61 protein-coding genes are annotated in these 55,894 nt (G+C 41.6%); 37 read left to right on the top strand and 24 right to left on the bottom strand.

The annotated features are described in order from the left end of the window. Positions 1 to 517: uracil-DNA glycosylase (ung, locus tag BKK52_RS02605; protein ID WP_077477794.1), on the bottom strand; the 517-nt coding region annotated here is incomplete at its 3' end. Between the two features lie 262 nt (positions 518 to 779). On the opposite strand from ung, the gene grcA reads away from it, so the two are divergent. After that, positions 780 to 1,163, top strand: coding sequence for an autonomous glycyl radical cofactor GrcA (gene grcA / locus BKK52_RS02600; RefSeq protein WP_018357171.1), 384 nt, complete (start codon positions 780 to 782; stop codon positions 1,161 to 1,163). A 47-nt stretch (positions 1,164 to 1,210) separates the two neighbouring features. Here grcA and BKK52_RS02595 read toward each other — a convergent pair whose 3' ends face one another. Then, positions 1,211 to 1,552: a helix-turn-helix domain-containing protein gene (locus tag BKK52_RS02595; RefSeq protein WP_077477792.1), complete on the bottom strand. Its 342-nt coding sequence runs from the start codon at positions 1,550 to 1,552 to the stop codon at positions 1,211 to 1,213. A gap of 131 nt (positions 1,553 to 1,683) precedes the next feature. On the opposite strand from BKK52_RS02595, the gene BKK52_RS02590 reads away from it, so the two are divergent. The 7 genes from BKK52_RS02590 to era all read left to right on the top strand — a co-directional run bounded on the left by BKK52_RS02590 (position 1,684) and on the right by era (position 7,383). Beyond that, the gene (locus BKK52_RS02590; RefSeq protein ID WP_077477790.1) at positions 1,684 to 2,175 is read left to right on the top strand and encodes a DUF805 domain-containing protein; all 492 of its coding nucleotides are present in this window, start codon (positions 1,684 to 1,686) and stop codon (positions 2,173 to 2,175) included. Positions 2,176 to 2,179: 4 nt separating this feature from the next. Then, complete coding sequence (locus tag BKK52_RS02585; RefSeq protein WP_077477788.1) at positions 2,180 to 2,413, top strand: hypothetical protein; 234 nt, start codon at positions 2,180 to 2,182, stop codon at positions 2,411 to 2,413. Beyond that, on the top strand, positions 2,413 to 2,700 hold the full coding sequence (locus BKK52_RS02580; protein ID WP_077477786.1) for a hypothetical protein: 288 nt from the start codon (positions 2,413 to 2,415) through the stop codon (positions 2,698 to 2,700). The genes BKK52_RS02585 and BKK52_RS02580 overlap by 1 nt, the downstream gene beginning before the upstream one ends. 238 nt (positions 2,701 to 2,938) lie before the next feature. Beyond that, a complete protein-coding gene (gene lepA / locus BKK52_RS02575; protein ID WP_077477784.1) occupies positions 2,939 to 4,735 on the top strand; it encodes a translation elongation factor 4 in 1,797 nt (598 codons plus the stop codon). Positions 4,736 to 4,743: 8 nt separating this feature from the next. Further along, positions 4,744 to 5,793, top strand: a complete 1,050-nt coding sequence (gene lepB / locus BKK52_RS02570) for a signal peptidase I (protein WP_077477782.1) — start codon at positions 4,744 to 4,746, stop codon at positions 5,791 to 5,793. A 1-nt stretch (position 5,794) separates the two neighbouring features. Continuing rightward, entirely contained in the window at positions 5,795 to 6,478 is a 684-nt protein-coding gene (gene rnc, locus BKK52_RS02565) for a ribonuclease III (RefSeq protein WP_077420423.1), read from the top strand. Continuing rightward, entirely contained in the window at positions 6,475 to 7,383 is a 909-nt protein-coding gene (era, locus tag BKK52_RS02560; protein WP_077420425.1) for a GTPase Era, read from the top strand. The genes rnc and era overlap by 4 nt, the downstream gene beginning before the upstream one ends. 27 nt (positions 7,384 to 7,410) lie before the next feature. Here era and folA read toward each other — a convergent pair whose 3' ends face one another. Next, positions 7,411 to 7,893: a type 3 dihydrofolate reductase gene (gene folA / locus BKK52_RS02555; protein ID WP_077477780.1), complete on the bottom strand. Its 483-nt coding sequence runs from the start codon at positions 7,891 to 7,893 to the stop codon at positions 7,411 to 7,413. A gap of 115 nt (positions 7,894 to 8,008) precedes the next feature. On the opposite strand from folA, the gene proB reads away from it, so the two are divergent. Beyond that, a complete protein-coding gene (gene proB, locus BKK52_RS02550) occupies positions 8,009 to 9,112 on the top strand; it encodes a glutamate 5-kinase (protein WP_077420429.1) in 1,104 nt (367 codons plus the stop codon). Between the two features lie 10 nt (positions 9,113 to 9,122). Beyond that, positions 9,123 to 9,488 carry a hypothetical protein gene (locus BKK52_RS02545; protein ID WP_131826451.1) on the top strand — a complete coding sequence of 122 codons (366 nt, stop codon included), beginning with the start codon at positions 9,123 to 9,125 and terminating at the stop codon, positions 9,486 to 9,488. A 240-nt stretch (positions 9,489 to 9,728) separates the two neighbouring features. Here the strand turns inward: BKK52_RS02545 and BKK52_RS02540 are convergent, their stop codons facing one another. The 5 genes from BKK52_RS02540 to BKK52_RS02520 form a co-directional block, all read right to left on the bottom strand. Then, positions 9,729 to 10,199: a redoxin domain-containing protein gene (locus tag BKK52_RS02540; RefSeq protein ID WP_077420433.1), complete on the bottom strand. Its 471-nt coding sequence runs from the start codon at positions 10,197 to 10,199 to the stop codon at positions 9,729 to 9,731. 39 nt (positions 10,200 to 10,238) lie between these two features. Beyond that, positions 10,239 to 10,880, bottom strand: coding sequence for a cytochrome c biogenesis protein CcdA (locus tag BKK52_RS02535; RefSeq protein WP_077473660.1), 642 nt, complete (start codon positions 10,878 to 10,880; stop codon positions 10,239 to 10,241). Positions 10,881 to 10,933: 53 nt separating this feature from the next. After that, positions 10,934 to 12,001, bottom strand: a complete 1,068-nt coding sequence (msrAB, locus tag BKK52_RS02530; protein WP_077473661.1) for a bifunctional peptide-methionine (S)-S-oxide reductase MsrA/peptide-methionine (R)-S-oxide reductase MsrB — start codon at positions 11,999 to 12,001, stop codon at positions 10,934 to 10,936. A 121-nt stretch (positions 12,002 to 12,122) separates the two neighbouring features. Further along, on the bottom strand, positions 12,123 to 12,713 hold the full coding sequence (locus tag BKK52_RS02525; protein ID WP_077420439.1) for a Crp/Fnr family transcriptional regulator: 591 nt from the start codon (positions 12,711 to 12,713) through the stop codon (positions 12,123 to 12,125). Between the two features lie 145 nt (positions 12,714 to 12,858). After that, a complete protein-coding gene (locus tag BKK52_RS02520; RefSeq protein ID WP_077420441.1) occupies positions 12,859 to 13,740 on the bottom strand; it encodes a pirin family protein in 882 nt (293 codons plus the stop codon). Positions 13,741 to 13,939: 199 nt separating this feature from the next. Here BKK52_RS02520 and BKK52_RS02515 point away from each other — a divergent pair, with 199 nt between their 5' ends. The 21 genes from BKK52_RS02515 to BKK52_RS02415 all read left to right on the top strand — a co-directional run bounded on the left by BKK52_RS02515 (position 13,940) and on the right by BKK52_RS02415 (position 35,118). Continuing rightward, entirely contained in the window at positions 13,940 to 14,548 is a 609-nt protein-coding gene (locus BKK52_RS02515; RefSeq protein WP_077420444.1) for a histidine phosphatase family protein, read from the top strand. Positions 14,549 to 14,627: 79 nt separating this feature from the next. Continuing rightward, positions 14,628 to 15,401, top strand: coding sequence for an amino acid ABC transporter substrate-binding protein (locus tag BKK52_RS02510; protein ID WP_077420446.1), 774 nt, complete (start codon positions 14,628 to 14,630; stop codon positions 15,399 to 15,401). After that, positions 15,385 to 16,101 carry an amino acid ABC transporter permease gene (locus tag BKK52_RS02505; protein ID WP_077477778.1) on the top strand — a complete coding sequence of 239 codons (717 nt, stop codon included), beginning with the start codon at positions 15,385 to 15,387 and terminating at the stop codon, positions 16,099 to 16,101. The genes BKK52_RS02510 and BKK52_RS02505 overlap by 17 nt, the downstream gene beginning before the upstream one ends. A gap of 8 nt (positions 16,102 to 16,109) precedes the next feature. Next, entirely contained in the window at positions 16,110 to 16,877 is a 768-nt protein-coding gene (locus BKK52_RS02500) for an amino acid ABC transporter ATP-binding protein (RefSeq protein WP_077420450.1), read from the top strand. Positions 16,878 to 16,956: 79 nt separating this feature from the next. Further along, the gene (nudC, locus tag BKK52_RS02495) at positions 16,957 to 17,754 is read left to right on the top strand and encodes an NAD(+) diphosphatase (RefSeq protein ID WP_077420452.1); all 798 of its coding nucleotides are present in this window, start codon (positions 16,957 to 16,959) and stop codon (positions 17,752 to 17,754) included. Next, the gene (gene hemE, locus BKK52_RS02490; RefSeq protein WP_077420454.1) at positions 17,755 to 18,819 is read left to right on the top strand and encodes a uroporphyrinogen decarboxylase; all 1,065 of its coding nucleotides are present in this window, start codon (positions 17,755 to 17,757) and stop codon (positions 18,817 to 18,819) included. Positions 18,820 to 18,840: 21 nt separating this feature from the next. Beyond that, positions 18,841 to 19,431 carry a YjaG family protein gene (locus BKK52_RS02485; RefSeq protein WP_077420537.1) on the top strand — a complete coding sequence of 197 codons (591 nt, stop codon included), beginning with the start codon at positions 18,841 to 18,843 and terminating at the stop codon, positions 19,429 to 19,431. 147 nt (positions 19,432 to 19,578) lie between these two features. Then, positions 19,579 to 19,851 carry an HU family DNA-binding protein gene (locus BKK52_RS02480; RefSeq protein ID WP_077420456.1) on the top strand — a complete coding sequence of 91 codons (273 nt, stop codon included), beginning with the start codon at positions 19,579 to 19,581 and terminating at the stop codon, positions 19,849 to 19,851. A 133-nt stretch (positions 19,852 to 19,984) separates the two neighbouring features. Further along, positions 19,985 to 20,752, top strand: coding sequence for a DeoR/GlpR family DNA-binding transcription regulator (locus BKK52_RS02475; RefSeq protein ID WP_077477776.1), 768 nt, complete (start codon positions 19,985 to 19,987; stop codon positions 20,750 to 20,752). A 55-nt stretch (positions 20,753 to 20,807) separates the two neighbouring features. Further along, complete coding sequence (gene glmS / locus BKK52_RS02470) at positions 20,808 to 22,640, top strand: glutamine--fructose-6-phosphate transaminase (isomerizing) (protein WP_077477774.1); 1,833 nt, start codon at positions 20,808 to 20,810, stop codon at positions 22,638 to 22,640. A gap of 178 nt (positions 22,641 to 22,818) precedes the next feature. Further along, positions 22,819 to 24,036 (top strand): MFS transporter, encoded by a 1,218-nt coding sequence (locus BKK52_RS02465; protein WP_077477772.1) that lies wholly within the window; start codon positions 22,819 to 22,821, stop codon positions 24,034 to 24,036. A gap of 637 nt (positions 24,037 to 24,673) precedes the next feature. Next, positions 24,674 to 24,949, top strand: coding sequence for a hypothetical protein (locus BKK52_RS02460; RefSeq protein WP_077420467.1), 276 nt, complete (start codon positions 24,674 to 24,676; stop codon positions 24,947 to 24,949). Beyond that, entirely contained in the window at positions 24,943 to 26,217 is a 1,275-nt protein-coding gene (locus tag BKK52_RS02455; protein ID WP_077420469.1) for a glycosyltransferase family protein, read from the top strand. The genes BKK52_RS02460 and BKK52_RS02455 overlap by 7 nt, the downstream gene beginning before the upstream one ends. 259 nt (positions 26,218 to 26,476) lie before the next feature. Beyond that, positions 26,477 to 28,000 (top strand): ammonia-forming nitrite reductase cytochrome c552 subunit, encoded by a 1,524-nt coding sequence (gene nrfA, locus BKK52_RS02450; RefSeq protein ID WP_179108194.1) that lies wholly within the window; start codon positions 26,477 to 26,479, stop codon positions 27,998 to 28,000. Between the two features lie 65 nt (positions 28,001 to 28,065). Beyond that, positions 28,066 to 28,704 (top strand): cytochrome c nitrite reductase pentaheme subunit, encoded by a 639-nt coding sequence (gene nrfB / locus BKK52_RS02445; RefSeq protein ID WP_077420473.1) that lies wholly within the window; start codon positions 28,066 to 28,068, stop codon positions 28,702 to 28,704. Then, entirely contained in the window at positions 28,701 to 29,378 is a 678-nt protein-coding gene (nrfC, locus tag BKK52_RS02440) for a cytochrome c nitrite reductase Fe-S protein (protein WP_077420475.1), read from the top strand. The genes nrfB and nrfC overlap by 4 nt, the downstream gene beginning before the upstream one ends. Beyond that, entirely contained in the window at positions 29,375 to 30,340 is a 966-nt protein-coding gene (nrfD, locus tag BKK52_RS02435) for a cytochrome c nitrite reductase subunit NrfD (protein WP_077420476.1), read from the top strand. The genes nrfC and nrfD overlap by 4 nt, the downstream gene beginning before the upstream one ends. Before the next feature lie 83 nt (positions 30,341 to 30,423). Further along, a complete protein-coding gene (nrfE, locus tag BKK52_RS02430) occupies positions 30,424 to 32,334 on the top strand; it encodes a heme lyase NrfEFG subunit NrfE (RefSeq protein WP_077473676.1) in 1,911 nt (636 codons plus the stop codon). After that, positions 32,331 to 32,861 carry a DsbE family thiol:disulfide interchange protein gene (locus tag BKK52_RS02425; RefSeq protein WP_077420477.1) on the top strand — a complete coding sequence of 177 codons (531 nt, stop codon included), beginning with the start codon at positions 32,331 to 32,333 and terminating at the stop codon, positions 32,859 to 32,861. Before nrfE ends, BKK52_RS02425 begins: the two co-directional genes overlap by 4 nt. Next, positions 32,858 to 33,913, top strand: coding sequence for a heme lyase NrfEFG subunit NrfF (gene nrfF, locus BKK52_RS02420; protein WP_077420479.1), 1,056 nt, complete (start codon positions 32,858 to 32,860; stop codon positions 33,911 to 33,913). Before BKK52_RS02425 ends, nrfF begins: the two co-directional genes overlap by 4 nt. Continuing rightward, complete coding sequence (locus BKK52_RS02415; protein ID WP_077420481.1) at positions 33,910 to 35,118, top strand: BaiN/RdsA family NAD(P)/FAD-dependent oxidoreductase; 1,209 nt, start codon at positions 33,910 to 33,912, stop codon at positions 35,116 to 35,118. The genes nrfF and BKK52_RS02415 overlap by 4 nt, the downstream gene beginning before the upstream one ends. A gap of 112 nt (positions 35,119 to 35,230) precedes the next feature. Here BKK52_RS02415 and BKK52_RS02410 read toward each other — a convergent pair whose 3' ends face one another. Continuing rightward, entirely contained in the window at positions 35,231 to 37,021 is a 1,791-nt protein-coding gene (locus BKK52_RS02410) for an ABC transporter ATP-binding protein/permease (protein WP_077420483.1), read from the bottom strand. A gap of 244 nt (positions 37,022 to 37,265) precedes the next feature. Here BKK52_RS02410 and BKK52_RS02405 point away from each other — a divergent pair, with 244 nt between their 5' ends. Continuing rightward, on the top strand, positions 37,266 to 38,921 hold the full coding sequence (locus BKK52_RS02405; RefSeq protein ID WP_077477796.1) for a putative transporter: 1,656 nt from the start codon (positions 37,266 to 37,268) through the stop codon (positions 38,919 to 38,921). An 87-nt stretch (positions 38,922 to 39,008) separates the two neighbouring features. Here BKK52_RS02405 and lipA read toward each other — a convergent pair whose 3' ends face one another. From lipA to rsfS, 9 genes are all read right to left on the bottom strand, one after another. Beyond that, positions 39,009 to 39,971, bottom strand: a complete 963-nt coding sequence (gene lipA, locus BKK52_RS02400; protein ID WP_077477770.1) for a lipoyl synthase — start codon at positions 39,969 to 39,971, stop codon at positions 39,009 to 39,011. A 52-nt stretch (positions 39,972 to 40,023) separates the two neighbouring features. Further along, positions 40,024 to 40,665 carry a lipoyl(octanoyl) transferase LipB gene (lipB, locus tag BKK52_RS02395; RefSeq protein WP_077415041.1) on the bottom strand — a complete coding sequence of 214 codons (642 nt, stop codon included), beginning with the start codon at positions 40,663 to 40,665 and terminating at the stop codon, positions 40,024 to 40,026. A gap of 1 nt (position 40,666) precedes the next feature. Continuing rightward, a complete protein-coding gene (ybeD, locus tag BKK52_RS02390; RefSeq protein WP_077415039.1) occupies positions 40,667 to 40,945 on the bottom strand; it encodes a DUF493 family protein YbeD in 279 nt (92 codons plus the stop codon). Between the two features lie 108 nt (positions 40,946 to 41,053). Further along, positions 41,054 to 42,241: a serine hydrolase gene (locus tag BKK52_RS02385; RefSeq protein WP_077415037.1), complete on the bottom strand. Its 1,188-nt coding sequence runs from the start codon at positions 42,239 to 42,241 to the stop codon at positions 41,054 to 41,056. Positions 42,242 to 42,261: 20 nt separating this feature from the next. Beyond that, complete coding sequence (locus tag BKK52_RS02380) at positions 42,262 to 43,125, bottom strand: septal ring lytic transglycosylase RlpA family protein (RefSeq protein WP_077477768.1); 864 nt, start codon at positions 43,123 to 43,125, stop codon at positions 42,262 to 42,264. A gap of 53 nt (positions 43,126 to 43,178) precedes the next feature. Continuing rightward, positions 43,179 to 44,294, bottom strand: coding sequence for a rod shape-determining protein RodA (gene rodA, locus BKK52_RS02375; RefSeq protein WP_077477766.1), 1,116 nt, complete (start codon positions 44,292 to 44,294; stop codon positions 43,179 to 43,181). Next, entirely contained in the window at positions 44,294 to 46,252 is a 1,959-nt protein-coding gene (mrdA, locus tag BKK52_RS02370; RefSeq protein ID WP_077477765.1) for a penicillin-binding protein 2, read from the bottom strand. Before mrdA ends, rodA begins: the two co-directional genes overlap by 1 nt. 17 nt (positions 46,253 to 46,269) lie before the next feature. Next, positions 46,270 to 46,737: a 23S rRNA (pseudouridine(1915)-N(3))-methyltransferase RlmH gene (rlmH, locus tag BKK52_RS02365; RefSeq protein WP_077477763.1), complete on the bottom strand. Its 468-nt coding sequence runs from the start codon at positions 46,735 to 46,737 to the stop codon at positions 46,270 to 46,272. Positions 46,738 to 46,790: 53 nt separating this feature from the next. Continuing rightward, positions 46,791 to 47,099 (bottom strand): ribosome silencing factor, encoded by a 309-nt coding sequence (gene rsfS, locus BKK52_RS02360; protein WP_077477761.1) that lies wholly within the window; start codon positions 47,097 to 47,099, stop codon positions 46,791 to 46,793. Between the two features lie 162 nt (positions 47,100 to 47,261). Here rsfS and nudB point away from each other — a divergent pair, with 162 nt between their 5' ends. From nudB to ruvB, 5 genes are all read left to right on the top strand, one after another. Further along, the gene (gene nudB, locus BKK52_RS02355; RefSeq protein WP_077415025.1) at positions 47,262 to 47,708 is read left to right on the top strand and encodes a dihydroneopterin triphosphate diphosphatase; all 447 of its coding nucleotides are present in this window, start codon (positions 47,262 to 47,264) and stop codon (positions 47,706 to 47,708) included. An 18-nt stretch (positions 47,709 to 47,726) separates the two neighbouring features. After that, positions 47,727 to 48,467 carry a YebC/PmpR family DNA-binding transcriptional regulator gene (locus tag BKK52_RS02350; protein ID WP_077415023.1) on the top strand — a complete coding sequence of 247 codons (741 nt, stop codon included), beginning with the start codon at positions 47,727 to 47,729 and terminating at the stop codon, positions 48,465 to 48,467. A 42-nt stretch (positions 48,468 to 48,509) separates the two neighbouring features. Next, positions 48,510 to 49,082 (top strand): crossover junction endodeoxyribonuclease RuvC, encoded by a 573-nt coding sequence (gene ruvC / locus BKK52_RS02345; protein WP_077415021.1) that lies wholly within the window; start codon positions 48,510 to 48,512, stop codon positions 49,080 to 49,082. Positions 49,083 to 49,144: 62 nt separating this feature from the next. Then, on the top strand, positions 49,145 to 49,759 hold the full coding sequence (gene ruvA, locus BKK52_RS02340) for a Holliday junction branch migration protein RuvA (protein WP_077420503.1): 615 nt from the start codon (positions 49,145 to 49,147) through the stop codon (positions 49,757 to 49,759). Positions 49,760 to 49,772: 13 nt separating this feature from the next. Then, positions 49,773 to 50,780: a Holliday junction branch migration DNA helicase RuvB gene (gene ruvB, locus BKK52_RS02335; protein ID WP_077415053.1), complete on the top strand. Its 1,008-nt coding sequence runs from the start codon at positions 49,773 to 49,775 to the stop codon at positions 50,778 to 50,780. A 63-nt stretch (positions 50,781 to 50,843) separates the two neighbouring features. Here ruvB and BKK52_RS02330 read toward each other — a convergent pair whose 3' ends face one another. The 6 genes from BKK52_RS02330 to gloA all read right to left on the bottom strand — a co-directional run bounded on the left by BKK52_RS02330 (position 50,844) and on the right by gloA (position 55,479). Beyond that, positions 50,844 to 51,152 carry a DUF5339 domain-containing protein gene (locus BKK52_RS02330; RefSeq protein ID WP_077420505.1) on the bottom strand — a complete coding sequence of 103 codons (309 nt, stop codon included), beginning with the start codon at positions 51,150 to 51,152 and terminating at the stop codon, positions 50,844 to 50,846. A 309-nt stretch (positions 51,153 to 51,461) separates the two neighbouring features. Further along, positions 51,462 to 52,223 carry a hypothetical protein gene (locus tag BKK52_RS02325; protein ID WP_077420507.1) on the bottom strand — a complete coding sequence of 254 codons (762 nt, stop codon included), beginning with the start codon at positions 52,221 to 52,223 and terminating at the stop codon, positions 51,462 to 51,464. 79 nt (positions 52,224 to 52,302) lie between these two features. After that, a complete protein-coding gene (gene priC / locus BKK52_RS02320) occupies positions 52,303 to 52,884 on the bottom strand; it encodes a primosomal replication protein PriC (protein WP_077420509.1) in 582 nt (193 codons plus the stop codon). Between the two features lie 32 nt (positions 52,885 to 52,916). Next, positions 52,917 to 54,269 (bottom strand): Na+/H+ antiporter family protein, encoded by a 1,353-nt coding sequence (locus BKK52_RS02315; protein WP_077420511.1) that lies wholly within the window; start codon positions 54,267 to 54,269, stop codon positions 52,917 to 52,919. 48 nt (positions 54,270 to 54,317) lie between these two features. Beyond that, entirely contained in the window at positions 54,318 to 54,998 is a 681-nt protein-coding gene (rnt, locus tag BKK52_RS02310; protein WP_077420513.1) for a ribonuclease T, read from the bottom strand. A gap of 73 nt (positions 54,999 to 55,071) precedes the next feature. After that, entirely contained in the window at positions 55,072 to 55,479 is a 408-nt protein-coding gene (gene gloA / locus BKK52_RS02305) for a lactoylglutathione lyase (protein WP_218668361.1), read from the bottom strand. Positions 55,480 to 55,894 lie beyond the last annotated feature (415 nt).

The raw sequence follows: 55,894 nt of genomic DNA, 5'->3' as shown, positions 1-55,894 counted from the left end.
CAATCATACTGCCTTTTTTCTGCGCATGACTTCCCCAAAGTAAAAAAACGAGATGTTCACGCTGCTCATTGAGTGCGGCGATAACCCTATCAGTAAAGGTTTCCCAACCTAAGTTGGTATGTGAGTGGGCAAGCCCCCGTTCCACGGTCAGCACCGTGTTAAGCAATAATACGCCTTGCTCCGCCCATTTCACTAAATAGCCATGATGTGGTATTTGAAAATCGGGAATATCTTGACTGAGTTCTTTATAGATATTCAACAAGGAAGGGGGAATGGCGACTTCGGGTTTGACGGAAAAGGCAAGACCGTGGGCTTGGTTTGGTCCGTGGTAAGGATCTTGCCCTAAAATGACCACTTTGACCTCTTCAAATGCCGTATATTTGAAAGCATTAAACACCTCGTTTTGCGGCGGATAAATGGTTTTTCCCGCTTGTCTTGCAAGGTGAACCTGTTTTAACGCATTCTGAAAATAGGGTTGTTCTTTTTCTTTGCCGATCACATCGGTCCAAGTTTGCATAATAAAATCCTAGTAAAATGAATGAACAATATTATAAACGAAATGGGATCATCTCGGTAGGTTAAGGTTAAATGTAAAAATAATATTAATAAAAACAAGATGGTTTAAGGTTTTATTCTAAATATATTGATTTATATCAAATTAATAAAAGTGTTTATAAAAAAATAACTTGTTCTTTATCAAAAGAATTTGAAGTCTTCAAAATTTTTGATAAAATTTGCACAGTTTTTGTGATTATACACATGCCAATTAGGAGGCTATTATGATTAAAGGTATTCAAATTACTCAAGCAGCGAATGACAATTTACTTAACTCATTCTGGTTATTAGACAGCGACACCAACGAAGCACGCTGCTTATGTGCAAAAGGTGGTTTCGAGGAAGATCAAGTGGTTGCGGTGAGCGAACTTGGTCAAATCGAATATCGTGAATTACCGGTAAATGTAGCGCCAACCGTAAAAGTGGAAGGCGGTCAGCACTTAAACGTGAACGTGTTACGTCGTGAAACTTTAGAAGATGCGGTAAACAACCCGGATAAATATCCACAATTAACTATCCGTGTTTCCGGTTATGCGGTGCGTTTTAACTCATTAACGCCGGAACAACAACGTGACGTGATTACCCGTACTTTCACTGAAAGCCTATAATTTCAAATTGAATAGGAGAAACCCCGATTTTATCGGGGTTTTGTTTTTTAGTTTGATGTTTTATTAAACTCTTTCACTAACTGAACCACAATACTTTTCTGAGATTGGCTTAGTTCTAGCCAAGTCCTATCTAATTCATCCTGATTCCATTCTTGTTTATCCATACAATCGGCAAAAAAATAGCTCATTGGGGTTTTTAAAAAAGTAGCAATTGCAACTAAATGTGTCAGATTAATTTTGTTTGTACCACGTTCATAGCGAGAGAGCTGAGGTTGAGAAATATCTACATATTCAGAAAGTTTTTCAGCTGTAAGACCAAGTTCCTTACGTTTTTTTTGGATGCGCCGACCAACTAATTGATCTATTTTGCTTGGAACAAATTTTGCCATATCTTTACATTATAAATATTCAATAACTGCATATTTATAGTGATTTTTATGCTTGTAAGAAGATTTATAAATGAATATAATCTTTTCAATAAATTCGTTTATGTTATATTTTGCTAAAGTAGAGGTTAAAAATGAGTAAATTGAAAAAAATTTGGAATTTTTTATTTGGGTTTAAAGGGCGTATTGGAAGATTGCACTTTGCAATTTTCTTGCCGTTTCTCTTAATTGTATCTATGGTGTGCTTTACTTTAATTCTTACTTGTTTAGACATTATTAGGGCTCCTCTTGTAGAAGTTATATACAAAATCATAGCAATTGGAATTATGCTAATTTTGTTTTTTTTCCAAATCATTTTCAAATATTCACATATTGCGAGACGTATACATGACTATGATAAATGTTTAGGAAATAGTGGGTTAGGTATAACAATCATTCTAATTGAAATTATTGCGATATTACTTTCCTTTGTTGGAATGGGTGAATACATAAGATTACTTGCAATCATCGGAATAATTTGTTTTATCGCACTTGCATTGATAAAAGGAACAAAAGGAGAAAATCAATTTGGATCAGAGCCGATTCCATTTTGGAAAAAACACAACATCACACAAAAACAGGAGTAACAATATGCGTAAGTTAGGGAAATTAATACTTGTAGTATTTTGGTTAGTAGCTTCTAGCGTAGCTCTAGCAGATTGGGAGTATGCTACTAATACTGGAGAGTCAGACACGGGAGATGTGTTCTATACTCGCTGTTATTATGAAACTTTAGGTGGTTTTAAAGTTTCTATTGTTGTAAAAGGGTTTTGTCCTATGTCTATTGAGGTTGATCCAGAAAGAAATAAGTGGAGAAGAAACTAATGACTAGATTTACATCATCTCACATAACAGAAACTAAAATTATCATTCGTCCAAATAAAGGCGTGGATATTGGAGCTTTTGTAAATAAGTTAGTTGAGAATGGCTATAAATACTTAGAAACTCAAAATGAAAAAGATCTATTTTTTTCAAGAGTTATTGAGTTAGCCGATCATTCTCAATATGAAATAGCAATAAAGCAAGAGTTAGAAGCGCTAGTTTCAGGTCAATTTACAGAACTAACGATTGAATATATTGATTTTGAAGGGAAAGCTATCAAACTTAGTTAAGTTTTGTTTGAAAAATATTTCACCAAAATAGCGATCTGATTTTTACATTTGCAATGTATGTTGAGCCAAATAATTAAAATTTGGCTCATTTCATTTTTATCCCCTAGATAGACCGCATTCATCAAGAAAAATCGCGAAAAATCCACCGCACTTTCCTTTCTTTCCTAGCGATTTTTATGCTTTTCGGGTAAAATCCGCCAGTTAAATTTAATGATTTTTTGAGAAAACCAACATTTTTATGAAGAATATTCGTAACTTTTCTATTATTGCCCATATCGACCATGGTAAATCCACTCTTTCCGACCGTTTAATTCAAACCTGTGGCGGGCTTTCCGATCGTGAAATGGAAGCACAAGTCTTGGATTCGATGGATCTTGAACGTGAGCGTGGCATTACGATTAAAGCGCAAAGCGTCACCTTAAATTACAAAGCCAAAGATGGCGAAACCTATCAATTAAACTTCATTGATACACCGGGACATGTGGATTTTTCCTATGAAGTATCACGTTCTTTGGCCGCCTGTGAAGGGGCATTATTAGTGGTGGATGCCGGTCAAGGGGTAGAAGCGCAAACCCTTGCCAACTGTTACACTGCCATTGAAATGGATCTCGAAGTGGTGCCGATTTTAAACAAAATCGACCTGCCGGCGGCAGATCCTGAACGTGTAGCGGAAGAAATTGAAGATATTGTAGGCATTGATGCCATGGAAGCGGTGCGTTGCTCGGCAAAAACCGGACAAGGCATTGAAGATGTATTAGAAGAAATTGTGGCGAAAATTCCTGCCCCTGAAGGCGATCCTGAGGCGCCATTACAAGCCTTAATCATTGATTCTTGGTTCGATAATTATTTGGGCGTGGTTTCTCTTGTGCGGATCAAAAACGGCACACTACGCAAAGGTGATAAAATTAAAGTGATGTCCACCGGGCAGGCCTATAACGTGGATCGTCTTGGTATTTTCACACCAAAACAAGTGGATACCACGGTATTGAACTGTGGCGAAGTAGGCTGGGTGGTTTGTGCTATTAAAGATATTTTAGGGGCGCCGGTGGGCGATACTTTAACCCATCAACATCATCCAGCAACGGAGGTTTTACCGGGCTTTAAGAAAGTCAAACCACAAGTTTATGCAGGGTTATTCCCTGTCAGCTCGGATGATTATGAAGCCTTTCGTGATGCGCTTGGTAAATTAAGCCTCAATGACGCTTCATTATTCTATGAGCCGGAAAATTCAACGGCATTGGGTTTTGGTTTCCGTTGTGGTTTCTTGGGGCTGCTTCATATGGAGATCATCCAAGAGCGTTTAGAGCGGGAATATGATTTAGATCTGATCACCACCGCACCGACGGTAATTTATGAAGTAGAGATGACAAATGGCGAGTTGGTTTATGTGGATAGCCCCTCTAAGTTGCCGCCACTGAATAATATTGCTGAAATTCGTGAACCCATTGCAGAATGTAATATGTTGGTGCCACAAGAATATTTAGGCAACGTAATTACGCTTTGTGTGGAAAAACGTGGGGTTCAGACCAATATGGTCTATCACGGCAATCAAATTGCACTGACCTACGAAATTCCAATGGGGGAAGTGGTGTTGGATTTCTTCGACCGCTTAAAATCGACCTCACGGGGTTATGCGTCCTTAGATTACGGCTTCAAACGTTTCCAAGCAGCGGATATGGTGCGTGTGGATATTATGATTAACGGTGAGCGTGTGGACGCTCTTGCGTTAATTGTGCATAAAGATAACGCTCAGTATCGTGGACGTGAATTAGTGGAAAAAATGCGTGAATTAATTCCTCGTCAGCAGTTTGATATTGCGATTCAAGCGGCAATTGGTAACCACATTATTGCCCGTTCAACGGTGAAACAATTGCGTAAAAACGTGTTGGCAAAATGTTACGGTGGTGATGTGAGCCGTAAGAAAAAACTTTTACAGAAACAAAAAGAAGGTAAGAAACGAATGAAATCTTTAGGGAATGTAGAAGTGCCGCAAGAAGCGTTTCTTGCTATTTTACATGTGGGTAAGGATAAATAAGGAACAATATGTCTAATTTATTTTTTGTGATTTTTTTAGCGGTAGGATTTGGCATTTGGAAAGCGTTGGATTATTTCCAATTGCCTAATACATTTAGCATTTTATTGCTGATTTTGACCGCACTTTCGGGCGTGTTATGGTGTTATCACCGTTTTGTTGTCGCCCCTAAGCGTCAGCGTCAAATCGCCCGAATGGAGCAACGTTCCGGTCAAACGCTCAGCGATGAAGAAAAAGCAAAAATCGAACCCATTTCGGAAGGTTCGGAATTTTTATCTTCTTTATTCCCAGTGTTAGCTGTGGTTTTCTTGGTGCGTTCTTTTTTGTTTGAACCTTTCCAAATTCCTTCCGGTTCAATGGAATCCACATTGCGTGTCGGGGATTTTCTCGTTGTCAATAAATATGCCTATGGGGTTAAAGATCCGATTTTCCAAAATACGATCATTGAAGGGGAAAAACCGCAACGTGGTGATGTCATCGTTTTTAAAGCACCGGAACAGGCCTTACTTCGTACAGGACTTGGTGCGACCCGAGCCGCTTATGCGGAAAATTTAGCCTTAAGCTCAAAAGAAAATATGTCCGCAGTGGATTACATTAAACGTATTGTTGGGCAAGGTGGCGATCGTGTGATTTTCGATATAGATCAAAAAACCTTGAAAATTGTATATGGTAAAGAAGGGAAAGTCTGCGAAGTAAACTGTGAAAGCAAAACCTTTGAATATCACCAAAATCCTACCAATCCGGCATTTCCAAATGAATTGGAATTGACCGAGCAAGGCGATGTGGTACATAACGTGTTAATCAGCCCTTATCGTCGTTATTCCGGTCCGGAATTTTTCCCACAAGAAGGCAACCCAACGGCGGAATGGGTTGTGCCGGAAGGGCAATATTTTGTTATGGGGGATAACCGTGATCACAGTGATGACAGCCGTTTTTGGGGATTTGTACCGGAAAAAAATATCGTGGGGAAAGCCACTTATATTTGGATGAGCTTAGAAAAAGAACCGAATGAATGGCCGACAGGCTTACGTTTCGAACGTTTTTTTACGGCAATTAAATAAGATGAATCATTTAGCGAGATTAGAGCAAAAAATCGGGTATCAATTTAAGGATATTTCGCTTTTAAAATTGGCGCTCACCCATCGTAGTGCCGCCACAAAACATAATGAACGCCTAGAGTTTCTCGGCGATGCTATCCTCAATTTCACTATTGCGGAGGCGTTGTATCATCAATTCCCTCATTGTAATGAGGGGGAACTAAGCCGTATGCGGGCAACCTTGGTAAGAGAAAAAACGCTCGCGATGTTAGCCCGTCAGTTTGAACTGGGCGAATATCTCTCTCTTGGTTCCGGTGAGTTAAAAAGCGGTGGTTTTCGCCGTGAATCGATTCTTGCAGACTGCGTGGAGGCGATTATTGGGGCGATGTCGTTGGATCAAGGCATTATTCTCACCACCCAAGTGGTTCGAACTTGGTATCAAAGGTTGTTAGCCGAAATCAAACCCGGTGATAATCAAAAAGATGCCAAAACCCGCCTGCAGGAGTATTTACAAAGTAAAGGGCTGGCATTACCAAGCTATGAGGTGATTAACATTCAAGGGGAACCTCATTGCCAGACTTTCACTGTGGAATGTAAAGTGAAAAATATCGATAAAATTGACCGCACTTTTGTAGCGAAAGGCTCAAGCCGCCGTAAAGCAGAACAGGCGGCAGCAGAACAAGTATTAAAAGAATTGGATATCAAATGACAGCACAATTTGACAAAACCTATTGCGGTTTTATTGCCATTGTAGGCCGCCCGAATGTTGGGAAATCCACGCTCTTGAATAAAATTTTAGGGCAAAAAATCTCAATTACATCACGCAAAGCGCAAACCACCCGCCACCGCATTGTGGGGATCAAAACCGAGGGGGCTTACCAAGAAATTTATGTGGATACCCCGGGCTTGCACATTGAAGAAAAACGTGCCATTAACCGTTTAATGAACCGAGCGGCAAGCAGTGCCATTGGCGATGTGGATCTCATCATTTTTGTGGTGGACGGAACCCATTGGAATGCCGATGATGAAATGGTGTTAAATAAACTTCGCAATGCGAAAGCCCCGGTGGTATTGGCAATTAACAAAGTGGACAACATCAAAAATAAAGATGATTTATTGCCTTTTATCACCGAATTAAGCGGAAAGTTTGATTTCGCCCATATTGTGCCAATTTCCGCCCAACGGGGAAATAATGTTCACCAATTGGAAAACATTGTACGCACAGCGTTACGCGAAGGTGTGCATCATTTCCCTGAAGACTATGTAACAGACCGTTCACAACGTTTTATGGCATCGGAGATTATCCGTGAGAAATTGATGCGTTTTACCGGTGAGGAACTGCCTTATTCGGTTACCGTTGAAATTGAACAATTTAAAGTCAATGAACGTGGCACTTATGAAATTAACGGATTGATTTTGGTGGAACGTGAAGGTCAAAAGAAAATGGTGATTGGCACGCAAGGGCAAAAAATCAAAAGAATTGGTATGGAAGCCCGTGCGGATATGGAACGCTTATTCGATAACAAAGTGCATCTGGAATTATGGGTGAAAGTGAAATCCGGCTGGGCGGATGATGAGCGTGCATTACGCAGTTTGGGCTATATGGATGAGTAAAAGTGCGGTCATTTTTGACCGCACTTTTTACTTTCTTACTAAAATCAAAAAACGGCAATCGTAAGGATTGTTTTCGTCTTTTTTTCGGTATTCCTCAAATTCAATATGCCATTCATCCCAATTTATGATCGGGAAAAAAGTATCTCCCTCAATTTCTGTTTGGATTTGGGTTAAATAAAGTTTATCCGCTTGGGGTAAATATTGCTTAAAGAGTTCACCGCCGCCAATCAGCATAATTTCTTCAGAATCTTTGACAAAATCAACCGCACTTTCAAGGCTGTTTTTCCAGATGATGCCGTCGTGTTCGTAAGGCTTGCGGGATAACACGATATTGACCCGTTTGGGCAAGGGACTCCCAATACTTTCAAAGGTTTTACGCCCCATAATAACCGGTTTCCCTGTGGTATTTTTTCTAAACCAAGCAAGATCAGCGGGAAGATGCCAAGGCATTTGGTTATCTTTGCCAATTACGCCGTTGAGGGTAGTGGCGACAATTAAACTGAATATCATAAAAACTCCTTGTTGAATTGCTGAGCAATATATCACAGAGCCCTATAAATTTAATGCTTTTTCATCAATTTAATGCTAACTTAACCGGCATTTTTTGAAACGAAAACGAGAAAAAATGAATAAGAAAACCATTGTTGTCAAATTTGGCACCAGTACCTTAACCCAAGGTTCGCTAAAATTAAATTCGCCGCATATGATGGAAATTGTCAGACAGATCGCACAACTTCATCATGAGGGCTTTCGTATAGTGATTGTCACTTCCGGTGCCATTGCCGCCGGCCGCCATTATTTAAATCATCCCGCACTTCCTTCTACTATTGCATCCAAACAATTATTGGCAGCTGTGGGGCAAAGCCAACTGATTCAGGCTTGGGAGAGGTTATTTGCGATTTATGATATTCATATCGGACAAATTTTATTGACTCGTGCGGATATTGAAGATCGCGAGCGTTTCCTGAATGCACGAGATACTTTACACGCTCTTTTGGATAATCAAATTATTCCGGTGGTTAATGAGAACGATGCCGTGGCGACGGCGGAAATTAAAGTGGGAGATAATGATAATTTATCAGCGTTGGTGGCAATTTTGGTACAAGCGGAGCAACTTTACCTTTTAACGGATCAGCAAGGATTATTTGATAGCGACCCACGTAAAAATCCGGAAGCAAAATTGATCCCGGTGGTGGATAAAATTACCGCTCATATTCGTTCCATTGCCGGTGGAAGCGGTACAACTCTTGGCACCGGCGGGATGAGTACGAAAATTATCGCTGCCGATGTGGCAACGCGTTCCGGTATTGAAACCATTATCGCACCGGGTAATCGTTCAAATGTGATTGTGGATTTAGCCCATGAACAGGATATTGGTACGAAATTTACCGCCCATCACTCAGATCGTTTAGAAAGCCGCAAACAATGGCTCTTTGCCGCCCCTTCAGCCGGGGCTATCACCATTGATGAAGGTGCGGAACAAGCAATGCTTGTGCAAAATAAATCTCTTTTATCGGCAGGTATTGTTGCCGTGGAAGGGCGTTTCTCCCGTGGTGAAGTGGTGAAAATTCGTAATCAGGCGGGCAAAAATATTGCCCTTGGCATGCCACGTTATAATAGTGATGCGCTATTGTTAATCAAAGGAAAAAAATCTCAAGAAATTGAAAAGATTTTGGGCTATGAATATGGTGCAGTTGCCCTTCACCGTGATGATATGGTTATTTTATAAGGATTTTATTTTGAAAAATTCCTTTATTTTCATTATGTTATGTGTTTTTATTGCGGGCAATACCGTTGCCGGGGGCAGTGAGATTCACTATTACGACAGCAACGGGCGCACACCTTTTAATGTGAACAGTTCGGCGAAACGTTTAAATACGGCGGATTGCCAAGATGTTGATGATTGGTATTTGGATGGCTTTCGGGTGGGGAAAACTTTCAGTGCCTATCAACAAAGTTTGTTACAGCAGCGTATCAATTATTGCCAACAGTACGGTGGCGTGTCAAACGGGTTGAAATTGGCATGGCTACAAGGTTACAAAAAAGGCGTGCCGGTTCAGAAAAAACAAAGCAAGAAAATGCGCAAAAAACAGGCTCGAACTTAGTTTGAATTGATAAAAGAGCGGTCAAAAATCTCGGTATTATGCAGTTGTTGCGCAAGTTTGTCTTTATTTATCCATAGGGTGTGCGGATTGGGCACAATCCACGCACATATCGGTTTTTTTGATATTATTCGTGCGTGAATTTAAAAATTTACACATTCTATGCTTACTTAAAATCAACGTTTTGTGTAATTGTTACATGATACCGAAAAATCTTACTGATTTTTAACCGCACTTTTTAGATTATTGTTCGGCAAATTGGCGAATTTTCTCCGGATTTAAATGGCCCGGTAGGGTTTTTTTCACATTCAGTTCAGGGTCTAAAAAAACATTAAAAGGATAACCCCGCACACGAACACGATCGATGATTTCCCCTTTTTCATCTAGTAATAGGGTGATGTTTTTGTAATCTAAACCTTTGTACCATTCAATGAAATCAGCCGTTGATTTTTCCCCTTTATGAGAAGGTGAAACGACGGTAATCACTTCAAAATTTTGATTTTTCTCGGCGCTGAGATCATCAATTTCTGCCAAACCGGCTAAACAGATAGGACACCATGAAGCCCACATTTTGACATACACCGGTTTACCTTTGTATTTCGCCAGACTAACGGGTTGGTGGTTTAAATCTTTGAGGGATATCTCTGCCAAATTGGTGGTGGCGAAAGCGTGAAAGCTGAACGTCATTAATAAGATTGAGAGTAATTTTTTCATTGGTTTTTCCTTTTTATTGGTGAAAGGGTATTGTGTACATTACATAAGATTATTGGTGATTAATAAAAGGCCCATCACAATAATCAATATTCCTCCGATAAGTTTGAACTTATCTAAGTGGCGATTGAGGCTTTTCGTTCGGTTAAGTAAACGCTCGGAAAATATTGAGAACAGCATAAAGGGGGTGGCTAAGCCAAAGACATAAACCAGCATCATTGCTGCCCCGTAAAGTGCCGAACCTTCCTCACCGGACAGGGCAAGAACGGAGGCAAGAATAGGCCCAATACAAGGTGTCCAACCAAGACTAAAGGTTAAGCCAAGCACGAACGCTTCAAGTGCGGTGGATTTTCCCGAGGTTTTGATTTCCACTAATTTGGTGCGTTCCAGCAGACCAATGTTGATGATACCCAGTTGATGAACACCGAGAATAATCACGAGGAGGCCGGCTATCACCCTTGTGGTATCACTGAATAAAATATTGCCTAAAAAGCCAAAACTAAAGCCAAGGCTCACAAAAGTGAGTGAAAGCCCCAAAATAAATAAAAAAGTATTCAGGACTTTTTTCCCGCCTTTGCTGAGAATACCAAAATAAATGGGAATAATCGGAAAAATACAGGGAGACAGAAAAGAGGCAATACCCGCTAAAAATACCGTTCCGATAAGCAATTGTTGATCTAACATTGTTTTATTTCCTTATATTTCCCCCCGTCTAAAATTAAGCGAGGGGAAAGGGGTTATTTTTTAACGGTTTTTACCAAATAGCCATATCCGGCTTTTTTCATTTCTGCTAATGGAATAAATTTGATAGCGGCGCTGTTGATACAATAACGCAAGCCGCCTTTGTCTTTCGGACCGTCATCAAATACATGCCCTAAATGGGCTTGACCGCTGCGACTAAGCACCTCCGTGCGTTGCATATTAAAACTGTTGTCTGTTTGGTAATGCACCACCTCTTTGGCAATTGGGTGGGTGAAACTTGGCCAGCCACAACCCGACTCAAATTTATCATTAGAGGAAAACAGCGGCTCACCGGTGGTGATATCCACATAAATGCCCGGTTGGAAGTTATCCCAATATTCATTACTGAAAGAACGTTCGGTGTTTTTTTTCTGCGTGACGGAATATTGCAATGGGGTGAGTGTAGCTTTGAGGGTTTCATCGCTCGGTTTTGGATAATCTTTCTCGTTAATCATCGGTTCGTCCGCCTGTGTAATGTCGATATGGCAATAGCCGTTCGGATTTTTTTTCAAATAATCTTGATGATATTCTTCCGCTTCCGTGTAGTTTTTAAGGGGCGCGACTTCAATTTGAATTTTATTTTTGTATTTCGTTTGAAGTGTGGCAATCGCTTGGTCGATGACAGGTTTATCTGCGCTATCAAGATAGTAAATCCCTGTGCGATATTGGCGGCCTGTGTCATTCCCTTGTTTGTTTACACTGGTCGGATCGATCACTTTAAAATAATATTGCAACAATTTATCCAGTGAAATTTGGTTTGCATCGTAAGTGACCTTTACCACTTCAGCATGATCTGTCACCCTTAAAAGGGGATAGCTGGTTTTATCCGTATTGCCATTGGCATAACCCGAAACGGCATCTTTCACGCCATAAATGCGTTCCATATAGGCTTCTACGCCCCAAAAGCACCCGCCGGCTAAATAAATTTCCCGTTGATTTTGTTGATGTTCTGTCATCGTTTTTTGCTCCATATTTTGTATTGGTATGGTTTTTTCTAATGCCAAAATAGATTGGCTTGTAGCACAAAGTGCGGTTAAAAATAGAAAAATTTTTGAAAATTGCATAATAGCGTCCTCCTTTAAATTCAAGTGATATTGTGTTAGACGAGGAAGTGGTTGGTTTCTTACAGATTTTTTAAATTAAGGAGGATTGGAGGGTAAAAGTGCGGTAAAAATAACGGACTTTTTATTCGCAAATTTTTAGATGACGTTGGGATTTATCTAAAATCCCCTGCTTTTTCAATTCTCGGCTAATACGAATAGCGGTTTCGGTTTCGCAGCCGCAAAACTCGGCGACTTCTCGGTAAGTCCAAGGATAATCGGGGTAGTTTTCCGTTAAATTTGTAATAGCCTCGATCACACGTTCATAACTTCGTTTGTAAGCTGTATTGGTCAAGCGATGTTCCGCATCATAGAGTTCATTGGCTAATTGTTTAATTAAATATTGTGAGAATTGGGGATTTTCTGCTAAAAAAACCGCTTTTGAAACTGGATGAATACGAACGATTTCGGCATCTTGCAATACGCGGGCGGTACAATGATAATCGGTGTCGCTAAATAGGGTGCGAAAACCGAAATACTGATTGGCGTGATACAAACGGATGAGCGTTTCTTTTCCATTTTCCAAGCTATGATAAAGTCCCACCAGCCCTCGCTGCAAAAAATAGAAAACTTGTGCGGTTTCACCTTGGGAATAAATCAAGCTGTTGCGTTCAAGACGTTTGGTTTCCGTTAGGCGGCATTGTGTTAATTTTTGAGGTAAAGAAAAGCTCGGCATCACACTTCCTCACAATTATGGCGTTCGTGTCACTATACAAATTCTTTGCCGGAAATGCCACAGACAACATTCAAAAATGTTAAGCGGATAACAAAATTTTGATTGGGAAACAAAAAACCACCCTTTCGGGTGGTTTTTAGGAGGATTAGTCTAAGCGACCGAATCTTCCGGCGTGTACATCATTGAAGGCTTCAATGATTTGCTCACGGGTGTTCATTACAAACGGCCCATAACCCACAATCGGCTCATTAATCGGTTCACCGGTTAAAATCAACAATTTTGCATCATTGTTCGCTTCAATCAGAACATCGCTACCGCCACGCTCGAAAGTGACTAATTCACCACGGCGGGCAATGGCATCACCGCCCACTTGAATCGTACCGTCTAATACCAAGATCACCACATTATGACTTTCCGGCACACTAAATGTGTGTGAAGTATTCGCATTCATTGTAGTGTCCCACATATTAATTGGGGTAAAGGTACTTGCCGAACCTTTGGTATCAAGCAATTCACCGGCAATTACCCGCACAGAGCCCGCGTTATTCGGGAGTGTCACCACTGGAATATCCGCTGATTTAATGGCTTGATATTTCGGTGTGGTCATTTTATCTTTTGCAGGTAAATTGACCCAAAGTTGCACCATTTCAAATAATCCGCCTTCTTTTGCAAACTTTTCTGAGTGCATTTCTTCGTGCATCACACCTGAACCTGCTGTCATCCATTGCACATCACCGGTACCGATAGTGCCACCGCCACCGTGAGAGTCACGGTGAGACACTTCGCCTTGATAAGCGATAGTCACGGTTTCAAAACCACGGTGCGGATGTTCTTCCACGCCGCGTAAGGCAAATTCGGAATTATCACGGCGACCACCTTGGAAAAATTTCGGTGCGTTGTAATCCATTAAAAGAAACGGATCAAGATTTTTATCTCTGTCGTTGTAACTAAACATAGAAGCCACATGGAAACCATTACCGACCCAGTGTTTTTCCGGTGCAGTGAAAACATTTGCAACTTTTTTCATATTCATCTCCTTAATTTATTGTTAGAACCTATCGTTCTGTTGATGGCGTGCATTATACACTTGTTAAAAAGTGAATAAATAGCGGTTTTGTTAAAAGATATTTTACTGTAATGAAATAATAAGCCAGGAGAATCAGGGATAAAACCTGACCTCAAATCTATTTTCTGCTAAAGTGCGGTTTATTTTTTTAAGGAGTTTTATGATGAAACAACTTTATCTTATTCGCCACGCAGAAAGTCTTGCCAATGCAGGGGGGGAAAGTCTGCCTGATCGCAATATTCCACTCAGTGAAAAAGGCAAACAGCAGGCACAAGCGTTAATTCATCGGTTACCGAAACCCCACCAAGTTTTCACTTCGGAATTTCTCCGCACGCAGCAAACGGCAGCTCCTTATTTGCAGTATCACGGCTTATCTGCCGAACCCTTGGCATGCTTGAATGAATTTTCCTATTTGCCTTTTGAGACTATTCAAAGTTTAAATGCCGAACAACGTCGCCCATTTTCTCAACAGTTTTGGCAACAAGCAGAACCGACATTGCAACTTAGCCCTCAGGTGGATAGTTTTGTGTTGTTTAACCGCCGTATTGATGCGTTCCTCGCTTTCGCCAAACAAGCGGAAAACCGGACAGTTTGCTTTACCCATGGCATTTGGTTGAGTTTATTAATTTGGCGATTATTAGGTTTTTCTTCGGATAGTTCACAAATGATGAAACAATTTTACTCCTGGCAGAAAACCTTACCTATGGAAAATACCGCTATTTGGGTTTTGAACGATGCTTGTTTTATAACGAAAAAATCTAACTCATAAATAAATCGTCTTGTTTTTTATTAAATGGGGCTTTTATAATCGAGGCATTGCAAACACATTGATTTAAGAGGAAACAATGATGAAAAAATCCTTATTTTTGACCGCACTTTTATCTGTTGGGATCGCTTTTTCAACCTTTGTTAATGCCGGGGAAATTGCCGATCGTGTAGAAAAAACAAAAACATTATTAGTGGGAACGGAAGGGACTTACGCGCCTTTCACCTTCCACGATAAAGACGGCAAACTCACCGGGTTTGATGTGGAAATTATTGAGAAAATTGCACAAAAATTAGGTTGGAAAATTGAGTTTAAAGAAACGGCATGGGATGGTATGTATGCCGGTTTAAATGCAAAACGCTTTGATGTGATTGCCAACCAAACCAATCCAAGCCCGGAACGTTTGAAAAAATATGACTATTCCGCCCCTTATAACTATTCTGCAGGCGTTATTGTGACCCGAGCCGATAATGACAGCATTAAAACCTTTGCCGATTTAAAAGGGAAAAAATCCGCACAATCTGCCACCAGCAACTGGAGTAAAGATGCCCGTGAGCAAGGGGCGATTATCGTTACCGTTGATAGCCTTGCACAAAATCTTGAAGCAGTAAAACAAGGGCGTGTTGATGCCACGGTAAACGATAAATTAGCGGTGTTGGATTATCTCAAAAAACAACCGAATTCCGGTTTAAAAATTGCCGTAGAAAGCGATAAAAAAATCCCAACAGGATTTGCTTTCTTAAAAGGGGAAGAAGAATTAATCGCTAAAGTGAATCAAGCGCTTGAAGAACTCCGTCAAGAGGGGACATTAAAACAACTTTCAATAAAATGGTTTGGTGATGACATTACTCAATAATTTATTGACAAGCCTTCCATTTATGAATGCAGAACGGGCTGATTATGCGATCAGCTCGTTTTGGCCTATGTTGGAAGCCGCTATTTTATACACGATTCCTCTGGCGGTGATCGCGTTTTCCTTTGGATTACTCATTGCCCTCGTTGTGGCGGTGATTTGCACTTTGCCCGGTCCCAATGTGCTCACAAAAATTTTGCAAAGCCTTTGTCGGGTGTATATTTCCATCATTCGTGGTACACCTATGTTGGTGCAAATTTTTATTATTTTTTATGGTTTGCCTGAGGTGGGCATTACGCTTGATCCTTTCCCAACCGCGATTATTGCGTTTTCTATCAATATCGGGGCTTATGCCGCTGAAACGGTGAGAGCGGCGATTTCAGCCATTCCCAAAGGGCAATGGGAGGCTTCCTATGCCATTGGAATGAATTATTCGCAGGCCTTTATTCGCACCATTATGCCACAAGCCTTACGCATTTCCGTTCCTTCTTTATCCAATACGTTTATCAGCACGGTAAAAGACACCTCCCTTGCCTCATTGGTTTGGATTGCCGAGTTATTTCGTATGGCACAAAATATTACGGCGGAAAACTATGAATTTATTCTCATTTATACTGAAGCCGCGTTGATCTATTGGATCTTCTGTTTTCTTCTTGCTATGGGGCAAATGCGTTTAGAAAAGCATCTGTCACGCCATTTATAGGGCTCATTATGTTAAAAGTCAGTAATATTCAGAAAAATTTTAATGGCAACCAAGTGTTAAAAGGCATTGATTTTGAAATCAATAAAGGGGAAGTGGTCGCCATTTTAGGGCCTTCCGGTTCGGGAAAAACCACGTTTTTACGTTGTTTAAATTTGTTAGAGCGACCGGAGCAAGGCAGTTTGACATTCACAGATGGCAGTTTAAACATTGATTTCAGCCGAAAAATCAGCAAATCTGATGAATTGAAATTACGTCGTCGTTCTTCTATGGTTTTCCAACAATATAACCTTTTCCCTCATCGCACTGCTCTTGAAAATGTGATGGAGGGAATGGTGGTGGTTCAAAAACAACCCAAAGATCAGGCACGAGAGAAAGCACTGGGTTTGTTAGAAAAAGTGGGGCTTAAAGACAAAGCAATGCTATTTCCTTCCCAACTTTCCGGCGGTCAGCAACAACGGGTGGGCATTGCTCGGGCCCTTGCGGTAGAACCTGAGCTTATTTTATTAGACGAGCCCACATCTGCGCTTGATCCAGAACTTGTCGGTGAAGTGCTACAAACCTTAAAATTATTGGCAAAAGAAGGCTGGACGATGATCATTGTCACCCACGAATTACATTTTGCCAAAGAGGTGGCAGATAGCGTGGTGTTGATGGCAGAGGGGCATATTGTGGAACAAAATAGTGCGACAGGCTTTTTTAGCAATCCGCAAAAAGAGCGAACCAAACAGTTTTTATTACAAGCGAAAATGAACATCGATTTAGATTATTATATTTAGAGAGAATAAAATTTTCATTTTCTCTATGATAAGATGAATAGCTAATACGCAAAGTGCGGTGAGTTTAGGAAAAGATTTTATGCATGCTATTTTGCCTGCCGATTTCGGTTATTGGCTCCTCACACAGGGGAGCCATTTGTATTTAATTCAGGGGAAGTTGCCTTATGGCAACGCATCGTCATTCGGTTTCGATCATCTGAAGGGAATGAGAATTGGCGAGTGGGATAACGAGCCTTTGTGGCTTCTTGAACAACATGATGAAACACGAGATTATGTGAATTTACGGTCGTTGCTTGCTTTGCCCGAAGAAAAATTTTATTTGTTAAGTCGTGGTGTAGAAATTAATCATTTTTTGAAAACCCATCAATTTTGTGGTCGGTGTGGTCATAGGAATATGCAAACGGAAGATGAACTGGCAATGCAGTGTGGTCATTGTGGTTATCGCACTTACCCGGTTATTCATCCCTCTATTATTGTTGCCGTACGCCGTGGCAGGCAGATCTTACTAGCCAATCACAAACGCCATTATCAACCGGAAGGGGGGATGTACACCACCCTTGCTGGTTTTGTGGAATCGGGGGAAACTTTTGAACAGGCGGTTATGCGTGAGGTGTGGGAAGAAACCGGCATTAAAGTCAAAAATATTCGCTATTTTGGTAGCCAGCCTTGGGCCTTTCCCAATTCGCAAATGGTGGGATTTTTAGCCGATTATGACAGTGGTGAGCTTGTTTTACAGGAAACAGAAATTCATGATGCACAATGGTTTTCTTATCATCAGCCCTTGCCAGAATTACCACCAACAGGTACTATCGCACGAAAATTAATTCATGCTACCCTTGAACTTTGTCAAGCAGCAGATCACAAAAAGGAAAGTTAAATGTCAGCGCTTAAAAATGATCGTTACTTAAAAGCCCTTCTACGTCAACCTGTGGATTGCACACCCGTATGGATGATGCGCCAAGCCGGGCGTTATTTGCCGGAATACAAAGCAACCCGTGCACAAGCAGGGGATTTTATGTCCCTTTGTCGCAATGCTGAGTTAGCTTGCGAAGTGACTTTACAACCCCTTCGCCGTTATGATTTAGATGCGGCTATTTTATTCTCTGATATTTTAACCATTCCCGATGCGATGGGCTTAGGGTTAAGCTTTGGTGCGGGCGAAGGGCCAAAATTTGCCAGACCGATTGAAAGTAAAAGTGCGGTGGAAAATCTTCCTATTCCTGATCCTGAACAAGAGTTGCAATATGTGATGAATGCAGTGCGTACTATTCGTCGTGAATTAAAAGGGGAAGTGCCCCTTATCGGTTTTTCAGGCAGCCCATGGACACTGGCGACTTATATGGTAGAAGGCGGCAGTAGCAAAACCTTCAGTAAAATTAAAAAAATGATGTATGCCGAACCGCAAACATTACATTTATTGCTCGAGAAATTAGCCAAAGCGGTTACCCTTTACCTGAATGCCCAAATCAAAGCGGGGGCACAATCGGTGATGGTGTTTGACACTTGGGGCGGTGTATTGGGGCATCGTGAATATTTGGATTTTTCACTGCAATATATGCACAAAATCGTCGAGGGATTAATTCGTGAAAATGAGGGGCGTATAGTGCCGGTCACTCTCTTTACCAAAGGGGGAGGATTATGGCTTGAAGCCATTGCTAACATCGGCTGTGATGCGATAGGTTTAGATTGGACAGTCAACCTTGCCGAAGCCAAAGCCCGTGTAGGACATCAAGTTGCATTGCAAGGCAATATGGATCCGAGTGTTCTTTATGCGCCGACAGCCCGTATCGAACAAGAAGTGCGGTCGATTTTAGCGGATTTTGGTGAGGGAAGCGGACATGTTTTTAATTTAGGACATGGTATTCACCAAGATGTACCGGAAAGTGCACCAAAGGTGTTTGTCGATGCGGTTCATCATTACTCCAAAGCCTACCATAAATAGGAAATCCCAATGCAAAGAGCGCTGAGAAATCCTATTCATAAACGTTTAGAAAACCTTGAAAGTTGGCAACATTTGACCTTTATGGCGGCATTGTGTGAGCGTATGGCGCCAAATTTCAAATTATTCTGCCAAATGAACCATCAAGAAAGAGAGGCTAAAATCTATCAAAATATCCTCAATCTTATTTGGGAATATTTAACGATAAAAGACGTCAAAATCAATTTTGAGAACCAGTTGGAAAAATTGGAAAATATCATTCCTGATGTGAATGATTATGACAATTTTGGCGTTGTAGCCGCATTGGATGCGGCGGAAGCGTTAGCCGAAATTTTACATGCAATTATGGCTGGAGAAACCCTAGAAAAAGCCATTGAAATCAGTCGAATTTCCTTGGGAACGATCACATCATTATTGGAAATGGAAAACAATCGTGATTTTTCCGAACAGGAATTGAAAGAAAATGAGGATATCCAAGGGGAATTGGATGTCCAATGGCAAATTTATCGCCTGTTAAAGGATTGCGAAAAACGTGATGTGGCATTGATTTTAGATCTAAAAAATGAAATCAGAACTGAATGTATATCCAACATTGGCATAGAATTTAATCAATAACGTGAGATTTATCACAATTTTTGAAAATCTTGCTTTTATTTCCTTAAAAGTTAGATTATGCTTTCGACCAGCTGTTGTTGCCTAGTCATAGAACTTGGTAGCGCGCTTTATTAAATAAACAAAGTAAATTAACAAAAGGTAAAAATTATGAACAAAACAGATTTAATTGATGCAATTGCAAGTGCAGCTGAGTTAAATAAAAAACAAGCAAAAGCTGCATTAGAAGCCACTTTAGATGCGATCACCGCAAGCCTTAAACAGGGTGAGCCGGTGCAATTAATCGGTTTCGGTACATTCAAAGTAAACGAGCGCGCTGCACGTACAGGTCGTAACCCACAAACCGGTGCAGAAATTCAAATCGCTGCCTCTAAAGTGCCGGCATTTGTTTCCGGTAAAGCATTAAAAGATGCCATCAAATAATTAAAGTCAGAATGATAATAAGCCCTGCTATTTAGCAGGGTTTTTTGTTGGCTAAAATTTACTTTACAAAGTGATATTGCTTCTATAAACTTCCGAACCGAAATTTATCCCTTATAATCATAAGATCAATAAAATGAAACGAAACAGCCAACCACGCAATACTCAACAACGCCGACACGCTATTATGCAACTTTTACAACAGCAAGGTGAAGTGAGCGTGGAAAATTTGGTTCAATTATTTGATACTTCAGAGGTCACGATTCGTAAGGATTTAACCGCATTGGAAAGTAGCGGTTTTTTATTGCGGAAATATGGCGGTGCAATTTTAATGCCAAAAGAAATGATTGACGAAAATGAAGAACTTTCGAAACGAAAGTTTGTCATAGCCAAGGCGGCAGCAGAGCGAATTCGTGATCATAATCGGATTATTGTTGATAGCGGTAGCACAACGGCAGCGTTGATTAAGCAGCTTAATCGAAAACAAGGGTTGATTGTGATGACCAATTCCCTTTCCGTAGCAACAGAACTTAGGGCATTGGAAAATGAACCAACATTGTTGATGACAGGGGGGACTTGGGATACCCGTTCAGAATCTTTCCAAGGCAAAGTGGCGGAGCAGGTGTTGCGTTCTTATGATTTCGATCAGCTTTTTATTGGTGCCGATGGCATTGATTTAGAACGGGGAACCACCACCTTTAATGAATTAGTGGGGTTAAGCCAAGTGATGGCCGAGGTGTCACGAGAAGTGATCGTGATGGTGGAATCTCAGAAAATTGGCAGAAAAATGCCCAATGTAGAATTAACCTGGCAGCAAATTAATGTATTGATTACGGATAGTGGGCTGTCAGAACAAGATAAACAGGCGATTTTGGCGCAGGGCGTAGAGGTCATCTGCGTATAAAGTGCGGTCAAAATTATCATTATTTTTTTAAAGTGTTAATCAATAAGGAAAACTTATGTGTGGTATTGTCGGTGCAGTTGCGCAACGTGATGTAGCAGAAATTTTAATCAATGGATTACATCGTTTAGAGTATCGAGGTTATGATTCAGCCGGTGTGGCAGTGGTCAACGAACAACATGAATTACAACGGGTGCGTTGTTTAGGCAAAGTGAAAGCTTTGGATGAAGCGGTTGCGGTGAAACCGTTAATTGGCGGAACCGGTATTGCACATACACGTTGGGCAACCCATGGTGAACCTTCAGAAGCCAATGCGCACCCACATGTTTCCGGGCATTTTGCGGTGGTGCATAACGGGATTATCGAAAATCACGAAGAATTGCGTGAATTATTAACATCTCGTGGTTATGTGTTTCTTTCACAAACAGATACCGAAGTGATAGCTCATCTTGTGGAATGGGAAATGCGTAGCACGGATTCCTTACTTGAAGCGGTCAAAAATGTGGTGAAACAGCTGACCGGTGCTTACGGTATGGTGGTTATGGATAGCCGTGAGCCGGCGCATTTAGTGGCCGCCCGTTCCGGAAGCCCTCTTGTTATTGGTTTAGGGATTGGTGAGAATTTCTTAGCATCAGACCAGTTAGCCTTATTGAGTGTCACCCGCCGTTTTATTTTCTTAGAAGAAGGGGATATTGCCGAAATCACTCGTCGTACCGTGGATATTTATGATGTTCAAGGCAATAAAGTCGCGCGTGAAATCCATGAGTCTAACCTTGAAAATGATGCGGCAGAGAAAGGCAAATTTCGCCACTTTATGCAAAAGGAAATTTTTGAACAACCGACAGCCTTGATTAATACGATGGAAGGGCGTATCAATCACAACAATGTGATTGTGGAAGCCATTGGCAATGGAGCAAAAGCCATTTTAGAGAACGTCCAACATGTCCAAATTGTGGCTTGTGGGACTTCTTACAATTCGGGTATGGCGGCACGTTATTGGTTTGAAGCCCTTGCCGGGGTCAGCTGTGATGTGGAAATCGCTTCTGAATTCCGTTATCGCAAGTTTGTTACCCGCCCAAATAGCTTATTGCTCACCCTTTCTCAATCCGGTGAAACGGCTGATACCCTTGCGGCCCTTCGTTTAGCGAAAGAAAAAGGCTATATGGCGGCTATGACCATTTGTAATGTTGCAGGCTCCTCTCTTGTGCGTGAATCGGATCTCGCCTTTATGACTCGTGCCGGGGTGGAAATTGGTGTGGCATCAACCAAAGCCTTCACCACCCAACTTGCTGCGATGCTAATGTTAGTCACAGCAATAGGTAAACTCAACGGTAATATTTCTGATGAAAAAGAAAGAGAGATTGTCAAAGCATTAAATTCGCTTCCTGCAGATATTGAAAAAGCCTTAGCCTTTGATAAAGAAATTGAACTGCTTGCAGAAGATTTTGCTGAAAAACATCACGCATTATTCTTAGGTCGTGGCGAATATTATCCGATTGCAATGGAAGCCTCGTTGAAGTTAAAAGAAATTTCCTATATCCACGCAGAAGCTTATGCGGCAGGGGAATTAAAACACGGCCCATTAGCACTGATTGATGCGGATATGCCGGTTATCGTCGTGGCGCCGACGAATGATTTATTAGAGAAAGTGAAATCAAATATTGAAGAAGTGCGTGCCCGTGGTGGTCAGCTCTATGTGTTTGCGGATAAAGAGGCAGGATTTAGTGAAACGGAAGGCATGAAAATTATCACCATGCCAAAAGTCAGTGAAATCATTGCACCGATTTTCTACACTGTGCCTATGCAATTACTTTCCTATCATGTGGCATTAATTAAAGGAACTGATGTGGATCAACCTCGCAACTTGGCAAAAGCGGTAACTGTTGAATAAGTGCGGTTAATTTTATCGATGTTTTTAAAAGCACGGAAAAGCAAATTCCGTGCTTTTTTATTGCCTAAAAGAAAAAGATTCTTTACACTACGCGCGATTTTTAACCTCGCAATTTGAGGTTTATCACTCAACGCTCTTCACTTTAAACACTACCTGTGAGTAGTAAAAGGACATCAATATGACTCATCACGTCAATCAATATGGCTGGAAAGCCCTTCTTGGCTCTGCCGTCGGCTACGCAATGGACGGTTTTGATTTACTCATTCTTGGTTTTATGCTCACTGCCATTTCCGCAGATCTTCATCTTACCCCGGCTCAGTCCGGCTCATTGGTCACTTGGACATTAGTCGGCGCGGTAGTCGGTGGCATTGTTTTCGGCGCATTAAGCGACAAGTATGGTCGTGTACGGGTGCTAACTTGGACTATCGTATTATTTGCGGTGTTTACCGGGTTATGTGCACTTGCCCAAGGTTATTGGGATTTATTAATTTATCGCACCATTGCCGGAATTGGTTTAGGCGGTGAATTTGGTATCGGTATGGCGTTGGCAATTGAGGCTTGGCCTGCCCGTCATCGTGCCAGAGCGGCCTCTTATGTAGCATTAGGTTGGCAAGTGGGCGTGTTAGGAGCGGCATTATTAACACCGCTGTTGCTGCCTCATATCGGTTGGCGTGGTATGTTTATTCTTGGGATCTTTCCGGCGTTTGTCGCTTGGTATTTACGTTCCCGCTTACATGAGCCTGAAATTTTTACCCAAAAACAGACCGCACTTTCCCGGCAAAAAACATCAAAATTGGAATCCTTCAAACTGTTGGTAAAAGATAAAGCCACCGCTAAAGTGAGCCTTGGTGTGGTGGTGCTCACCTCTGTGCAAAATTTTGGTTACTACGGCATTATGATTTGGATGCCCAATTTTCTTTCCAAACAACTGGGGTTTAGCTTAACGAAATCCGGTATTTGGACAGCGGTTACCGTATGTGGAATGATGTTAGGCATCTGGGTTTTTGGTCGCCTTGCCGATAAATTTGGACGCAAACCAAGTTTTTTATTATTCCAGTTTGGTGCCGTTGTGAGCATTGTGGCGTATTCGCAACTTTCCGATCCGACCGTGATGCTCATTGCCGGGGCTTTTTTAGGTATGTTTGTTAATGGAATGATGGGCGGCTATGGCGCATTAATGGCAGAAGCCTATCCGACACAAGCCCGAGCAACGGCACAAAATGTGCTGTTCAACATAGGGCGTGCAGTAGGCGGTTTTGGTCCTGTTGTGGTAGGGGCGATTGTTTCTGCCTATTCATTTAGCCTTGCCATTGCCTTTTTAGCCATTATTTATGTGATTGATATGCTCGCTACAATGTTTTTGATACCTGAATTAAAAGGTAAAGCATTACAATAAAGTGTGATTAATTTTTTAGTTCCCTTTTCATTAAGGGGGATTAATACGGGATTTCAGCTTTTCACAAATATCTGTCACAGAAAGGGTTAAACAGGAGCGTAACCGCTTCTTTTTGCTGTTGCTTCATAAGTTTTTCATAAATCAAATCTGATGACAAAAAAATCCTTTTATTTTTGACCGCACTTTTTAGGAAAAAAAACAGTATTACGCAATTGTGAACAAGCTTGTTTGGCTTAAAAAAGCATTTGACTTTGTGGGTGGGAGACAGTATCTACACTTACTTAAAATCGCTATTATGTAGCAGTTGCTATATTTTTTCCTTTTGTCCATTTGCTACATGATACTGCTTAAAATAAATATTTTTGCAACTGTTACATAATATCGGGAAAAAAGCGAACTTATTCGCTTTTTTATGATTTCATACCTATAATGTTTAGAAATTTGTTTTTAAATTGGGAAGTTTTCACCATCCATTCGTTAAATTCTCCAACATTTCATCATTCAATGTTTGCTCTAAAATCTTAGGGCCTCCTGCTTGAGTTTTTTTCATTTAAATTTAGAATACGCCCATTATTGAACAGGGTTTTCTTTCTTAATGTCTGTTCAAATTCTACCTAATCTAATCAGGAATAATAAAATGACCGAAGCCAATATTGCCCTTAAACTTTGTTCCGATTCTATGATGGTTCATTTCACCCGGGAGTTTCTTGCAGAGTTAAAAATCCATCCTTGGAGCCGTGAATTAGGCACAAAGGATAAACTTCAATATACGCAAGATCATACTTTTTCTGCCATTTTTGTGGATGCCGATCTGTCTTATTCCAAAGAAAACCTTTTATGTTGGCTGAGAACACTGAAAAATAATGGTTTTTTGTTAATGGAGTGTATTGATAAAAAAAACCTGAAATGTTGACCGCACTTTTCCCTGAACTTTTAACTTTCTGCGAAACACCAAATCAAAATGTTTGGGTATTTACTAAAAATGCTGTTGATGTTGGCGGAATGCACGCACAGATAATGCAAGCGATCAATGAAAAAGCACCGCTTGCCCGGCTTTTACCTTTATTGGATAAAATGGAATATCTCGCCCCTCAATCGACATTGTATAATTTTACTCGTAGCAAACTACTCCACGATATTCCCACGGTGGCACATGGCTATTGGCAGCGTTTTTTTGATAGAACGCTGACACCGGTTGCATATGTTTATACGGTTTTAGATATTTTAGAAAGCGGTGATTATCAAAACGGATTCCGGCAAAGGGAAATGCATCTAGGCAATGCACATCTTCGCCGAACCCCAACACCGCCGCAGGAAGTACTTTATGAGAAACGTTGGAAAGGGGAAAATTTATCGGGAAAAACTATCGTAGTTTGGACTGAGTTTGGTTTAGGCGATGAAATTATGTTTGCCCGGTTAGCCTATTATTTTAAACATCAAGGGGCAATGGTGAAATGGATCGTACAAAGCCCGATTGTTTCCCTTGTTTCCAGCCACCCCGATATTGATTGTGTGATAGATTCCGCCACATTGAAAGATCAATCAGTCGAGCAATCAAAGCTCATTGGCGAATTTGATTATTGGGTTTATCCGCATGAAATTTTAGCCTATCTCAGCACACCGTTTCCGCATTTACCTAAACGCTTGCCTTATCTTTTTGCCACTCCCGATATGCAGAAAAATACCGCACATTTATTTCCGGAAACGGGAAATTTAAAGGTCGGCATCGTTTGGCGCGGCGACCCTACTCACGAAAATGATGCCTACCGCTCTATTCATCATTTAAGCTATATTGAAACCCTATTTCAAATGGAAGGGATTGATTGGTATTGCGTTCAAAAAATCTGTAATGAACAGGAAATACAATTGCTGGAAAAATACAATATTCCCAATGTGGCGAAAAATGCAAAGGATTTTGCTGAAACGGCGGCAATGCTGCCGCACCTTGACTGCCTTGTTTCTGTTGATACTTCCGTAGTTCACGTTGCCGGTGCGATGGGGATCCCAAGTTTATTAATGTTGCCCTATATTGTAGATTGGCGTTGGGGCTCGGTTGAATCAAGCAATCTTTGGTATCCAACCGTTCAACTTTTCCGTTGTCCCTCACCGTTACCTGTTTGGGATGCGGTGATTGAAGAAATAAAGCGGGAATTAACCGAACGCAAAAATTGGAAACAATAAAAGAATTAACCGCACTTTTGATCATTCAAAGTGCGGTTAAATTTTTCCTACGTTATAGTCCTACCTCTTTAGGTGTATTTTGATTTTTTCCTTTGATCTAAAGCAAATTTTTCATAAATAGCTCTAGAAAATCACCGCACTTTTGCTATTGTTATTCTCGTAATGTAGTATCTTTTTTAAGTAATATCAATGATTTATCAATAATGGTTCGCATTTGAATTACTTTCTTTTTCCCTCACTTTTCTATGGAGTGTTTATCGTGAATACATTAAGAAAAAGTCTTATTTTGGCTGCCTCTTTCGCAGCCTTAGGCGCCTATAATTCGGCAATGGCTGAAATGGTTTATAAACCGGTTGAACAACCCGTTGAAGCCCCAAACCCGAATTTAAAGATTGAAGCAGTGAATGAAAAATTTGCTGAAAAATATCCAAAACAATTCCAGTCTTGGAAAGCAACGGAAAAAGGCGACAAATTAATTTATGCCGATGAAGAAGATCCGCGCTTAATCGTACTTTGGGGAGGCTATGCGTTCTCTAAAGAGTACAATGCACCACGTGGTCATGCTTATGCCATTAAAGATGTGCGTGATATTCTGCGTACCGGTGCCCCAAAAACCGCTAATGACGGCCCTCAGCCGATGGCGTGCTGGACTTGTAAAGGTCCTGATGTTCCCCGTTTAATCGCTGAATGGGGCGAAGAAGGTTACTTCAATGCCAAATGGGCAAAAGGCGGTGCTGAGGTGGTAAACTCTATTGGTTGTGCGGATTGTCACGATACCACTTCTAAAGACTTTGCAGAAGGCAAACCGGCATTGCGTATTGCCCGTCCGCACGTTTTACGTGCTTTAGATCACCTCAATAATGCTTTACAAGCTAAAGCAAAAGCTGCGGGAAAAGAACAACCAAATCTTAGTTTCAATACTGCGGCACGTACAGAACAACGTGCGGAAATTTGTGCGAACTGTCACGTTGAATACTATTTTGCCGGTGACATCAAACAAGTGACCTTCCCTTGGAATAATGGTCAAACCGTGGATGATATTGAAAAATACTACGATGATATTGGGTTTAGCGATTGGACACATTCCCTTTCCAAAGCACCAATGTTGAAAGCCCAGCACCCTGATTTTGAAATTTGGTCTTTAGGGATGCACGGTAAAAACGGTGTAACCTGTATAGACTGCCATATGCCGAAAGTACAGGATGCGGATGGTAAAGTTTATACGGATCACCAAATCCAGAATCCATTTGATGCCTTTGATTCAACCTGTGCGAACTGCCACGATCAAAGTAAAGAAAAATTAAAAGATATCGTGGCTTCACGTAAAAAAGACGTGAAAGATGTGATGGGTCGTTTAGAAGATCAAGTTGTAAAAGCACACTTTGAAGCCAAAGCCGCTTGGGATGCCGGTGCAACCAAAGAAGAAATGGAGGCGGCATTAATGGATATCCGTCACGCGCAATGGCGTTGGGACTATGCCGCAGCAAGCCACGGTGGTCATATGCACGCCCCTGATGTAATGCTTCGTGTATTAGGCTCAGGTATCGATAAAGCGGCAGATGCACGCACTAAACTCGCCGCTATCTTAACCAAACACGGAGTGAAAACACCGGTTGAAATTCCTGATATCTCGACCGCTGAAAAAGCGTGGAAAGTGATGGGAATTGATATTGAAAAAGAACGTCAAGCCAAAGAAGAGTTCTTAAAAACAGTTGTACCTCAATGGGAAAAAGAAGCGAAAGCTAACGGCAAATTAGCCGAAGATAGCGTAACAAAACAGTAAGAAAAAGTGACCGCACTTTTCGCTAAAAGTGCGGTCGTTTTCCAGAATAAATTTGAGGTTCCAAAATGAATTTAACGTCTTTTCTTCGCAATATGGCAAAAGCGGCTGCATTTCTTCTCTTTGCCTCTGCAACGCCAATAATTGCCCATGCACAAGCGGGTTCAGCGCTCAGTTATGAACCGCAATTAGACAATCAACGTGATCCCAACCAATATTGTGCAAAATGCCATAAATTTGACAAAGTGGATAAAAACCAAACCTTAGATCAATCCGGGGGGGAACTACACTTTGGAAAATTCCATGGTACACACTTAAACCAAAAAAATCCGAACAACGGCAAGCCTATCACCTGTGTAAGCTGTCACGGTAATATTACAGAAAACCACCGCCGTGGTGCGAAAGATGTCATGCGTTTTGAAGGGGATATTTTTGGTGAGAAAAAACCAACCTATTCCGTAGAACAACAAAACCAAGTCTGTTTTGCTTGTCACCAACCGGACAAACTGCGTGAAAAATTATGGGCACACGATGTCCATGCCATGAAATTGCCTTGTGCAAGCTGTCACACGCTTCATCCGAAAGAAGATGCCATGAAAGGTATTCAACCAAAACAACGGGTTAAACTTTGTGTTGACTGTCATGGCGAACAGCAAAAACGCCAAGCCGAAAAAGAGAAATCAACAGAACAAAAGGATAACCCATGACAACTTGCTCACGCCGAAACTTTGTTTCCGGCATGGGGGCGGTGATCCTTATGACGGGAACCTCTTTAACGTCTTTAGCAAAAGAAGGCAAAGCGGATAAAACCAAACGTTATGCCATGATACATGATGAAACGGCTTGTATTGGCTGTACGGCCTGTATGGATGCCTGTCGTGATGTCAACCAAGTGCCGCAAGGGGTCTCTCGTTTAGAGATTTTGCGCAGCGAACCTTATGGCGAGTTTCCAAATCAGGAATATGAGTTTTTCCGTCAATCTTGCCAACATTGTAGCAACGCCCCTTGTGTCGCCGTATGCCCGACGGGTGCTTCATTTATTGATAGTGAAACAGGCATTGTAGATGTAGAGAAAGATTTATGTGTCGGTTGTCAATACTGCATTGCCGTTTGCCCGTACCGTGTACGCTTTATTCACCCGGTTCATAAAACGGCGGATAAATGTAATTTCTGTCGTGATACCAATTTAGCCAACGGTAAACAACCTGCTTGCGTGGAAGCTTGTCCAACAAAAGCCCTCACCTTTGGTGATATGAACGACCCGAGTAGTGAAGTGGCACGAAAAGTCAAAGAAAAACCGGTTTATCGCACCAAAGTGGAATTAGGTACACAACCCAATCTTTACCATATTCCATTCCAACATGGGGAGCCAAGAAGATGACATTAGATTATCCAGTTCCGTTCCACACGCCCAATTTAGTGTGGGATTCTACCATTGCGATCTATCTGTTTTTACTTGGGATCTCATCCGGTGCAGTCCAATTGGCCATTGCATTCAAACGCAGCAATAAATTAGAAAATCCAAGCCAAAACTGGATTATTCGTGCCGGGATCATTTTAGGCTCCGTCCCTACATTAATCGGTCTTACTCTATTAATTTTCCACTTGGCACGCCCTTGGACATTTTGGAAATTGATGTTTAATTATCAATTCAATTCCGTCATGTCCATGGGGGTAATGCTGTTCCAAGTGTATATGCTGTTTTTGGTCTTATGGGGTGTCGTTATCTTCAAAAATGAGGTGAAAGCACTCATTGAGCGTTTTATGCCAAAACTGCAATTTGTGATGAAATTAATTGGCTTTGCAGAGCGTTTAATAAGCCCGGTAGAGGTGATTTTATTCGTATTAGCGGCAGTTTTAGGGGCCTATACCGGTTTCCTACTTTCTGCGCTCATCAGCTATCCAATGCTAAATAATCCGGTATTGCCGGCATTGTTCTTGGCATCGGGCACCTCATCCGGTATTGCGGCGACCTTCTTAGTTATCCTAATAGCCGGCAAATTGAAAGGGGATTCTCACGAATCTCACTTCATTCACAAATTTGAAGTGCCGATTATGGTGACCGAACTCGGCTTATTAGTGTGCTTCTTCGTCGGATTATATTTTGGTGGCGGACAAAAAACCTTAGCATTATACAACGCCCTTTCCGGTTTCTGGGGCGCTGTATTCTGGATTGGTGTGTTCTTTATTGGTATTTTGATCCCATTAATCGCCAATATGTTTGCCTCTGACCGATTCAAATATAACCGCACCTTTATTATTTGGGTGTCGATTTTCGACTTAATCGGGGTGCTCTGTTTACGCTATTTCATTTTGTATGCAGGGCAATTAACCGTGGCATAAGCAAAGGTTGTTTTATGAAGAAAGGCGTATTACTATGCGCCTTTCTTTTTTGAAACCTGATGTTAATCACTGAAAAATTTATTATGCTTCCAGAACTTGGCTTCCTCTCCCTTTTAATTGCCACCCTCAGTGCATTATTTCTTGCATTGTTACCACAGGTAGGGTTATTTAAAAAAAATCCCACGCTCATCAACAGCGCTTGGTGGTTAAGCTATGTACTCACGATGACCACCACGCTTTCTCTTGCCATTCTCGCTTATTCGTTTGCCACCGATGATTTCACCCTAGAATACGTTGCCGCCCATTCCAATTCCCGGCTGCCTACCTTTTTCAAAGTTGCGGCAACTTGGGGCGGGCACGAAGGATCAATGTTATTTTGGCTATTTTCACTTAGTTTATGGCTTGCTGCTTTTGCTTTTTTTAACCGAAAAAATGACCGCACTTTTTCCGCACAAAGCCTTGCTTTACTGGGGTTAATTTGTTTTGGTTTTGCGCTATTTATTTTGTTTTATTCCAACCCTTTCGGGCGCATTTTCCCGGCTCCAATGGAAGGGCGGGATCTCAACCCAATGTTGCAAGATATCGGGTTAATTTTCCATCCCCCACTCCTCTATATTGGCTATGTGGGCTTTGCGGTGAATTTTGCCATGAGCCTCAGTGCCCTCATTTATCGTCAACCCGTGCAAAAAATCGCCAACAATATGCGAAATTGGGTCTTAGTATCCTGGTTATTTTTAACCCTTGGTATCCTATTAGGGGCATGGTGGGCTTATTACGAATTAGGCTGGGGCGGCTGGTGGTTTTGGGATCCGGTGGAAAACGCCTCACTGATGCCATGGCTACTCGGGCTTGCCTTACTACACAGCTTAGTGATCGCTGAAAAACAAGGCACATTACCTTATTGGACCACCTTATTTTCACTGCTTAGCTTTGCTTTCAGCATTCTCGGCACCTTTATTGTACGCTCCGGTGCTCTTACCTCCGTTCATGCCTTTGCAATTGATAACACCCGAGGCTATGCGTTGTTGCTCATTTTCTTTTTGCTCACCTTATTGGCTTTCGGATTATTCGCACTACGTTCAAATAATAGCCAAGAAAGTGCGGTCAAATTTAGGCTAATTTCAAAAGCAGGTGGGGTTTTATTTCTCAATATTTTATTAACCGTCGCCACCGTTTCCACCTTTTTAGGCACTTTCTACCCCATGTTGTTTCAAGCGATGAATTGGGGATCGATTTCGGTGGGTAGCCCCTATTTCAATAGCATTTTTTTACCGCTTTTAACGCTGATGTTAATGGCTATGGTGGTTTCTCTCGCATTACGCTGGGCGAAGTTTGAGGCGGTATTTTTTATCCGCCGTTTATTATTACTTATCCCTGCAAGCGGCATCGCTTTATTGATGATTTGGCAACAAATTCATCATAATGAAGCACTCCATTTCCATGCGTTTGCCTTCCTTTTATTAACCCTTGCCATTTGGCTTTGCTTTGCGACCTTATGGCAAAATTGGCGCAAAATCCACCTTGTACAATGGGGAATGATTTTAGCCCATTGCGGTGTTGCCATTGCCACGATGGGGGCGGTGATGAGCAGTTATTTTGGCAGTGAAATCGGGGTTCGCCTTGCTCCACAACAAAGCCAAAAACTGGGGCAATACGAATTTCATTATCGTCAATTTTCTAATGAAATCGGCCCTAATTTCACCACCGAAGTGGCCTTTTTTGACGTTACAGAGAAAGGGAAACCTTACACCACTATCATTCCGGAACGCCGTTATTATGATGTGCGCACGATGACAATGAGCGAAGTGGGACTAAGCGGTGGATTTTGGGGAGATCTCTACATCGTGATGGGCGATTCCCTCGGCAAAGGGGAATTTACTTTCCGTTTGCATTACAAGCCGCTCATTCGTTGGCTATGGGCAGGAGGAATTCTAATGGCATTAGGAGCACTTTGTAGCACATTGGGTTTACGCCGAAAACAGGAAAGATCATGAAGAAAAAACTGCTTTTTTTTACACCGCTCTTTATTCTATTGGGCGTCTGCTTTTTGTTGATCGCAGGGCTTAAGCAAGATCCGAAAAAGCTTGCTTCAGCACTCATTGATAAACCCGTACCGGAATTTTATCAAGCCAATTTATTTGAACCTAACCAAACCCTTAGCCTAAAAGATTTCCCTAAAACCCCCTTTTTATTGAACGTATGGGGCAGTTGGTGTGGCTATTGCAAAGAGGAACATCCACTATTAATGGATATCGCCAAAACACTTCCTATCATCGGTATTGATTATCGGGATAATCCACAAAAGGGACGTGAAATGCTAAAAAGAATGGGTAATCCTTTCCTTCTGACAATTGATGACAGCCAGGGAGAACTTGCCATGAAACTCGGTGTCGATGGCGCACCGGAAACCTATTTAGTGGATGCTCAAGGTATTATTCGTTATCGTCATTCCGGCTTACTGGACAGAGAAACTTGGAAGCAAGTCTTTGAGCCTAAAATTCAAGAATTAATGAAAAAATGAGAACTTTTTTAACCGCACTTTTATTCTGCTTTAGCTTGTTTGCCCAAGCGGAAATGGTGGATACTTACCAATTCAAAACCTCAGCAGATCGCACCCGTGCAGTGGAACTGGCGAAATCGCTACGTTGTCCGCAATGCCAAAATCAAAACTTAGTGGAATCCAATTCCCCTATCGCCTACGACCTGCGTATTGAAGTCTATAATATGGTCAATGAGGGCAAAACCAATCAGCAAATTATCGATACAATGACGGCACGTTTCGGTGATTTCGTGAATTATAAGCCCCCTTTTCAATGGAATACGGCATTATTATGGTTATTGCCTATTGGACTATTCCTGCTCGCAGCAGGGTTGGTTTGGTCTTCTCAGCAAAAAACCGCTCAGCTCAAAGGTCGCCCCCCCTCTTCTGCATTAAATTCGGTTGAACAAAACGAGCCCGACACACTTGCCCCCCAAAAGCCTAATGGAAAAATCATCCTTAGTATTTTGGCGTTAGTCATTGCCATTCCCCTTGGTTATTATCTATCCCTTGATCGTTTCTCCCGCCTCCAAGCAGGCGAACAAGCGATGATCGCTCAACATAACAAACAAATTGAAATGGCGGACTTTCACAAAAGAGAAGATATGGTAACAAAAATTCAAGATAAATTACGCACTGATCCGAATAATACCGAGGCTTGGATTCAACTCGGTGAGGCTTATGTGCAAAACAATGAATTTGATTATGCGCTCATTGCCTATGCCAATGCGGAAAAATTAGTCGGCTCTCAACCCCATATTTTAGGCTTAAAAGCCACCGCACTTTATTATCAAGCAGGCCAACAACTGACACCTGAAGCAAAACAGCTTTTAAACCAAGCCCTCAGCCAAGACCCGAAAGAAATTGCCAGTCTTTCTTTGCTTGCCACCCTTGCCCTTGAAGTACGCGACTATACACAGGCAAAAGATTACTTACAACAATTGTTAGATAGCGGCAATGCAGCCGTTGATCGCCGTATGGTGATTCAACGAATGAAAATGTTAGAATTTTTAGACCGAGGGCAAGCACAGTGAAGCATTATTCTGAAACCCTCATTATCGGCGCGGGGGCTGCCGGGTTATTTTGTGCCTCTCAATTAGGGAAACGGGGAAAAGAAGTCACCATACTGGATAACGGCAAAAAAATCGGACGAAAAATCCTCATGTCCGGTGGCGGCTTTTGCAATTTTACCAACCTTGATGTAACGCCAAGCCACTATCTCTCGCAAAATCCGCATTTTGTCAAATCTGCCCTTGCACGCTATACCAACTGGGATTTTATTTCCCTCGTGGCGGAATACGGCATTGGCTATCACGAAAAAGCACACGGACAACTTTTTTGTGATGAAGGGGCAGAGAAAATTGTTGAGATGTTGGCAACAGAATGTAAAAAACACCAAGTCAATATCCATTTACGCCGTGAAATATCACAAGTTAAACGCCTTGAATATGATGACAAAGTACGATTTGAAATCACCGCTAATGCCGAACAATGGCACTGCAAACACTTAGTCATAGCCACCGGTGGCTTGTCTATGCCGGGTCTTGGTGCCACCCCTTTCGGTTACCAAATTGCCGAACAATTTAATATCCCAATCATTCCACCACGGGCAAGCCTTGTCCCCTTTACTTACCGTGAAACCGATAAATTTTTAACCGCACTTTCAGGCATTAGCTTACCCGTAACTATAACGGCAAAATGCGGAAAATCTTTTCACAATCAGTTACTTTTCACCCATCGTGGTATTTCCGGCCCTGCAGTATTGCAAAGTTCAAATTATTGGCAACCAAATGAAAGTCTGGACATTGATTTACTGCCGACACACAATATTGAAGAAGAAATCCAACAAATCAAACAGCAATCCCCAAAAGTGATGTTAAAAACTGCGCTAACACGCTACCTTCCTAAAAAGCTGATTGAACTTTGGTTAGAACAAGGTGTTATTCAAGATGAAATCGTTGCCCAGCTCAGTAAAGTGCGGTTAAAAAATTTGGCAAATTTAATCCATCACTGGCAATTTACCCCCAATGGCACAGAAGGCTATCGCACGGCAGAAGTAACCATAGGCGGAGTCGATACCCATTATATTTCTTCCCAAACGATGGAAAGTACGCAAATCAAAGGCTTATATTTTATTGGTGAGGTGGTTGATGTTGCCGGTTGGCTTGGAGGTTATAATTTCCAATGGGCGTGGAGTTCAGCCTATGCTTGCGCCTTTGGGATAGGGGAGAAAAGATAAATTAGCACCGCATTTCAGGCAGGGCTATCATAGCAATTCTCCCCTTATAGCAACGAATGAAAACTAAATAAAAAGTTTATAACCGGAAAGATAAACCTTGAGTAATATCACTTTAATTTTTAAGTGTTCCGTCTAACCGCCATTTTCCTTGCGCCAAAATATTAAGCTGTTGTGAATGGAAGGATTTCAGTGTGGAGCGGTGTCCCACGCTAATGAGCGTCATCTGGGGCAGTTCGGCTTTTAATAGGCGATACATCGCTTCTTCTAGCCCTTCATCCATACTGGCGGTGGCTTCATCTAAAAAGGCCACTTTAGGCTTATGCAATAATAATCGGGCAAATGCCAAACGTTGTTGTTCCCCAAGGGAAAGAATGCGCGTCCAATCTTGCGTTTGGGTTAACCTTTCTATTAAATGACCCAGTGAGACCTTTCGTAAAATCGCTTCTGCCAAAGTGCGGTCAATTTCTGCTTCATTTTTAGGATAAGCTAAGGCGGTGAGCAAACTGCCTTGCGGTAAATAGGGCTTTTGTGAGAGAAAAAGCACTTCTTGAGGACAATAAACTTTGCCTAAAGAAAAAGACCAAAGCCCGGCGGCAGTGCGTAATAGCGTAGTTTTTCCCACCCCTGAATTGCCTTGAATTAACAGCGCAGAACCCGCCGGTAAATGGAGGTTGAGATCTGAAATAAGGGTTTTACCGAAGGGATTTTTAATGCTTAAATGCTCAAAAATCACTTCATTTTCAGTAGGATAAATCGTTGTTTTAGACTCTCGGTTTGCCATATCAATGGCATAAGTAAAGCCGGTTAAACGGTCAAGGGTGGCTTTATAGCCGGCAAAATTATCATAGGTGTTACGGAAGAAAGATAAATTGGCATGCAATTTGCCAAACACCTGTAATGTTTGCATTAAATCGCCCAATTTGATTTGTTTTTCAAAATAGCGTCCCACTTGAATTAACAGAGGAAAGACCACAGAGGTTTGACTCACAATTAAATTGAACCCTGAGAATTTTAACATTCTAAAGACAATATCCCACATATTGCCGATAACGGCACGGAATTGGCGATAAAGTTGATGATGTTCGACTTTTTCCCCGGCATAGAAGGCAATGCTCTCGGCATATTCTTTAATGCGAATGAGGGAATAACGATAGTTTGCGTTTAACCGTTCATTGGCAAAATTGAGGTGAATTAATGGTCGCCCGAGCCAAAAGGCAATTAATGTGGTGAAGATGACATAACCAAACACTAAAAAGACCATCATATGGGGAATTTCTTTCCCTAATATCATCATTGGGCCGGCTAATCCCCATAATAATACGGTGTAGGAAATGATTGAGGTAACGGCATCAATCACACCGGTACTGAGTGAAAGGGTGGTTTTGACATAAGATTGAATATCTTGTTGAATTCGTTGATCCGGGTTGTCTAAATTGGCAGATAAATACTGTGTTTTATAATAGGCACGGTTTGCCATCCACTTACCCACCAGTTCATCATTGAGCCAACTAATCCAATCAATGACAAAGCGTTGTTCAATATAATAGCTGATTAACGAGGTGGAAACGGCACTGGCGGCAATGACACAAAACAAGCCCATTTGCTGCCAGAAAACCGGTTCATTAAATTCTTGTAGCGAGGTGTACATATTGTTGTACCACTCAGAATGGACTAATCCGATACGCACGCTCACTAAGGTGAGTGCCACAATGAGCAAGAAAAATAACATGGGTTTAAGGCTTCGTTTCGGGGAAAGATAGCCGCCGGCAAACAACCAAAATTGTTTCCCCCAGTGAGTGAAACGTACCAGCAGAAAAATGCCGAAACTAAATACCACAGCCGTCATCGTGAGGGTTTTTAAGATCCATAGAAGTGAGGTGATGGCTTCTTGTCCGTAATCCATAAAAGTATCCGTCAATAAACCCTATTATGTTGCCTTTGTCCAATTTCATTTGGTTGATTGGCAAGGCGATGTCTTGCGTTTGACATAATCAGGGGTAAAAAACAAAGTGCGGTCATTTTAGGTAGAGTTTGTGATTAAGCAAGAAAAAAATGTGATTAAGTTATCATTTTTTGAGTTTGGTTAAGTTTTCAAAAAATCAAGTTGTTATAATCCTTTTTAGGTAAATTTAATGAATGAGGTCACTATGAGTGAAATTGCAATCACGATTAGTCTCCTTGCCCTTGTTGCGGTTATCGGCTTATGGATTGGGCATTGGAAGATTAAAGGCGTCGGTCTTGGCATAGGTGGCGTGTTGTTTGGTGGGATTATTGTGGCTCACTTCACCAATCAATACGGTTTAGTCCTTAATGAGCATACCTTGCATTTTGTGCAGGAATTCGGTTTGATTTTGTTTGTTTATACCATTGGGATTCAGGTGGGGCCGGGTTTTTTTGCCTCTTTGCGCCAATCGGGGCTTAAGCTTAATGGGTTGGCGATTTTAATTGTGCTGATAGGCTCATTATCCGTTTTTATTTTGCATAAAGCGGCCAATGTACCTTTAGATATTGCCTTAGGCATTTATTCCGGTGCAGTAACCAACACGCCCTCTTTAGGTGCAGGGCAGCAAATTTTGACTGAACTGGGCATGCCACAGGCCACCGCAACAATGGGGATCGCCTATGCGATGGCTTATCCTTTCGGGATTTGTGGGATCTTATTGGCAATGTGGTTGATTCGTTTATTTTTTCATATAAAAATTGATGAGGAAGCCCAACGTTTCAACAAGGAAAGCGGGCAAGAGAAAGAAAGTTTACACACGATCTCAGTGAAAGTGATCAACCGTAATTTAGATGGTCTTAAACTTATTGAAATACCGGGATTTGATGATGAGGATGTGGTTTGTTCTCGTTTAAAACGGGGTGAAGAAGTTATCGTGCCAAAAGCAGATACGGAAATTCACCTTGATGATATTTTGCATTTAGTGGGGGATGAACAGGCACTGAAAAAAATGCACCTCGTGATTGGCGATGAGGTGGATATGCCCGTTATTTCCGCCGGGGGGGAAATTCGTGCCGAAAGGGTAGTGGTGACCAATGAGAAAGTGTTGGGGAAAAAAATTCGTGCACTTCAGATCCATCAAAAATACGGTGTGGTAATTTCCCGTCTGAATCGTACCGGGGTAGAGTTGGTGCCAAGCGGGAATACCTCACTGCAATTTGGTGATGTGTTGCATATGGTGGGGCGTACAGATGTATTGGATAACGCCATTTCGATTATCGGCAATGCCCAACAAAAGCTCCAACAAGTTCAAATGTTACCGGTTTTCCTTGGTATTGGGTTAGGGGTTTTATTGGGATCTATTCCTTTTTATATTCCGGGTTTCCCCGTTGCCCTTAAACTGGGATTAGCCGGTGGGCCACTGGTGGTGGCATTAATCCTTGCCAGAATCGGCAGTATCGGGAAGCTTTATTGGTTTATGCCACCCAGTGCAAACCTTGCCTTGCGTGAAATTGGTATCGTACTTTTCCTTGCGGTGGTGGGGTTAAAATCCGGGGGGAATTTTGTGGATACCCTCGTTAATGGCGCAGGGCTTGAATGGATGGGCTATGGAATGTTTATCACCTTCGTCCCATTAATGATTGTTGGGATTCTTGCCCGCCTCTATGCCAAATTGAATTATCTCAGTATTTGTGGGTTACTTGCCGGCTCAATGACTGATCCGCCAGCCCTTGCCTTTGCGAATGAAATAAAAGAAGACAATGGGGCTGCTTCACTTTCTTATGCCACGGTGTATCCGTTAGTGATGTTTTTAAGGATTATCTCACCGCAGTTATTGGCCGTATTACTTTGGGTAGCTTAGGGCGAGATTCGGATAAGAAAAAATGGGTTGGTATTTTTAATACCAACCCATTTTGTTTAGAAAAGTGCGGTCATTTTTGACATGGTTTTATTTTACTAGCCCCCCACTGGCTTGGAGATCCGCATGATAAGAGGAACGAACAAATGGCCCGCAAGCGGCATGTTCAAAGCCCATGGCATTGGCTTTTTCACGGAATTCATCAAACTCCTCAGGCGGCACATAACGGGCAACAGGCAGGTGGTGGCGGCTTGGTTGTAAATATTGACCTAAGGTGAGCATGGTTACCCCGTTATCGCGCAGATCTTGCATCACTTCTAAAATTTCTTCATTGGTTTCACCAAGCCCAACCATTAGCCCTGATTTAGTGGGGATATTTGGGAACATTTCCTTAAATTCACGCAGGAGTTTGAGCGACCACGCATAATCGGCACCCGGACGAATTTCTTTATATAAACGGGGCACATTTTCTAAATTATGGTTAAAGACATCAGGTGGATTCTCTTTTAATTTTTCCAATGCTTGGGTAATGCGTCCACGGAAATCGGGCACTAAAATTTCAATTTTTATTCCCGGATTTAATGCTCGCACTTCCTTTACACATTCAGCAAAATGCCCGGCACCACGATCGGGTAAATCATCTCTATCTACCGAGGTGATGACCACATACTTTAATTGCATATCTTGAATGGTTTCAGCCAGTTTACGGGGTTCTTCCGGGTCGGGCGGTAAAGGTTTTCCGTGAGCCACATCGCAAAAAGGACAACGACGGGTACAAATTGCCCCTAAAATCATAAAGGTGGCCGTGCCGTGGTTAAAGCACTCGTGTAAATTCGGGCAAGAGGCCTCTTCACAGACGGAATGTAAGCCATGGCGGCGCATGCCATTTTTGATACGCTCAATTTTGGCAGAACTGGCCGGTAGCTTGATTTTCATCCACTCCGGTTTTTTTAGTAATTCTTGGTTTGGATCGATATTTTTAACGGGAATAATGGAGGTTTTGGCTGCATCACGATATTTGACGCCCCGTTCCATTTTAAATGGCGTTGACATGATTTATTTCCTAAAGAAAAATGCCTAGAAGAGGCATTCTTTCTTGTCGATGTTAAATTTTCGTTGCATTATAGCCCAAAAGCTCGGCAAAGTGTTTAATTAATTTGGGCGAGACCTTTTCTAAGGTTGCTTCTTTTTTCTCGATAAAATCAGCGAGTTGACACATTTCCAAACCGGCGTAGCCACAAGGATTAATGTAATGGAAGGGGGTTAAATCCATATTGATATTAAAAGCTAATCCGTGGAAGGAACAGCCTTTACGAATACGCAATCCTAATGAGCAAATTTTTTTTCCATCAATATAGACACCGGGCGCATCGGCTTTGGGGTAACCCTCAATGCCGTAATCAGCAAGGGTTTTTACCACCGATTGTTCAAGTGCGGTCACTAATTGACGTACATTTAAGTTTTGTTGGCGGCGAATATCAATTAACACATACATCACCTGCTGACCGGGGCCATGATAAGTAATTTGCCCACCCCGATCCGATTGCACAACGGGGATTGCGCTACTTTGTAGCAAGTGTTCGGGTTTACCGGCTTGGCCTTGGGTAAACACCGGGGGGTGTTCAACCAACCAGATTTCATCAAGGGTGGCGGTTTGACGATTATCTGTAAAATCCTGCATTTTATGCCAAATTTCTTGATAATCTTGTAAGCCTAATTGACGTACGATAAGTTGACGTTCGGTCATACTAAATCACCATTTTAACGCCTTCAACTTTAGCGAGTTCCTTATAGAGGGTTTCCACCTGCTCGAAATTTTGGGCAATCACATCAATGGAAACCGAATTATAAGTGCCTTTGCTACTGCGTTTTTCTTTGGGAATATAATCCCCCGGGAGATATTTTTGCACAACGGCAATTAAGTCCTGTGCTAAATTTTCACGATTAATGCCTGCTACTTTAAAGGTCATCGGTGCAGGAAATTCCATTAATTCTTTCAGTTTTTCGTAATCTTGTTCTGTTGCCATAATTATGCTCTATTTTGAGTGAGATAAAGGGCAGATCCTAAATCTGCCCCGTTTGAGATCATCTGTACCCTCATAAAATGGGGAAGTGCGGTTAAATTTCAAGGTGTTTTAGAAAAGGCTTTTTACGGTGAGGACTAACCAATCCCACGCATTGCCAAAAAATCCGCCTTCTTTGACTTCTTGCATTGCCTGTAAATTCACTACCGCCACATCTTTGCCGTCAAGTTGATAAATCACTTTCCCCACCACTTGACCTTTTGCCAATGGCGCTTGTAAGTATTTGTTATCCAATTCATAACGGGCTTTTAATTCCGCTTTTTTGCCTTTTGGTACGGTAATGAAACTGTCTTGTAATACACCGAGTTTTACACTGCCTTCATCGCCATAGTAAACCGGTTGTTCGGATACCTCTTTATTGGCTTCAAGGGTTTTTAATGTTTCAAAGTTGGCAAAGCCCCATTGCAATAATTTCTTACTTTCTACTTCACGACCTTTATACGTTGGCACGCCCATCACCACGGAAATTAAACGCATATTGCTTGGATTGGTTGCCGATGCCACAAGATTATAGCCTGCCTGACTGGTATGACCGGTTTTCATCCCGTCCACATTCATAGTTTTATCCCACAATAAACCATTACGATTAGGTTGTTTGATTTTATTGAAGGTGAACTCTTTTTCGGCATAAATTTTATATTCTTCCGGTGTATCACGAATAATATGCGCACCGATGATCGCCATATCTCGAGCAGAAGAATACTGGTTTGGATCATCTAAACCATGGGGGGTTGTGAAGTTGGTATTTTTTAAACCAAATTGTTGGACGTATTGATTCATCGTATCCACAAAGTTTAATACCGTGCCTGAGGTATGCTCAGCTAATGCCACACTGGCATCATTACCGGAAACAATAATCACCCCTTTATTGAGATCTTGCACTGAAACCTGTTGATTGAGGTTTAAGAACATTTTTGAGGAATCCGGGAAATTGCGTCCCCAGGCACTTTCCCCAATGGTCACCATATCGGTATTGTGAATTTTCCCTTGTCTTAAGGCTTGTCCCACCACATAGCTTGTCATCATTTTAGTTAATGAGGCGGGATATTGGCGTTGATCCGGATTTAATGCCGCAAGCACGGCACCAGAGTAATAATCCATCAAAATATAGGTTTGCGCATTCACTTGTGGTGGCGTGATGCCATATTGCATCTCTTCTTGGGCGATAGCTGCGGAAGAGGCAGCAAGCATACCTGAAAGAAGAACGGTTTTCGTGAGTTTAGCACTTTGCTTTAACATAGTATTTCCTTAATCAAATCTTAATTTTTATGGGTATAAACGATGAGCGGGTTTTCACCGGCAATTTTTTGTAATTTGGCTTTTAACTGTGTGGTACGTTGTTTATCTTCCAAAGGACCGAAATGGATTTCATATTTGCCATTACGATGGTTGATTTCTGCATTAATATTATCCAGTGCGAGGCGTGTAATGATGTTATTCGCTTGTTTTTCACTAGGAAAATTGAGCATTTTTAAGGTGTACTGCTCTTTAACTGCTTTGGGAGCATTTGGACGGTCTTTTTTTTCATTTTTTTCTATGTTGACAAGGCGCTCGGAAGCAACCTTTGTTTTCGCATATTTAGCAAGGGTTTTCGTTCCTGCACCTGAAATATTACCATTCGGTGCAATATGGAGTGCCTCCACTTTGACTTTTCCAGTGCCTCGTGCAATCAAGCCAATTTCTTTCGCTGCCACATAAGATAGATCAATGATTCGATCATAGCTAAAGGGACCACGATCATTAATGCGGACAATGGTTTTACGGTTATTACGTAAATTAGTGACAACGGCATAAGAATTTATTGGTAGAGTTTTATGTGCCGCAGTATAGAGATTTGAATTATAAATTTCACCACTGGAGGTTCGGCGACCATGAAATTTTCGATGGTAATAACTTGCTACTCCTACCTTGGAATATTCTTTTGCCGCTGTGTGGCTTTGTGTTGTATAGGTTTTTCCTCTTACCGTATAGCTTTTAGGCGAATTATGTGGAGTCGTTCGACTCAGGTTTGCGCCTTTTATGCCATATAATTTATCCGTATCATTTTTTGCCTGCACAGGCGAGATTCCCATTGATAGGGTTAAAAAAAGTGCGGTCAATTTTACCGGTGTTTTGAATGTCATAAAGTTAATTTTCCATCAAGTTATGTTTTGTATAAGAACCTTAAAAACATCAATTAGTTCCCGTTGATAAATTTTGTGCGATGTGTATGGATGGACATCACCAAGCCGAAACTTGCCATAATCGCCACATAAGAGGTACCTCCATAGCTAAATAAAGGTAATGGCACACCGACTACGGGTAAAATCCCGCTTACCATACCAATATTAACGAATAAATACACGAAAAAAATTAGCGTAGTTGCCCCCGCTAAAATTCGTCCAAAAGAGGTTTGGGCATTGATAGCAATCATCAACCCACGAACAATAATGAACAGATAAATCGCAATTAAAATACCAAAGCCGACCATACCATGTTCTTCACTCATCACGGCAAAGATAAAATCGGTGTGGGGTTCCGGCAAGAACTCCAATTGGGATTGCGTTCCTTGCATCCAACCTTTCCCCCAGATCCCCCCTGAGCCAATAGCAATTTTAGATTGCAGAATATGATAGCCTGCGCCCAGTGGATCTTTTTCCGGGTCTAGTAAGGTTAATACTCGGGTGCGTTGATAATCATGCATTAAATAAAGCCACATAATGGGGATAAATCCTGCTAATCCTACTACGGCGGCAAGAATGAGCCACCAACTCATCCCGGCGAGGAAAACCACGAATAAACCTGAAGCACTAACGAGAATTGAAGTGCCGAGATCCGGTTGGATCGCGACCAATAATGTGGGGATGAGAATCATCGCAATGGCAATAAAGGTTTCGCTTAATTTAGGAGGAAGGGGGCGATTACCCAGATAAACCGCTACCATTAATGGCACGGCAAGTTTTACAATTTCCGAAGGTTGGAAACGAACGAAGCCGAGATCCAACCAACGTTGTGCGCCTTTACTGGTTGTCCCTATGGCATCCACTAAGACGAGTAATACAAATCCTATTAGATAAAGGTAAGGGGCAATGTGCTGATAAAACTTCGGGGGTAATTGTGCCATCACAAGTAGCACGATAAAACCGAGACAAACTTGGATAATTCGGTTTCGGAACATTGTTTCACTTGCACCGGAGGCACTATAAAGCACAAGCATCCCATAGCCTGTGATGGCGATAAGCCCGAGTAATAGCCAAAAGTCTAGGTGTAACGACTTCCACAAACGAAGCCAAAGTGGTGTTTTTTCTTCCATTATTCAATTTGTCCGTTTTCCGGTGATGATTCTTGCGATGTTTTTGGGCTTTTATCCGTTGTGGTTTTCCAGACAATTTCCGGCAAGCGTGTATTAAGATAATAATCCATAATTTGACGCACAACAGGGGCGGCATTGCTTGAACCTCCGCCGGCATTTTCCAAGATAATCGCCACCACCATTTGTGGATTTTCATAAGGCGCATAGGCGGTAAACCAAGCGTGATCGTGTAATTCTTTTTTCAACCCCGCAGCATTGTATTTTTGGTTTTCTTTTAAGCTAAACACCTGTGCTGTACCGGATTTACCCGCAACGTGATAGTGGGTTCCCGCAAAGGCTTTTCGACCTGTCCCGGTAGCGGAATTTACGACATTAAACATTCCCCGTTTTGCCGCATCCCAATAGGCCTGCTTCGGTTCGGTAATATCTTCGTAAAGTAGGGGATCACGATAAGGTTCAATAGTTGCCCCTTCAATGGATTTCATCAAATGAGGGGTATTCACTTTCCCGTTATTGACTAAAATGGCGGTGGCTTTGGCAACTTGGAGTGGTGTGGCCGTCCAATAACCTTGACCTATCCCAACCGAAATGGTATCCCCTTGTACCCATTGGCGTTTATAGCGTTTTTGTTTCCATTCTTTGGTGGGCATATTGGCGGAAACTTCTTCATTAATTTCTATCCCTGTTGGCACACCAAAACCGAAACGTTTCATCCAAGAAGATAAGCGGTCGATCCCAAGGTTATAAGCCACTTGATAGAAATAGGTATCGGAAGATTCGGTAATGGCTTTGTTTAAATCCGTATAACCGTGTCCGGATTTTTTCCAATCACGGAAACGTTTTGTGGTATTTGGCAAGATCCAATAGCCGGGGTCAAAGATAGTGGTATTTTGATTGACGATATTTTCTGTTTGTGCCGCCACGGCAATAAAGGGTTTTACGGTGGAGGCAGGAGGGTACACTCCTTGGGTTGCACGGCTATAAAGCGGACGGGCGGGATCTTCTAATAAACGCTTATAATCTGCACTAGAAATGCCATCTACAAATAAATTATTGTCATAACTTGGCGTGGAAACCATAGCTAATACACTGCTGTCTTTAGGATCTAACACCACCACAGCGCCTTTTTGTCCGCTCAGTAAATCGGTGATGTAACGTTGAAGCGCAAGATCGATGGTTAAGTGAATACTTTTTCCGGCAATTGCTGGTTGTTCCCGTAATTTACGCACCACCTTCCCCCGATTGTTAATTTCCACTTCCTCAAAACCGGTTGTGCCGTGTAATTGATCTTCGTAATAGCGTTCAATCCCCAATTTTCCCATATCGTGAGAACCGGCGTAATTGGTGAATTTTTCCTCTTTTTTCAGCCGCTCAACATCTTTATCGTTAATTTTTCCCACATAGCCGAGAATATGGGTCATCACATCACCATAGAGGTAATTACGTTTAAAATAAGGGCGAACCTCAAGGCTTGGAAATTGGTATTGATTGACGGCAAAACGGGCAATTTGTTCTTCCGTTAAATTCGGTTTGAGCATGATTGAAGTGTAACGGGTGCCACGGCGGCGCTCTTTTTTGAAATTTTCAATATCCTCGTCCGTGAGCCCCACAATATAACGGAGTTCATCAAAAGTGCGGTCTAAATTTTCTGTTTTTTCAGGCACGATATATAGCCCAAAGAAGGTCAGATTTTCGGCTAAAAGCTCACCATAACGATCATAAATCAGCCCACGGGTGGGCGGAACCGGTAAAAGTTTGATACGGTTACCATTAGAGCGGGTTTGATAGGTATCAAAATTCACGACTTGAAGATGATAGATGTTGGCAAATAACACGGCGGTGAGGGCAAGAATGCCAATAAATGCCACTAACGTTCGGCGTGCAAAAAGATTTCGTTCCGCTTTTTTATCACGAATCGGCTCATGGGGTGGGGCAATGAAGAACTTTTTTAAATTCATCTAAAATTGACCGCGTTTTATTCTCGATGATAAGGATGGTTTGTTGTTAGCGACCACGCACGATATAAACTTTCTGCCACGACCACACGCACCAACGGGTGAGGGAGGGTTAAAGGCGAAAGTGACCAACTTTGTTCTGCTGCCGCTTTACATTCCGGTGAAAGCCCTTCCGGCCCGCCAATGAGCAAGCACAGATCACGTCCATCATTTTTCCATGCCTCTAATTGCTCGGCAAGCTCCGGCGTTGTCCAAGGTTTGCCGGGAATATCAAGGGTGATGATTTTACTTTTACCGCAAGCATTTAGCATTGCCTTGCCTTCTTGTTCCAAAATTCGCTTAATATCCGCATTTTTGCCTCGCTTTCCGGCCGGAATTTCAATCAGCTCGAAAGGCATATCTTTAGGGAAACGGCGTTGATATTCCGCAAATCCTGTGGTGACCCAGGCAGGCATTTTGGTTCCGACAGCAATTAATGTGATTTTCACAACGTTTCCTTCTATAAATGAGGGATAAATTTAACGGTATTTATGACCGCACTTTATGCCCAAAGTTTCTCTAATTGATAAAGTTCTCGGGCATCCCGTTGCATAATATGAACAAGGGTTTGACCTAAATCGACCACAACCCAATCTGCGGTATTTTTCCCTTCTTCCCCAAAGGTTTCGATGCCGGCTTTCTTACATTCAGCGATTAAATTGTCTGCCATCGCCGCCACTTGACGGCTTGATGTGCCGGTACAGATCACCATATTTTCAGTGATAGAGGATTTCCCCCGCACATCAAAATGCACAATATCACTGCCTTTTAATCCCTCTAGGGTGTCCATGATAAATTTAACTAACGACATGATTTTCTTTCCCCATAAAAGTGCCGAATTCTATCATTGAATCCGCCCAAGGACTAGGTCGGGGGAAGAAAAAGTCTGATAAAATACAAAGGATGCTCGCACTTTGTTTTAAAATCCGTAAGATCTTTTTTATGAACATAGAGGTATTCGAATAATCTAACAATGACATATAAAAATAATCAATCCGTTTTGGTGGTGGTTTATTGTAAACATTCCAAGCGGGTGTTAATGCTACAACGCTGTGATGATCCTGATTTCTGGCAATCGGTTACCGGTTCAATGGAAGAGGGCGAAACCCCAAGGGAGACGGCAAAACGTGAACTGAGGGAGGAAGTGGGATTAAAAATTTCGGAAAATTCGACCGCACTTTTTGATTGTCATCAATGTGTAGAATTTGAAATTTTTCCCCATTTCCGCTATAAATACGCACCGAATGTGACCCACTGTCGTGAACATTGGTTTTTATGTGCAGTGGAAAAAGAATTTGTGCCGCAGTTAACGGAACATTTGGCGTTTAAATGGGTTTCTATCGCTGAGGCGATAGCAATGACGAAATCGCCGAATAATGCGGCGGCAATAAAGCAGTATCTCAATTTATTGAAAGATTAAAATATAGAAGGAAATCAAATGGCAGGTCATAGTAAGTGGGCTAATATTAAACACCGTAAAGCGGCACAAGATGCACAACGTGGTAAAATTTTTACTAAGCTAATTCGTGAATTAGTGACAGCAGCAAAATTAGGCGGGGGCGATGTGAGTGCGAACCCTCGTTTACGGGCTGCGGTGGATAAAGCACTGAGTAATAATATGACGCGTGATACGATTAATCGTGCGATTGATCGGGGTATCGGTGGTGGCGATGACACCAATATGGAAACCAAAGTTTACGAAGGGTACGGCCCGGGTGGCACGGCGGTAATGGTAGAATGTTTAAGTGATAATGCCAACCGCACCATTTCTCAGGTTCGCCCGAGCTTTACCAAATGTGGCGGTAACTTAGGCACAGAAGGCTCCGTAGGCTATTTGTTCAGCAAAAAAGGCTTAATTTTAATTAATGAAGCCGATGAAGATGCTTTAACCGAAGCGGCAATCGATGCCGGTGCAGAGGACATTCAGCCGCAAGATGACGGTTCGTTTGAAATCTACACGGCTTGGGAAGAATTAGGTAACGTGCGTGATAACATTGAAAAAGCCGGTTTTAAAATTCAAGAAGCGGAAGTCACTATGATCCCTTCTACAACGGTTGCCCTTGATCTGGAAACCGCACCGAAACTGCTTCGTTTAATTGAGATGTTAGAAGATTGTGATGATGTGCAAAACGTCTATCACAATGGTGAAATTAGCGACGAAGTTGCCGCACAACTTTAATCTAAATGGGTAGAAAGACTACCCATTTTTTTATGGAAAGTAATGAGTATTATTTTAGGTATTGACCCCGGTTCTCGAGTGACAGGTTATGGGGTGATTCGCCAAACCGGTCGCCATTTGGAATACCTCGGTAGTGGGGTGATTCGCACGCAAGTGGAGGATCTTCCCACCCGTTTAAAACGTATTTATGCCGGCGTTACGGAAATTATCACGCAATTTCAGCCGGATATGTTTGCAATCGAACAGGTTTTTATGGCGAAAAATGCCGATTCAGCCTTAAAACTGGGGCAAGCTCGGGGGACGGCCATTGTTGCTGCCGTCAATTATGATTTACCGGTGTTTGAGTATGCTGCACGTTTGGTAAAACAAACCGTGGTGGGGATCGGTTCTGCGGACAAAATACAGGTTCAAGATATGGTGATGCGTATTTTGAAATTATCCGATAAACCTCAAGCAGATTCTGCCGATGCTTTAGCCATTGCCATTACACACGCCCACTCAATACAGCATTCATTGCATATTGCTGGTTCTGTTAAGATAACCGAAACACAGGAAAAAATGACCGCACTTTTAAAGACCCGATATAGTCGGGGTCGCTTTCGATTAAAAATTTAACTGGATATTCGTCCAGTTTTATTTTATGCTATGGGGCAAATTTTGTGCCTTATGGATAAACTATGATTGGTCGCTTACAAGGGGTTTTGTTAGAAAAACAACCACCCGAAATTTTACTTGATGTTCAAGGCGTGGGCTATGAATTGCTTTTGCCGATGACAAGTTTCTATAATTTGCCGGAAATCGGACAAGAAACCACCTTATTTACCCATCTTGTTGTGCGTGAAGATGCGCATTTGCTTTTTGGTTTTGCGCAAAAAACTGACCGCACTTTATTCCGTGAACTGATCAAAACCAATGGGGTCGGGCCCAAACTGGCGTTAGCAATCCTTTCAGCAATGTCGGTAGAGCAATTTGTTTATGCCATTGAACGGGAAGAGCTTTCTAAACTGACGAAAATTCCGGGAGTAGGGAAGAAAACCGCAGAACGTTTACTAGTGGAATTAAAAGGGAAATTCAAAGGGGTGAAACAAAGTGATTTCTTTGTAGAAAGTTCGCATATCCCAACGGAATCTGCCCCATTATCTGTACAAGAAAACGCCATTGATGAGGCGGTTGCGGCATTGATTGCCCTCGGATATAAACCAACAGATGCAGAGAAAATGGTGAAACGTGTTGGAAAAGCGGAATTAACCAGCGAACAACTTATTCGAGAAGCCCTAAAAGCCGCATTATAATTAGAGTTGAATGATGATTGAAACCGATAGAATTATTAGCGGTCAGGCTAAATTTGATGAAGAAGTGCTTGATCGTGCTATTCGCCCTAAATTATTGGCGGACTATGTAGGGCAGCCTCAAGTACGGGAACAGATGGATATTTTCATCAAAGCCGCTAAATTGCGTCAAGATGCGTTGGATCACCTCTTGATTTTTGGTCCACCCGGGTTAGGAAAAACGACCTTGGCAAATATTGTTGCCAATGAAATGGGGGTGAATATTCGGACGACTTCCGGCCCTGTACTGGAAAAAGCAGGGGATTTAGCCGCAATGTTAACAAACCTTGAACCTTATGATGTTTTATTTATTGATGAAATTCATCGCCTTTCTCCTGCTATTGAAGAAGTGCTTTATCCGGCAATGGAAGATTATCAGTTGGATATTATGATTGGTGAAGGGCCGGCAGCCCGTTCGATTAAATTGGATCTTCCGCCCTTTACTTTGGTGGGCGCAACTACTCGGGCAGGTTCTTTAACTTCCCCTTTGCGTGATCGTTTTGGCATTGTGCAACGTTTAGAATTTTATTCTGTTGAAGATTTAACCGCCATTGTGGCACGAAGTGCGGGGTGCTTAAACCTTGAGTTAGAAAAAGCCGCCGCTTTTGAAATTGCCCGCCGTTCCCGTGGCACCCCGCGTATTGCCAATCGCCTTTTACGCCGGGTGCGTGATTATGCCGACGTGCGCAATGGCGGTGTGGTTTCTGTGGATATTGCCAAACAAGCGCTTTTAATGTTGGATGTGGATGATGCAGGGTTTGATTATTTAGACCGAAAATTACTTTCCGCCGTGATTGAGCGTTTCGATGGTGGGCCCGTTGGCTTGGATAATTTGGCGGCCGCCATTGGTGAAGAGCGCGATACCATTGAAGATGTGTTAGAACCCTATCTCATTCAACAGGGTTTTTTACAACGTACACCTCGTGGGCGAATCGCCACCTCACAAACCTATCGTCATTTTGGATTACAAAAATTAACGGATTAGTTGCAAAAAAAAGCTTATTGGAAGTAGATTTCTCCAATAAGCTTTTTTATATTGCCTGTCAAATTAGTGGGCATCCTCAGAATAGCTTTTCATATTATTCAATTTTGCTAAACCAATATTACAACTTTTTAACTGAGTGGCTAATTCCATTTCAAGGATCTGTTTTTTGCTTTGATTGAGTTTATTTTTAATCTTGCTCACTTGCGTGTGGGTGCCCGGTTGTTTTTCTGCTTGGGCAATTAAATTCTCTGTTTCTTTAAATAATTGGGCACACTGTTCCGGTAATGTTTCCACTGTTTTTTGTGGCGCAGCAAGAGTAGAAAACGATACCGCTGAAAAAAGTGCGGTTAAAATGATTGAAATTTTTTTCATTCAAAAATCCTTTTGTGCAAATTCACCAAATACGATTGGGCGAGAAAATAGCAAAATATCCTGTAGATGTCTAGGCGTAAGCACAGACTTTTTATAAGAAATGAGATCTTCATCATATTTTAGATAAAAAAGTGTGGTTAAAATCCCTTTGAATTTTGACCGCACTTTAGCAATAGTTAAGTGATTGGAGGCACCGGTCTTGAAAACCGGCGAGGGGCTACGCCCTCCGTGAGTTTAAATCTCTCTTCCGCCATTAAATTTTAAACATCCCCTAATCGAAAGATTGGGGATTTTGCTTTTCTCTTTGAATTATCCAATTTTGACATTTAATTCATTTGAAAAAACGCTGAGTAGCTCCCACCATTCTAGAATTTTCTTATTGCCTATTTTGAGTAAATCTTGCTCAATACCACTATGCCATATCGGCGAGAAAAACATTAAAAAAAGTGAATGTAAATATATGTCATGGATATAACAACCATCAGCAAACCAATCTGAAAAATAATGGTTTTGTCGAAAGATTTCCACAAAATGTTTGGTTAGACTTGGATTTTTTTCTATATAAGATTGAAATCCCTCTATTTTCTTTATCATATTATAGACACAGGTGTATCGATCACAGTGCTCAAACCAACCGACAATTACTTTCCAGTTGGAAAACGTAAGCGGGAAATCGGGTGTTCCTTGAAAATGTAATTTATGATAAATCCGGTCAGTATCGAACGGTTCTTTATTTTTCCACTCAGGTTGTGCCATTAATCTTTGCTGTGCTTGAAGTAACAGATTAAATTCCTCTTCATTGTGAATGAAAAATTTATCCCTCTTACGCAGCTGGTGGTAATACAATTTTTCACGTTCTGTTTCATTCAACCAATTTAGCCAACTTTTTTGTTTTAATATAGGCTGAATCAAGTGCCAATGATTTTCATAATATGACCCTAAATTTCGATAGGGGTTAAAAACACTTTTCATACTTTTCAGTATTTCTTCTGTGGGGTGTTCGGATAATTCATAATCTTCAAGTAATTTGTATAAAATTTCTTTTTTTTCATCAATAGAAAGTTTTTTCATTATTTTTTTCCATAATTCTTTGGTGTGTTTTCTCAAATTTATTTTTAGATAAAGACAAAATAACAATAATTTTCTTCAATTATTTTTCCGAATTAGGTTTATTTTCTTGTTGTTCTTTAAAGGCTAAATATTCTTCCAGAAGATCGATAGCATCTTGGCATTTTTGACGACGGAGTTTATAGCCTTCAGCCAATCTCATGGCTTTTTGTTGTACCTCAGGATTGGTTTCTACATGGATAAGATCGCATTGTTGCTGATATAAATGATTTAGCTGTTCAAGAGCTTCATAATATTTTCCCAAACGTTCGCGCGGAGGTAGTTTGTGAACATTATGGGAAGCTTTTGGTTTTGCTGATTCGGATGGTTTGGGGGGAATAATCCGATTATTTTTTCTATTTAATGCTTCTGATAGTACGCTGCATTGTTTGAGTAAATGCTCAGTAATGAAGCGATAGTGATTGAAATCCGTAGAATGAAGGGATTTTATTTTTTCCAAGGTTTGCTGAATTTCAGAAAAATAAAAGGATACGGTTTGTCCATTTTCACTGAATAAAGTGCGGTCAAATTTTGCCAAAATTTTTTCTTCTAATTTTGATGAATAGGCATGTTGAAGCTGTTGAACTTTTTGCTCTAATGTATCAATAAGCGATTGAATAACCATAAAAAATCCCCCTAAGTGGGGGATTATAATCCTTAAAGATACATGGCGGCAATCCAGCCGAAGATAATCAGTGGAATATTATAGTGAATAAATGTCGGCACAACGGAATCCCAAATGTGATCGTGTTTACCATCCATATTTAAACCTGAGGTTGGCCCTAATGTTGAGTCTGAAGCAGGAGAACCTGCATCCCCTAAAGCGGCTGCAACCCCTACAATCGAAACGGTGGCGAGAGGTGAAAAACCAAAGGATAAGCAAAGGGGAACATAAATTGAGGTAATAATCGGCACCGTTGAGAAAGAAGAGCCGATCCCCATGGTGATTAATAGCCCGACAATCAACATTAAAAATGCCGCAAGCCCTTTGCTTTGAATAGCACCATTGCTTAAATTTTCTACGAGTTCAGTCACGCCACTGGTGGCATTGATCACATTGGCAAAGCCTGAAGCGGCAATCATCACAAAGCCAATCATCGCCATTAAACGTAAGCCTTGTTGGAAAATATCGTTACTTTCTTTGAGTTTGAAAATGCCAAACACGGCAAAAATCACCAAACCCACTAAGCCGCCAATAATCGTGGAACTGGTCACCAGCTGAGTGGCAAAGGTTGCCACAATGGCAATTAAACTTGCGCTAATGTGTTTTGGTTGGATATTGGCAATATGTGCTTCAATCTCTTTTGTGGTTGGTGCGTCAAGCGTTTCACTATATTCACGAGGTTTGCGATAGGTGATGAAAACAGCAATTAATAAGCCTAAAATCATCCCGATGACCGGTAATAGCATCGCAAGAGACACTTGTGTAACATCCGTTTGTAATCCTAAGGCGGCGCCTGCTTGATTGATATTTTTCACTAAAATACTTTCAATAAAGATTTTCCCAAAGCCCACCGGCAAGAGCATATAGGTGGCAGTAAGACCGAATGTTAACACGCAGGCTACGGCACGGCGGTCGATTTTCAAACGGTTAAAAATTGAAAGCAACGGAGGAATCACAATCGGGATAAAGGCAATATGCACCGGTAAGAGATTTTGCGAGGAAATGGCAAATAGCGCCAATATGGCAAAAATGGCATATTTAAACCAAGCCAAATTATTACTGGTTGGCGTTTTGTTGATTTTTGTGATGATTTTATAGGCGAGTAAATCGGTAATACCTGATTTAGAGATAGCAATAGCAAAAGCACCAAGCATGGCATAGTTCATTGCCACTTCGGCACCGCCGCCTAGACCGCCGGTGAAGGTTTCGATGGTTTTAGTTAAACCAAGATCACCGCATAAACCGGCAGTGAGCGCCGCAATGACAAGGGCTATCACCACATTAATACGCAGCAAACTCAAGGCGAGTAAGACGATAATTGAGATAACAACGGGGTTTGATAACATTGTGTTTTTCCTTATAGGTTAATGTATAAAAAATAAAAGGTGAAAAAGTTAAAGTGCGGTTGTTTTTTCTTCTCTTTTTATAGCCATCGGTAGATGAGGAAAACCGCCAAGATCTTTCAAATGATTGACCATATAACAGAATAATTCCGCTGTGCGTTCCGTATCATAAAGGGCAGAATGGGCTTGTTTACCATCAAAGGGAATATTCGCCGCTTGACAGGCCTTGACAAGCACCGTTTGCCCGAACATGAATCCTGCCAGCGTTGCGGTATCAAATAGACCGAAAGGGTGGAAGGGGTTACGTTTTATACCGGTACGTTCTGCGGCAGCCATCACAAAGCGCTGATCGAACATCGCATTATGGGCCACAATAATCGAACGTTGACACTCAGCTGCCTTTTGTGCACGGCGTACCATTTGAAATAAGCCTGTTATTGCCTCTAATTCAGAGACTGCACCACGCAGTGGGTTGTGAATATCAATGCCGTTAAATTTTAAGGAATCCGGATTGATATTTGCCCCTGCAAAAGGCTCAATATGAAAATGGCATTTTTGATCCGGATGCAAATAGCCGTTTTCATCCATTTTTAAGGTGATTGCCGCAAGTTCCAATAAGGCATCTTTTTCGGCATCAAACCCCGCCGTTTCCACATCAATAATCACGGGAAAGTAACCACGAAAACGATTTTTCAGTTGATGGTGATAGGGGATTTCTTGAGCATCGGGCATAGCATATCCTTAAAAAATAAAATAACGCAGGGAAGCCTACGTTATTAAAACATCATAGAAAATGACCGCACTTTTAATTGCCGAGTCCGGCTTTTGCTTGTTTATTTTCGATAAATTCGATTTTGTAGCCATCCGGATCTTCGACAAAGGCAATCACTGTTGTGCCGCCTTTCACCGGGTCGGGTTCACGGGTGATTTTTCCACCATTGGCACGCACGGCATCACAGGTGGCAACAATATCATCTACACCAATGGCAATATGGCCGTAGGCAGAACCAAGATCATATTCCGTTACGCCCCAATTATAGGTGAGCTCAATGACGGAAGATTTATCTTCATCATCATAACCTAAAAATGCCAAGGAATATTTATATTCAGGGTTTTCACTGGTGCGCAATAAACGCATTCCCAGAACATCTTGATAAAATTGAATGGAACGATCCAAATCGCCCACGCGTAACATGGTATGTAAAATTCGCATGATTTCTTCCTTTTCAATAGAAAACGAGTGGTGGGATTATGCCACAAATTGAATCTTAAATCAGTACAAGTTTATTCGGTCTTCATCTTTTTAATGGGCATAAAGTGAAAAGTCGCAATGATTTGATTTAAAACAAAATAGAGAATAAGCAGAAGGATTATATTTTATGCTAGGTTTTATGCCTTAATTGTTTCCTGTTTCTTAGGTTTCCTCTTCATTGCGTTCACCTTATTCCATAAGATAAATAGTGCAAAATAACCTTTATTTCTTTAGCTAAAAGCGCGGTCAATTTTGAGCGTTTTTCAATTGGCCGCGTTTTTTTAATTAATCTTAATGTAATAGGTTAATTTGATCACTTTCCACAGAAAGCACACCTTTTGTTTGTTTATAGAAATTTTGGGGCTGAAGTAGATTA

It is taken from the genome of Rodentibacter trehalosifermentans (genome assembly GCF_002000545.1).
Classification (GTDB): Bacteria; Pseudomonadota; Gammaproteobacteria; order Enterobacterales; family Pasteurellaceae; genus Rodentibacter; species Rodentibacter trehalosifermentans.
Note: the sequence above shows the minus strand (reverse complement) of the source record. Positions and strands in the feature narration are given on the sequence as shown.

Coding starts and splice junctions, on each gene's coding strand:
- grcA (WP_018357171.1), top strand. CDS start 780: ATGATTAAAGGTATTCAAATTACTCAAGCAGCGAATGACAATTTACTT.
- BKK52_RS02595 (WP_077477792.1), bottom strand. CDS start 1,552: ATGGCAAAATTTGTTCCAAGCAAAATAGATCAATTAGTTGGTCGGCGC.
- BKK52_RS02590 (WP_077477790.1), top strand. CDS start 1,684: ATGAGTAAATTGAAAAAAATTTGGAATTTTTTATTTGGGTTTAAAGGG.
- BKK52_RS02585 (WP_077477788.1), top strand. CDS start 2,180: ATGCGTAAGTTAGGGAAATTAATACTTGTAGTATTTTGGTTAGTAGCT.
- BKK52_RS02580 (WP_077477786.1), top strand. CDS start 2,413: ATGACTAGATTTACATCATCTCACATAACAGAAACTAAAATTATCATT.
- lepA (WP_077477784.1), top strand. CDS start 2,939: ATGAAGAATATTCGTAACTTTTCTATTATTGCCCATATCGACCATGGT.
- lepB (WP_077477782.1), top strand. CDS start 4,744: ATGTCTAATTTATTTTTTGTGATTTTTTTAGCGGTAGGATTTGGCATT.
- rnc (WP_077420423.1), top strand. CDS start 5,795: ATGAATCATTTAGCGAGATTAGAGCAAAAAATCGGGTATCAATTTAAG.
- era (WP_077420425.1), top strand. CDS start 6,475: ATGACAGCACAATTTGACAAAACCTATTGCGGTTTTATTGCCATTGTA.
- folA (WP_077477780.1), bottom strand. CDS start 7,893: ATGATATTCAGTTTAATTGTCGCCACTACCCTCAACGGCGTAATTGGC.
- proB (WP_077420429.1), top strand. CDS start 8,009: ATGAATAAGAAAACCATTGTTGTCAAATTTGGCACCAGTACCTTAACC.
- BKK52_RS02540 (WP_077420433.1), bottom strand. CDS start 10,199: ATGAAAAAATTACTCTCAATCTTATTAATGACGTTCAGCTTTCACGCT.
- BKK52_RS02535 (WP_077473660.1), bottom strand. CDS start 10,880: ATGTTAGATCAACAATTGCTTATCGGAACGGTATTTTTAGCGGGTATT.
- msrAB (WP_077473661.1), bottom strand. CDS start 12,001: ATGCAATTTTCAAAAATTTTTCTATTTTTAACCGCACTTTGTGCTACA.
- BKK52_RS02525 (WP_077420439.1), bottom strand. CDS start 12,713: ATGCCGAGCTTTTCTTTACCTCAAAAATTAACACAATGCCGCCTAACG.
- BKK52_RS02520 (WP_077420441.1), bottom strand. CDS start 13,740: ATGAAAAAAGTTGCAAATGTTTTCACTGCACCGGAAAAACACTGGGTC.
- BKK52_RS02515 (WP_077420444.1), top strand. CDS start 13,940: ATGATGAAACAACTTTATCTTATTCGCCACGCAGAAAGTCTTGCCAAT.
- BKK52_RS02510 (WP_077420446.1), top strand. CDS start 14,628: ATGAAAAAATCCTTATTTTTGACCGCACTTTTATCTGTTGGGATCGCT.
- BKK52_RS02505 (WP_077477778.1), top strand. CDS start 15,385: ATGACATTACTCAATAATTTATTGACAAGCCTTCCATTTATGAATGCA.
- BKK52_RS02500 (WP_077420450.1), top strand. CDS start 16,110: ATGTTAAAAGTCAGTAATATTCAGAAAAATTTTAATGGCAACCAAGTG.
- nudC (WP_077420452.1), top strand. CDS start 16,957: ATGCATGCTATTTTGCCTGCCGATTTCGGTTATTGGCTCCTCACACAG.
- hemE (WP_077420454.1), top strand. CDS start 17,755: ATGTCAGCGCTTAAAAATGATCGTTACTTAAAAGCCCTTCTACGTCAA.
- BKK52_RS02480 (WP_077420456.1), top strand. CDS start 19,579: ATGAACAAAACAGATTTAATTGATGCAATTGCAAGTGCAGCTGAGTTA.
- BKK52_RS02475 (WP_077477776.1), top strand. CDS start 19,985: ATGAAACGAAACAGCCAACCACGCAATACTCAACAACGCCGACACGCT.
- glmS (WP_077477774.1), top strand. CDS start 20,808: ATGTGTGGTATTGTCGGTGCAGTTGCGCAACGTGATGTAGCAGAAATT.
- BKK52_RS02465 (WP_077477772.1), top strand. CDS start 22,819: ATGACTCATCACGTCAATCAATATGGCTGGAAAGCCCTTCTTGGCTCT.
- BKK52_RS02460 (WP_077420467.1), top strand. CDS start 24,674: ATGACCGAAGCCAATATTGCCCTTAAACTTTGTTCCGATTCTATGATG.
- BKK52_RS02455 (WP_077420469.1), top strand. CDS start 24,943: ATGTTGACCGCACTTTTCCCTGAACTTTTAACTTTCTGCGAAACACCA.
- nrfB (WP_077420473.1), top strand. CDS start 28,066: ATGAATTTAACGTCTTTTCTTCGCAATATGGCAAAAGCGGCTGCATTT.
- nrfC (WP_077420475.1), top strand. CDS start 28,701: ATGACAACTTGCTCACGCCGAAACTTTGTTTCCGGCATGGGGGCGGTG.
- nrfD (WP_077420476.1), top strand. CDS start 29,375: ATGACATTAGATTATCCAGTTCCGTTCCACACGCCCAATTTAGTGTGG.
- nrfE (WP_077473676.1), top strand. CDS start 30,424: ATGCTTCCAGAACTTGGCTTCCTCTCCCTTTTAATTGCCACCCTCAGT.
- BKK52_RS02425 (WP_077420477.1), top strand. CDS start 32,331: ATGAAGAAAAAACTGCTTTTTTTTACACCGCTCTTTATTCTATTGGGC.
- nrfF (WP_077420479.1), top strand. CDS start 32,858: ATGAGAACTTTTTTAACCGCACTTTTATTCTGCTTTAGCTTGTTTGCC.
- BKK52_RS02410 (WP_077420483.1), bottom strand. CDS start 37,021: ATGGATTACGGACAAGAAGCCATCACCTCACTTCTATGGATCTTAAAA.
- BKK52_RS02405 (WP_077477796.1), top strand. CDS start 37,266: ATGAGTGAAATTGCAATCACGATTAGTCTCCTTGCCCTTGTTGCGGTT.
- lipA (WP_077477770.1), bottom strand. CDS start 39,971: ATGTCAACGCCATTTAAAATGGAACGGGGCGTCAAATATCGTGATGCA.
- lipB (WP_077415041.1), bottom strand. CDS start 40,665: ATGACCGAACGTCAACTTATCGTACGTCAATTAGGCTTACAAGATTAT.
- ybeD (WP_077415039.1), bottom strand. CDS start 40,945: ATGGCAACAGAACAAGATTACGAAAAACTGAAAGAATTAATGGAATTT.
- BKK52_RS02385 (WP_077415037.1), bottom strand. CDS start 42,241: ATGTTAAAGCAAAGTGCTAAACTCACGAAAACCGTTCTTCTTTCAGGT.
- BKK52_RS02380 (WP_077477768.1), bottom strand. CDS start 43,125: ATGACATTCAAAACACCGGTAAAATTGACCGCACTTTTTTTAACCCTA.
- rodA (WP_077477766.1), bottom strand. CDS start 44,294: ATGGAAGAAAAAACACCACTTTGGCTTCGTTTGTGGAAGTCGTTACAC.
- mrdA (WP_077477765.1), bottom strand. CDS start 46,252: ATGAATTTAAAAAAGTTCTTCATTGCCCCACCCCATGAGCCGATTCGT.
- rsfS (WP_077477761.1), bottom strand. CDS start 47,099: ATGTCGTTAGTTAAATTTATCATGGACACCCTAGAGGGATTAAAAGGC.
- nudB (WP_077415025.1), top strand. CDS start 47,262: ATGACATATAAAAATAATCAATCCGTTTTGGTGGTGGTTTATTGTAAA.
- BKK52_RS02350 (WP_077415023.1), top strand. CDS start 47,727: ATGGCAGGTCATAGTAAGTGGGCTAATATTAAACACCGTAAAGCGGCA.
- ruvC (WP_077415021.1), top strand. CDS start 48,510: ATGAGTATTATTTTAGGTATTGACCCCGGTTCTCGAGTGACAGGTTAT.
- ruvA (WP_077420503.1), top strand. CDS start 49,145: ATGATTGGTCGCTTACAAGGGGTTTTGTTAGAAAAACAACCACCCGAA.
- ruvB (WP_077415053.1), top strand. CDS start 49,773: ATGATTGAAACCGATAGAATTATTAGCGGTCAGGCTAAATTTGATGAA.
- BKK52_RS02330 (WP_077420505.1), bottom strand. CDS start 51,152: ATGAAAAAAATTTCAATCATTTTAACCGCACTTTTTTCAGCGGTATCG.
- BKK52_RS02325 (WP_077420507.1), bottom strand. CDS start 52,223: ATGAAAAAACTTTCTATTGATGAAAAAAAAGAAATTTTATACAAATTA.
- priC (WP_077420509.1), bottom strand. CDS start 52,884: ATGGTTATTCAATCGCTTATTGATACATTAGAGCAAAAAGTTCAACAG.
- BKK52_RS02315 (WP_077420511.1), bottom strand. CDS start 54,269: ATGTTATCAAACCCCGTTGTTATCTCAATTATCGTCTTACTCGCCTTG.
- rnt (WP_077420513.1), bottom strand. CDS start 54,998: ATGCCCGATGCTCAAGAAATCCCCTATCACCATCAACTGAAAAATCGT.
- gloA (WP_218668361.1), bottom strand. CDS start 55,479: ATGCGAATTTTACATACCATGTTACGCGTGGGCGATTTGGATCGTTCC.